The organism is Pseudomonas sp. efr-133-TYG-5, from assembly GCF_030209175.1.
Taxonomy (GTDB): Bacteria; Pseudomonadota; Gammaproteobacteria; order Pseudomonadales; family Pseudomonadaceae; genus Aquipseudomonas.
On record NZ_JARVSM010000008.1, the window covers coordinates 113127 to 169421 of the forward strand.

A 56295-nucleotide genomic window follows, 5' to 3' on the forward strand; every position below is an offset into this window, starting at 1 on the left:
GCGCAGGGTGTTGTCAGGCAGCGCGTTGAGGCGATCGATGAGGGCGTCGATGCGTTCCAGCAGCGGAAGAACTTGATGATTGATGCAGTGGACGAGAAATTGTTTGCGGTCAGTCACCTTCCAGGCGTCCTGACTCATGCATTCGAGCACCGTGCGGCGTTTGTTGCCGCGAGTCATGGGCAACAGCTCGGCCAGCATTGCATAACGACGGCTGGCCATATCGATATCGGCGAGGCACACCGCCTCGGTTCCACGCCGCAAGGCGGCCCGGGCTTCACCGCGGGCGGCGGTGTAGTCGTCGAGCACTTGCTTGCTCTTCTGGTATTGCGTTTCCATTTCCAGGCCCAGCTCATTGGCCCCCCGGGTCAGGTATTTCTGGCGGCGGTAACCCTGTTCGGCCCACCAGCGCGGCAAGCGTTCGCGCATGGCCAGCGGCCAGAGCGGATCGAGCGTGTTGGCCAGATGCACGAGCAGGTTGCCGCCACCGAGGCCGCCGCCGTCGAAGGCTGTGCCGTAGATCGCGTAGTAGGTGTCCCACTGGCCGAAATCATCGAGCGCGATCGGCTGCTTGTAGGTTTTCTGCGCGGTGCCGCTCAAGCGCCAGCCGCGCGAATCCGTGCTCGGCTCTACCTGATAGATGCGCCCCTGGCGGACGATGAAGTTGCCGTCGGCATGCCGGTAGATATTGCGGTAAAAGCCGCTGCTGTCCGGCTGCTGGCCGAACAGGTAGACCGGCCGCGGGTATTCGTAGCCGGCGAAGCGTTCGATCACCCGGCGGGCCTGACGCGCGGACATTTCCTGCAAGGCGCTGACGCTGCTGCTCAGCTGGCGCAGCTGCCGCGTGCGTGCCACGGCTCTGGCGCTGCCCGATCCGCCGGCCACACCGAGGCTGGGCAGGATATCCATGGCCGCATCGATCAGCGACAGCAGCACCGCTTCGATTTCGGCCACGCCATCGCCGACCTGGCCGCGCAGGAACGCCGCGACTGCCTGGTTGGCGCTGGTCCAGGCGTCGTAGAGGGCAATCGCGGTGCCGACGAAGGGCACCAGGCCGAGGGCCATTTTCAGGTAATTGAACGCGCGCGGGCCGCTGAGGGCGTAGCGCTCCAGGTACAGCGCCTCGTTGGAACGCGAGGTGCCGCGATGGGCTTCGATCAGGCGGCCCATGTGGACATTGAGCAGATGCTCGGCCAACGATGTGCCCGGCGGCCAGCGATGACCGACGCCGATCAACCCATCGAAGTTTTTCGCCACGGCCTGGCCGATTCGGCTTTCGTGGGCGCGCACGTTGCCCTGCAGGGCACGGCCGGCCAGGTAACGGGCGAACTGATCCTGCGCGCAGAGCTGGAACAGCCCCTGGCGCGCCTCTTCAATTCGCCGGTAAGGGCGCAGGAAACGCCCGTCAGGGCTGTCCGGCAGGTACAGCAGGATTCTGCCGCTGACGCTCTCCTCGATGAAAGTCACCCCGGCCAGTGTCACCGGACCTTCCTGCGGGGTGTCCTTGCCACCGACGCTGAGAAACGCCGGTTGCAGGACGATGTTCCAGCCTCCGGGCAGGTTGGGATCGAGTGCGCGCTCCAGTGTGGTCAGGTCGCCTTCTTCGATGTGCTTGCGCAACACGGCGCATTCGAATTGCAACCGCAGCATTAACCGCCACGGTTCGAGCAGGCATTCGCGGCGATGTGCGTTGACGAACGGCGGCTCATCGCTGGAGCCGCTGAACACCTGGCGAATCAGCTCTTCGTAGGCCTTGGGCAGGTCCAGTTCGGGCAGCACCTTGAGCAGATAGGGCTTGGTGATGCCGCTGACCAGCGTCTGGCGCTCGGCTTCGCTGCTCGCAGTGACCTCGACGCGCATGAAACCGAGGCGCAGCAGCAGCGGTTCGAGGCTCATCGACGGGGTGTTGTCGAGGTTCATCTGCGCCAGCGCTTCGAGGGACATTTTGCTGCGTGCCTTGCTGGGCACCAGCTCCAGCTTGACCGGCGTGCCCGGTGCACCGGGGGCGGCTACGGTGTGTTTCTCCCTGGCCACCGAATCCGGCAGATCCAGCTGCACGCTGAACGTGCCCTTGAGCGAGAAGTCCTTGCGCAGGCGGGCGTGCAGGCGTTGCCGGGTGAATTCGTCGCGCGCTGGCAGGGCGATTTCCAGCAGGGCATGGCTGCGCTGCATGGCTTTGATATAGCGCTCGAGCAATTGCTTGAGGGTACTGCGCTGCTCGGTCGACAGCTGGCTCAGCCAGTCCGGCAGGCTGGCGCCGAGCGTGGCGCTGCGGTGCTGCCCCTGGAGATGGGCGTACGCCACTTGCCGCGCACCGTTGACCGGCACTTGCAGAATGGCGTGAAAGCGTTGCCGGAGGATTTCCAGTTGCTCGGCCCGTTGCGCTGCCTGCGCCTTGTTGCGATAGCGCTGACGCAGGCCGGCGGCCTGTCCGTCGAATTCGCCGCTGACCTCGTTCAGCGCGTGCTGCAACGGATCGCCGACGATCCTGTTCAGGTGCAGGCTCAGCGTCGCATCCTGCGCCGGCATCTTGAACAGCTGCTGCTCCAGCGCCTGACGATTGGCCAGGCGTTGCAGGCCGCCACCGCTTCCCGGCCAGTACAGCAGCAGGCTGTGCGGCGCGTGCGGATCGCTGAGCACCCGAGGGTCGGTGATGACCAGCGGACCGTTGAGGGTCTGCCGTCGCTGGTGCGTCCGCTCGCCGTCCTGTTCGCTCATCGCCAGCGACAGGGTCGCCGCACAAGAGCCGCTGCGGTCGCTGGTCGTTTGTGCGAGAACGTTCTTGAGGTCGCGGTATTCGTCATCGCTCAGCTGCTGCAGGGTGTGCTGCAACTCGGCCTCGGCCAGCAGGCCCTGCCGGTGCGCCTGGTGCAGCGCGGTGAATTCGCGATTGAACGTGGTGACGTCCAGCACCCGTTCGCGGTACAGCAAGTTGTGCGCGGCGCTGCTGGCCTTGCGCTCGGCGGCTTCGAGGGTCTGCAACAGCTTGTCGAGCGTGGAGCGCTGTGCCTGGGTGGCCTGCTTCGCCCAGTCTTCCAGGGCCTGCTGTTGCTGTTGCACGGCGGCCTGCCGCAGCGCCCAGGGAATGTCGGCATGCAGCGCACCGAACAGGGCCGGTTCATCGTCAGCGAGGTCTGCCGGTTGCACCGGTGGCGCGGCGAACACGCCGCCGACACTGCGCTGGCGATCCAGACGATCGGCCTGCTCCAGCGCCCGGGCGCCATGTTCGGCCAATCCGGAACGGCTCGCCGAGTGGCTGCGCAGGGCGGCCAGGCGGGCCTGTTGCAAGTGCTTGAGCAGGTCGGTCATGCCTTTGGTCAGCGGCAGGGTGCGCGCGCTGTATTCAAAGCGCAGGCCGGTGGCGGGCAGCCCCTTGGGCACCAGGCCCTGGCGGGTCAGCCAGGCTTCCATGTCGCGGCGTCTGGCGAAAGCCTGCAACGGCACCGGTTGCTTGGGCAGGTACAACAATTGTTGCCCCGTCTGCGGGTCGCCAACGCTGATGACCCAGGCGTCGGGCAGGGTGACGCGGGTGTTGTTGCTCAGCAGCAGGTCGAGGCGTTCGTTGTGCAGCGGCTGCTCGTCCAGGCGCGGGTTGGGCCGGGTGTCGTCCATCAACAGCCACAGCGGGCGCAGTTGCTCGCTGGTCAGCGTGCGCTGCGCCAACGCCACCTCGGCCGTGGCCTGCAGATGAAGGCGGTACAACTGGCTGGCGCGCTCCCGGCGCGACACGGGCGTGTCGGGCGCGCGGCCATCCCAATAGCGGTTCCAGCCCTGATCGAGGGCTTCCTGGGGATTGAGCTTGTGCAGGCGGGTGAGCAATTGCAGCGGCGTCTGGCTGGCGAGCGCATGGCTGGAATGCAGGCCGCTGACCACGCAGGGCCGATCCAGTGCGTTATCCAGCCGCGGATGCTGATAAACGAACGCCCACGCCTGGACGAAATCGACGAATTGCTCGGGGTGCGGCTCGGCCGCGCTGAAGCGCAGGCCGGCGCTGGGTGCACCGAGGTCGAAGCGGTTGTGCAGAAAGTCCGTCAGCGTCGCGCGGGTGGACGGCACGCCGGCGAACAGTTCGCGCAATTCGTCGCTGGCCTGGCGCCAACGCGCCATGGCGCCGTGCAGCAGCGCGGCATCGATATTGACCGGCAGTGGCTCGACAGCGGGCCATTGCTGCGGCGCCGGAAGGGGCTCATCTGAGAAAAGGGTTGCAGGCATGTTCAATACGTTCCCGATGGAGAGCGGGACATCCGCTCGCCGACGGCGCATTGCACGGCATTGGCCTGGAACAACGGTGTTACATAGTTATCGTTCGGATGACCGCTCGGCACTCTTCATCAAACTGTCACGCAACTGTGGCAGCGCGCTTGAACAAACTTCATCAGACTCGCGCTCTACTGGGGTTCTGCGTTTCGGTGTTTTTCATGCTCAAGGGATTTTTCTCCATCGCGACCTTGCTGGTCGCGGTTTTTTTCGGCGCCTCGTCTTCGGCGGCCGCGCGTTGTGACGTCAATGTACCGACCGAACGGGTCGACCTGGCGCAGGTCAGCCTGGCGTACCAGAGCATCGGGCGTGCGTCGGATCCGGCGTTGCTGCTGGTGATGGGCCTGGGCGGGCAGTTGATCCACTGGCCGGACGAAGTCGTCGTGGCGCTGTGTCAGCAGGGCTTTCGGGTGATCCGCTATGACAACCGCGATGTCGGTCTGTCGACCTGGCGCCAGGCCCCGGCCGAGGCCAACCTGACCTTTGAAGTGCTGCGCTACAAACTCGGGCTGCCGGTGGCGGCGCCCTACAGCCTGAGCGACATGGCCGACGACGCCCTCGGCCTGATGGATGCCTTGCACATCGAGCAATTCCACGTGCTCGGCGCGAGCATGGGCGGGATGATCGCCCAGCATCTGGCGGCGATGGCCCCGCAGCGGGTGGAAAGCCTGACCCTGATCATGACCAGCTCCGGTGCCGAAGGCCTGCCGGCGCCGAGCGCAGCGCTGGTGCAACTGCTGTCCCGGCGCGGCGCACCGAACCGTGAGGTGGCGCTGGAGCAACAGGCTGATCTGCTGGCGGCGCTGGGCAGTCCGGCGGTCAGCGATGATCGTCAGGCGCTGCTGCAGCAGGCTGCGCTGGCCTATGATCGGGCGTTCAATCCCGAAGGCGTCAAACGCCAGATCATGGCAATCCTCGCCGAGCCGAGCCGGGTGGCGCTGCTCAATCAACTGCGCGTGCCGACCCTGGTGGTGCATGGCACCGCCGATCCGTTGTTGCCGGTGATGCACGGCGTGCACCTGGCGGCGCATATTCGCGGCAGTCAGTTGCGGCTGATTCCGGGGCTGGCCCATCGTTTCCAGGAGGCGTTCAAGGAGCCGTTGCTGGCGGCGGTGCTGCCGTACTTGCAGGCGCATCGCGAAGACACCTCGCACTGGGCGCAGATCGAGCCGGTGGCGGGCAGCAATCTGCTGTAAGCGAGGGCATCGCGGGCTCTGCGCTTGTTGGCATGCATCCCGGCACTGCCGACCGGTGTATCTTGCAAACTTTACGCTGCGTGTTCTGGCCGTGAGGTGTGTGATGAGTGCTGCCCTGAAAATCGATTTTGTCAGTGACGTGTCCTGTCCGTGGTGCGCCGTGGGTCTGTATGGCCTGCTGCGGGCGCTGGAAATTCTGCGCAACGAAGTGCAGGCCGAGATTCACTTCCAGCCATTCGAACTGAACCCGAAGATGGGCCCGCAAGGGCAGAACATCGCCGAGCACATCCAGGAGAAATACGGCTCGACCGCGGAGCAGTCGCAGAAAAACCGCGAAGTGATCCGCGCCCGTGGCGCCGATGTCGGCTTCAGTTTTCGTACCGACGGCAACAGCCGCATCTACAACACCTTCGATGCCCATCGTCTGTTGCACTGGGCAGGGCTGGAGGGGGCGCAACTGGCGTTGAAAGAGGCGCTGCTCAAGGCGTATTTCACCGATGGCGGCAATCCGTCCGACCCTCGCCAGTTGGCCCGGCTCGCCGAAAGCGTCGGCCTCGATCGGCAACGGGCCGAGGCGATTCTGGCCAGCGACGAGTTTGCCGCCGTGGTTCGCGAAGAAGAACAGCAGTGGCTGCAACGCGGGGTGAGTTCGGTGCCGACCGTGGTGTTCAACGGTCAATACGCGGTGACTGGCGGGCAACCGGTGCAGACATTCGTCGACGTGATCCGGCAGATCATGAGCGAGGCGCGGGGCGGTACAGTCAACTGACAGCCGCCAAAGCCCCTTCCTGCGGGAGAGTGCTGGGGGAGGGGCTTTCGCTGTCAGCTGTGCAGGCGCACCCACACGGTGACCAGGACAGTCGCCGCCATCAACCAGGCCACCGCCGCCACGGCCAGCGACGCTTCCAGGCGCAGGCGGTCGACCATCACATACAACGTCGCCAGATAGACGAAATACGGAATGATCGACCACATGCCAAAGACGATGGTGGTCTTCAGGTCGTCGATCGAACGGCCCTTGCCGACGATGTAGTGGGCGATCAGGGCGAAGGTCGGAAACAGCGGCACCAGGCCGGCGATGTAGTAATTGCGGGTTTTCGACAGCGCGGCAAGAATCACCACCACCGCCGCCCCCAGCAACGCTTTGAAAATCAGATCCACGTCGTTCTCGCTTAATGGCTCAGGCCGTATTTTTTCACTTTGTCGAACAGCGTGGTCTTGGCCATGCCCAGTTCCTGGCTGGCCTGGGTCAGGTTGCCGCCGCTGCGCTGCAGGGCATCGCTGAGCAGGTTGCGTTCGAACGCTTCCACCGCTTCGGCGAATGCCAGGCCCTGGCCACCGCTGCTCGCCCCGGATTTCTTGAACGCCGGCAGGCCGAGGGCGAAGCGCTCGGCGACGTTGCGCAGTTCGCGCACGTTGCCCGGCCAGTCGTGGCTCATCAGGTTCGACAGGGTCTGGTTGTCCAGCTCCGGCAGCGCGCGGTCGAAGCGCAGGGCCGACTGCTGGGTAAAGTGTTCGAACAGTTGCAGGATGTCTTCGCGGCGCTCGCGCAGCGGCGGCAGTTCCAGGGTCACCACGTTGAGTCGGTAATACAGGTCGCTGCGGAATTCGCCGACCTTGCTCGACTCGTCGAGATCGGATTTGGTCGCCGCGATCACCCGGCAATCGACCGCCACGCTCTGGTTCGAGCCGAGGCGTTCGAGGGTGCGTTCCTGCAACACCCGCAGCAGTTTGATCTGCAACGGCAGCGGCATGCTTTCCACTTCGTCGAGAAACAGCGTGCCGCCGTCGGCGTGCTCGATCTTGCCGATGCGCCGCTTGCCGGCGCCGGTGAAGGCGTTGGCCTCGTGACCGAAGATCTCGCTTTCGAAGAGGTTTTCCGGCAGGCCGCCGCAGTTCAGCGCGACGAACTGTTTGCTGTGGCGCCGGCTGAAGTCGTGCAGGCAGCGTGCGACCAGTTCCTTGCCGGTGCCGGTTTCGCCTTCGATGAGCACGTTGGCCGAGGTGTCGGCGACGTTGGCGATCAGTTCGCGCAGGTTCTGCATGGCCGGCGAGCGGCCGATGATGCGCCCTTCGAGGGAGTCGCGTTCGGCCAGTTGCCGGCGCAGCGAGCTGACTTCGCGGGCCAGGCTGCGTTGCTCGAGGGCACGCCGCGCGACGTCCACCAGGCGTTCCGGAGAGAACGGCTTCTCCATGAAGTCATAGGCACCTTTCTGCATCGCGCCGACGGCCATCGAGATGTCGCCGTGGCCGGTGATCAGCACCACCGGCAGGCTGCGGTCGCGTTGCTTGAGGCGGGTCAGCAGCTCGAGGCCATCGATACCGGGCAGGCGAATATCACTGATGACGATGCCGGCGAAATTGTCGCCGACCCGCTCCAGCGCTTCTTCGGCACTGCCGACGCCGATGCATGGAATGTCCTCGAGGGTCAGCGCCTGCTGGCAGCCGAGCAGCACATGGGGGTCGTCTTCGACGATCAGCACACTAAGGTCGTTGTTCATATTGGCTCGGCGGGAGTAGGGCTTACCAACGGTAAACTGAGGACGAAGGTGGTGCCACCGCTGGCCGGGTGCTCGACACCCAGGTGCCCGCCGGTGGCGGCGGCCAGGCTGGCGGACAGGGTCAGGCCGAGGCCCAGGCCCTGTTCGCCAGGCTTGGTGGTAAAGAACGGTTCGAACAGATGCTTGCGCGCCTCGGCGTCGATGCCGTGGCCGTTGTCGCGCACCCGCAGGCGATATTTGCCGTCGAATGCCTCGCCTTCGAGCCACAGCTCCGGCAGCGGTTGTGCCTGCATGGCGTCGAGGGCGTTGCCGATCAGGTTGACCAGAATCTGCTCCAGGCGGGTCTGGTCGATCTGCACTTGCACGTCTTCGAACTGCCGATGCAGTTGCACCGCCGCAGTTTCCACCCGCGCACCAAGCACCTGCAGCGCGGCCTCCACGGCTTTGCCGAGGCTGGCCTGGCCCTTGTCGTCGCCGCGGCGGGCGAACGAGCGCAGGCTGGCGGTGATCCGGCCCATGCGGTCGATCAGGTCGTTGATGGTTTTCAGGTTGGTGCTGGCGACATCGAGCTGGCCGCGTTCGAGAAAGCGAATGGTGTTGCCCGACAGCGTGCGCATGGCGGCCAGCGGCTGGTTCAATTCGTGGGCGATGCTGGTGGACATCTGGCCGATGGCCGCCAGTTTGCCGGCCTGCACCAGTTCATCCTGGGCGCGGCGCAGGGTTTCCTCGGCCTGGCGCCGTTCGCGGATCTGGCTCTTGAGGCGGTCGTTGCTGGCACGCAGGTCGGCGGTGCGTTCGGTAATCCGACGCTCGAGCTGATTGTTGGCTTCCTGCAAGGCTTCGCGGGCGGCGAGGCGGGTGGCGATGACCTTGCGTCGCTCGTTCCAGGCGATCAGCAGGAACGCCACCAGGGCAAACGCCACGGCCACCAGGATGCCCTGGTTGATCGCTTCGCGACGCAAGTCCTGCAACGGCGTGAGCAGGGTGAAATTCCACGGTGTATCGCTCAGCGGCCGGGTCTGCGCCAGGTAACTGATGTTTTCCTCGTCGCGCTCCTGGCGCGGCAGCAGTTCGGAGTTGGCCGGGAAAGTGAGTTTCTCCACGCCTTCGGCCAGGGTTTCCCGGGCCAGCGGTTGCAGTTCGTTGAGCGGAAACCAGTAGTACTGCAGGCTGCGGGCGAGTTTTTCCTTGGTTTCATCGCTCAGCGGTACCACCGATTTCAGCCGTCGGGCCGGATCGCTGGAGAGAATGATGATGCCGTTCTCGTCACTGACGAAGGCTTCCAGGCGCGCCCGTTGCCAGCGTTCCTCCATGGCTTCCATGCGCACCTTGACCACCGCGACGCCAATGATCTTGCCGTGTTCTTCCAGGCCATGGGCCAGGTAATAGCCGGGTTCGCCATTGGTGCTGCCGATACCGTAGAAGCGCCCGGGCTGGCCGCGCACGGCGTTCTGGAAATAGGCGCGAAATGACAGGTCCTCGCCGAGGTAGCTGTCGACATCGCGCCAGTTGCTGGTGGCCATGACCCGGCCGGTGGTGTCCATGACGTAGATGGCCCGACTGCGGCTGCGCCGGTTCAGGCCTTCAAGGTAATCGTTGACCGTTTGCCGGTGTTCCGGGGTCGGATCGCCGAGCAACTGCGAAACGCTCGATTCGAGCTCGAGCAGGCTGGGCAGGTAGGTGTATTTGCTGATTTCGCTTTCGACGGCCCGGGCGTTCAACTCGAGCTGACGCTGGCCGTTTTCGCTGAGGCTGCGAATGCCGAAGTGTTCACTGATCCAGAAGCCGGCGTAACCCAGCCCGACCATCAACACGATGACCAGCGGCGGCAGGAACAAATGGCGGATCAGACGGGGTTTCACGGCAAGTGATGGCGGCGCGGCGCGATAGAGATTGGGGTCGCATTTCATCACAGATGCCTTGGGTCAACCACAACACTTACCTGATAGCTGTCACTGCGGCTGTGGGCGCCGGCTTGCCAGCGATAGCGGTCTGTCAGTCGCCATCATCGACAACTGACAGGGCCCCATCGCGGGTAAGCCCGCTCCCACAGGGAACGCGGTGCTTTTAGTGCTGCAGGATTTTCTCGAGGAAATGCTGCGCGCGTTCGGAACGCTGGCTGATATCGCCGAAGAATTCTTCCTTCTTGCAGTCTTCGATGATCTTGCCGGCATCCATGAAGATCACCCGGTCGGCCACTTTGCGGGCGAAGCCCATTTCGTGGGTCACGCACATCATGGTCATGCCTTCGTGGGCCAGTTGCACCATCACGTCGAGCACTTCGTTGACCATTTCCGGGTCCAGCGCCGAGGTCGGTTCGTCGAACAGCATGACGATCGGGTCCATCGCCAGTGCCCGCGCAATGGCCACGCGCTGCTGCTGGCCGCCGGACAGTTGGCCGGGATGCTTGTGAGCATGAGCGGAGAGGCCGACGCGTTCGAGCAGTTGCAGGCCTTTCTTGGTCGCTTCTTCCTTGCTGCGGCCCAGCACCTTGATCTGCGCGATGGTCAGGTTCTCGGTGATGGTCAGGTGCGGGAACAGCTCGAAATGCTGGAACACCATGCCGACCCGCGAGCGCAGTTTCGGCAGGTTGGTCTTCGGATCGGCAATCGAGGTGCCGTCGACGACGATGTCGCCTTTCTGGAACGGCTCCAGCGCGTTGACGCACTTGATCAGGGTCGACTTGCCCGAACCGGACGGGCCGCAGACCACGATCACTTCACCCTTCTTGACCTCGGTGCTGCAATCGGTCAGCACCTGGAAGTCCCCATACCACTTGTTGATGTTCTTGATAGAGATCATACGGCGAACCTTTTTTGCAGACGCTTGACCAGCTGCGAGGCGGCGAAGCTGATGGTGAAGTACACGAGACCTGCGAAGATCAGGAACTCATTGGAGCGGCCAATGATGTCGCCACTGGCGCGCGAGGCGTTGAGGAAGTCCACCAGGCCCACGGTGTAGACCAGCGAGGTGTCCTGGAACAGGATGATGCTCTGCTGCAGCAGCAGCGGGGTCATCTTGCGGAACGCCTGCGGCAGGATGATCAGGCGCATCATCTGCCCGTAGGTCATGCCCAGTGCCTGCGCGGCACCCATCTGGCCCTTGGGGATCGACTGCACGCCGGCACGGACGATTTCGCAGAAGTAAGCCGCTTCGAACATCATGAAGGCCACGATGCACGAGGTGAACGCGCCGATCGGGGTGTCTTCGCCGGTGATCCAGCGCAGCACGAACGGCACCGCCAGGTAGAACCAGGTGATCACCAGCAGCAGCGGGATGGAGCGGAAATAGTTGACGTAGGCGCCGGCGATGCTCGACAGCAGCTTGCTGTGGGACAGGCGCATCAATGCCAGGAGAGTGCCGAGGATGATTCCGCCGACCACGCCCAGCGCCATCAGCTTGAGGGTCATCAGCATGCCGTTCCACAGGCCGGGAATGGCCGGGACGATGCCACTGAAATCGAATTCCATCATTTACCCCCTACGGAGATCAGGCCGGGCACGGCGACTTTCTTCTCGACCATGCGCATCAGCAGCATCAGGCTCATGTTCAGGGTGAAATAGATCAGGGTCGCCAGGGTGAAGGCTTCGAACAGGTTGGCCGAGAACTCGGCGGTCTGTTTGGTTTGCGCCAGCAGTTCCATCAGGCCGATCAAGGACGCCACGGAGGAGTTCTTGAACACGTTGAGGAATTCCGAGGTCAGCGGCGGAATGATGATCCGGTAGGCCTGGGGCAGCAGCACGTTCCAGTAGATCTGCGGCAGCTTGAAGCCCATGGCGCGGGCGGCGGATTCCTGGCCACGCGGCAGCGCCTGGATACCGGTGCGAACCTGTTCGCAGACGCGGGCGGCGGTGAACAGGCCCAGGCACACGACAACGCTCAGGTAGGCCGAGGTGGTCGGGTTGAGGTCCTGCTTATACCAGTCCTGCAGGTTCTGCGGCAGCATGTCGGGTACCAGGAAGTACCAGATGAACAGCTGAACCAGCAGCGGCACGTTGCGGAACAACTCGACGTAGCAGGTCGCGATGCCCGACACGATGCGGTTCGGCACGGTGCGCATGATGCCCAGCAGCGAGCCCAGCAACAGGGCGATGATCCAGGCCACGACGGCGATGGCGATGGTCCAGCCCAGGCCGGAGATGAACCAGTCGAGATAGGTCTCGCTGCCCACGCCGGTGGACTTGAAGAACACGCCCCAGTCCCAGTTGTAATTCATTAGGGTCTCCCCTCGATTCGATCGATGTACAAGTGCCCGCCTGGGGAAGATCCTTTCCCGTCTGACGTTGAACGTCAGGCACACGCGATCGGCTCGAAAACCACCGGGTCGAGTGTTCCAGTTGAAACCAGCAGGTATTAACTGTCGCCTGAGGGAGGGTTGGCTCCCTCAGGTGACAAGGTTAGATCAGTGTCAGATTTTTACGTCTGGCGCAGGCTTGTCGCTCGGGTTGGCGATCAGCTCTTTAACCTTTTCGCTCATCGGGAAGTTCAGGTTCAGACCCTTCGGCGGGATCGGGCTTTCGAACCACTTGCTGTAGATCTTGTTGATCTCGCCGGACTTGTAGAGCGCGACGATGGCGTCGTCTACAGCCTTCTTGAAGGCCGGGTCGTCTTTGCGGACCATGCACGCATAGGCTTCGAAGGACTGTGGAGTACCGGTGATGACCCAGTCGTCCGGCTTCTTGGCCTTGGCTTCTTCGCCGGCCAGCAGGGCGTCGTCCATCATGAAGGCGACGGCGCGGCCGCTCTCCAGCATCTGGAAGGATTCGCCGTGGTCCTTGGCGGAGATGACGTTCATGCCCATCTGCTTGTCGGCGTTCATCGCCTTGATGATGCGCTCGGAGGTGGTGCCGGCGGTGGTCACGACGTTCTTGCCTTTGAGGTCGGCAAAGTCGGCGTAGGACGGCTTGCCATCCTTGTCTTTCTTGACCAGCAGGCGGGTGCCGATTTCGAAGATGTTGATGGTGAAGTCGACTTGCTGGGCGCGTTCGGCGTTGTTGGTGGTGGAGCCGCACTCGATATCCACGGTGCCGTTCTGCACCAGAGGAATACGGGTTTGCGAAGTGACCAGGTTGTACTTGGCGTTCAGGTCAGGCTTGTTCAGGTCTTTTTTCAGGGCTTCTACGATCGCGACCTGGATGTCGTGGGAGTAGCCCACCGGTTTACCCGAGGCGTCGGCGATGTAGGAGAAGGGAATGGAGCTGTCACGATGCCCGAGGGTGATGGTGCCCGAGTCGTTGATCTTCTTAAGGGTGCCGGTGAGTTCGGCAGCGAAAACTGGTGTGCTGATCAGAGCGGCAGCAATGGCTGCGCCCAGGATATGGGGAACGATGCGCATCAAATTTTCCTCGACATTGTTTTTTTTATGGAGCCGGTTGAGCGGGCCCTTTTGTACTTCGAATGCCTGACGGCTCCTGTTGTGTTGGCGCAACAGACATTCGTCGAGAGAGTGTAGAGCATGAGTCGTGCCAGACCAGTTGCCACAGATCAACTGCTTGATTTTGCAGGGGATTAAAGTTTTTTGAGGGTATTTTTGCGGCTTTCTGATCCGGTTAACCGAACCGACCGACAGGTCGCGTTCGGAAAACCGAATGGCGCTCGACCGGTTATCTGCGGACGTCCGGGATGAACGCGGTCTCATGCAGGTACAACCACTGCAACGGGGCTTAACAGCCTGTTTGAAAGGATTTAACAGTGAGCCACAACGCCATGCACGTGCACTTGAACCGGGTGCAGACATTTCTCGCGATCGTCGATTTCGGCTCCTTCACCAAGGCTGCCAGCTACCTGAACATCAGCCGAGCCATGGCCAGCCTGCACATCAAGGCGCTGGAGGAGGCGCTGGCCACGACGTTGCTGGTTCGCAATACCCGGGCCATCGCCCTGACCGAAACCGGGCAGAGCTTCTATGCCGAGTTCAAGGCCATCGTCGCGGACATCGACACTGCTTTCGACAAGGTCCTGCAGGGCAGCGAGCGGCTTGGCGGCACGCTGCGAATCAGTTCGACCAGCGAGTACGGCGAAAAATACCTGCTGCCGTTGCTGCCGCTGTTCGCACAGCGCTACCCGCAGATCAAATTGAGTTATTACGCCGACTCGTCGCTCAATGATCTGGTCGCCGAGAAACTCGACCTGGTGATTCGTCTCGGCAGCCTGGCGGACTCGGCGTTCAAGAGCCGCAAGATCGCCGATTATCACGTCGTGCCGGTGGCCACTGCGGCGTTTCTGCAGCGCCATCCGGTGCACGCGCCGCAGGATCTGAACGGGGTGCCGTGGATCGCCAACAGCAATCTGCAGACGCCGACCCAGTGGCTGTTGCACGACGCACAGGGGCAGGAGGTCACGGTCAGCGGCGTGCCGTACTTCGAATCGAATTCTTCGGCGGCGATGCGTGCGATGACGCTGTCGTCGCTGGGGGTTGCGGTATTGCCGCAGTGGCTGATCGAGGATGAACTGGCCAGCGGGCAATTGATCCGTTTGCTGCCGGCGTATTCGCTGCCGGCACGCTCGATCAATGTGGTGTTTCCCAACCAGGCCCACGTGCCACACAAGTCGCGGGTGTTCATTGATTTTCTGTTGCAGCACCTGGCGCAGTAGGCGCCACAGCAAAAAGCCCCTGAATCGTGCGATTCAGGGGCTTTTTTTTGCACTGCGTTAAGGTCAGGCCGCTTCGATCTTGCTGCGATTGTGCTCGACCTTGCTGAGGTACGCCGCCAGTTTTTCCTGTTCGGCGGCGGTCGTGAACAGGCCCAGCTTGCTGCGGCGCCAGAGGATGTCGTGCGCGGTGGTGGCCCACTCTTCGCTGCACAGGTAATCGACCTCACGGGTGTAGAGCCCGCCGCCGATGTGTTCGCCCATGTCGGCAAGGGTGTCGACGCCTTCGAGCATGCGCCAGGTGCGGCTGCCGTAGGTGGTGGCCCAGCGGCGGGCGATTTCACTCGGTACCCAGTCGAACTTGTCGCGGATGCGCGCGCTCAAGGCCTGCGGCGTGGTCATGTCTTCGCCGCCGGGCAGGGTCGCGGTGGCGGTCCAGCTTGGGCGCATCTGGGTGAAGAACGGCATCAGCTGCGCCATCGCCGATTCGGCCAGTTTGCGGTAGGTGGTCAGCTTGCCGCCGAACACCGACAGCAGCGGCGCTTCGTCCGCGCCGCCGGACAGCGCCAGGGTGTAGTCGCGGGTCACGGCCGACGGGTTGTCGGATTCGTCATTGCACAGCGGACGTACGCCCGAATAGCTGTGCAGGATATCTTCGCGGCCGATCTGCTTCTTGAAGTGGGCGTTGACCACGTTGAGCAGGTAATCGGTTTCGCCGTCGGTGATTGCCACTTTCGCCGGATCGCCGGTGTACTCACGATCGGTAGTACCGATCAGGGTGAAGCTGTTCAGGTACGGGATGGTGAAAACGATGCGCTGGTCTTCGTTCTGCAGGATGTGCGCGTGCTCACCTTCGTACAGTTTCGGCACGATGATGTGGCTGCCCTGGATCAGACGGATGCCATACGGCGATTCCATCTTCAGGTCGTCACGGATGAACTTGGCCACCCATGGGCCGGCGGCGTTCACCAGGGCCTTGGCGCGAATCGAAAACAGACTGCCATCGGCGCGTTCCAGGTGCAGGTGCCACAGACCCTTGCTGCGGCGGGCGCTGACGCAGCGGGTCTGGGTATGCACATGCGCGCCTTTTTCGCGGGCGGCCATGGCGTTCAGCACCACCAGGCGGGCGTCGTCGACCCAGCAGTCGGAGTATTCGAAGCCCTTGCTGATTTCGCTTTTCAGGGCGCTGTCGGCACCGAACTTGAGGCTTCGCGAGCCTGGCAGTTTTTCCCGCTTGCCGAGGTTGTCATAGAGGAACAGGCCGGCGCGGATCATCCAGGCCGGACGCAGGTGCGGGCGGTGCGGCAGCACGAAGCGCATTGGTTTGACGATGTGCGGGGCCTTGGCCAGCAGCACTTCGCGTTCGGCCAGGGCTTCGCGCACCAGACGGAATTCGTAATGTTCGAGGTAGCGCAGGCCACCGTGGATCAGCTTGCTGCTGGCCGACGACGTGTGGCTGGTAAGGTCATCCTTTTCGCAAAGGAACACCGAAAGACCGCGACCGGCGGCATCCGCTGCGATCCCCACGCCATTGATGCCGCCACCAATGACGGCGATATCGTAGATCTCGGCGAGAGGGGGCGTAGGCAAGGTAGAAGTGGGCATCGGCTGGCCTCGGGCTCTTTTGATTTTCTGTTTGGAAATCGAACATAAATGTTCATTTGCGAAAATGGTAGCCGATAAAGACGCGCACAGCCAGTCGACTTCGATTGAAAAAACTCATCGAAGGGCGGTTAAAGGAAAATTTTCGAACATTCGCGGGCGGATCGCCCTGCATGAGCGACTGATCGTTCCCACGCTCTGCGTGGGAATGCATACATTGACGCTCTGCGTCAGCTACTGAAAGGGTATGCAGAGCGTCCCGGGCGGGCATTCCCACGCAGAGCGTGGGAATGAAATTCACCGGGAGGGAATTATGCGGGAAGGGGTTTAAACGACTTCCAGGCGAATCTTGTGCTGGCTCAACAATTGAGCCAGCGCCGGCACGGGTTGCTGATCGGTCACCAGGCAGTCGATCAGGCTGATCGGGCCGAGGCGGATCATGGCGTTACGGCCGAACTTGCTCGAGTCCGCCGCGAGGATCACCTGCCGCGCATTGGCGATGATCGCTTGCGAGACGCGTACTTCCTGGTAATCGAAATCGAGCAGGCTGCCGTCCTCGTCGATGCCGCTGATACCGACCAGGGCGAAATCGACCTTGAACTGGTTGATGAAGTCGACGCTGGCCTGACCGACCACGCCGCCGTCGCGGCGCACGTTGCCGCCGGTCAGCAGCACATCGAAATCATCCTTGGCACTGAGCATCGAAGCGACGTGCAGGTTGTTGGTGATGATTTTCAGGTGGCTGTGATTGAGCAGGGCGCGGGCGATGGATTCGGTGGTGGTGCCGATGTTGATGAACAGCGAGGCGTGATCGGGAATCTGCGCGGCGATGGCTTCACCGATACGTTGCTTTTCATCGCGCATCTGATCGGCGCGCATCGCATAGGCGGTGTTTTCGACGCTGGAGTCATAGGCCGCGCCGCCATGGTAGCGACGCAGCAGATTGGCTTCCGCGAGCTGATTGATGTCGCGGCGGATGGTTTGCGGGGTAACAACGAACAACGTGGCCATTTCCTCGATGCTGACGTAGCCGCGTTCGCGGACCAGCTCGAGGATTTGCTGCTGACGGGGAGGCAGATTCATGGGGCGTCCTTTGGGCTGCCGTGCAAAATTTGCCCATGATGACGCAGGAATCCACTCCCTACCAGTTTCCAGACAACGTGAAAGCGACAGCGCAGGTCAATCCTGCGTTGAAAGCAGGCGCGGACGACTCATTCACAGACCCGTAAATGGCGCGTCCTCACCTGTTTCTGTTGCGCTTGCAACGCTTTCACGTCTGTTTGCAGCCTATGGATAGCAGTCCTCAGGTTGGCTTATTCAGCGTCTTCGCGTTCCCAGTCACGGGTGCGGCTGACCGCTTTTTTCCAGCCTTTATAGAGCTTCTCCTTGGCTGCCTCGTCCAGGCTCGGGGCGAACTCGCGCTCGATCACCGCTTTGCCGCGCAGTTCTTCCAGGCTGCCCCAGAAACCGCACGCCAGGCCGGCCAGGTAGGCCGCGCCGAGTGCGGTGGTTTCGCGCATCTGCGGACGCTCGACCTGCGTGCCGAGGATGTCGGCCTGGAACTGCATGAGGAAGTTGTTGGCGACCGCACCGCCGTCCACGCGCAGGGCCTTGAGGCGTTCGCCGGAGTCCTGCTGCATGGCGTCGAGCACGTCGCGGGTCTGGTAGGCGATCGACTCCAGTGCCGCGCGGATGATGTGATCGACACGCACGCCACGGGTCAGGCCGAACAGGGCGCCACGGGCATACGGATCCCAGTACGGCGCGCCGAGGCCGGTGAAGGCCGGCACCAGGTACACGCCGTTGCTGTCCTTCACTTTATTGGCGAAGTATTCGGTGTCGTGGGCATCGTTGACGATCTTCAGCTCATCGCGCAGCCACTGCACGGTGGAGCCGCCGTTGAACACCGCGCCTTCCAGGGCATACGCCACTTCGCCACGCGGGCCGCAGGCGATGGTGGTGAGCATGCCGTGCTTGGACTTCACCGCTTTGTCGCCGGTGTTCATCAGCAGGAAGCAGCCGGTGCCGTAGGTGTTTTTCGCCTGGCCCGGCTCGACGCACATCTGGCCGAACAGCGCGGCCTGCTGGTCGCCGGCGATCCCGCCGATGGCGATGCCGCTCTTGGTACGGCCGTAGATTTCCGAAGAGGCTTTGACCTCCGGCAGCATTTCGCGCGGGATGTCGAGGATCTCCAGCATCTTCGCATCCCACTCCAGGGTGTGGATGTTGAAGAGCATGGTGCGCGAGGCGTTGGTGTAGTCGGTGACGTGCACCTTGCCGCCAGTGAACTTCCAGATCAGCCAGCTATCGACCGTGCCGAACAGCAGCTCGCCATTGCGCGCGCGTTCGCGGCTGCCTTCGACGTTGTCGAGGATCCACTTCAACTTGGTGCCGGAGAAGTACGGGTCGGTGACCAGGCCGGTGGTGTCGCTGATGTACTGCTCGTGGCCATCGCGCTTGAGCTGCTGGCAGATCTCGGTGCTGCGGCGGCACTGCCAGACGATGGCGTTGTACACCGGACGGCCGGTGGTCTTGTCCCAGACCACGGTGGTTTCGCGCTGGTTGGTGATACCGATGGCGGCGACCTGATCGTGATGCAGGCCGGCCTGGGCCAGGGCTTCGACCATCACCGCGCTCTGGGTGGCGAAGATTTCCATCGGGTCGTGTTCGACCCAGCCGGCTTGTGGGTAATGCTGGGCGAATTCGCGCTGCGCGGTGCAGACCACGTTCGCGTCGCGGTCGAAAATGATCGCGCGGGAGCTGGTCGTACCCTGATCGAGGGCAATGATGTAGTTCTTATTCTGAATGTCGGTCATGTCGATTGCCTTGGACGAAATAAGGGAGAGTGGGCCGTGGCGCGGGCTCGGTAAGGGCAGGAGTCCGCGCCGACTGTTTCAAGAAGTTCTTGGTTTGCCGTCAATGGCCGGTTCTGCATCCTTTGTAGCAGGTGTGGCGCCGGTCAGGTGACGAGCGATAAGCCCGCGATACCCGGCGGCGCCGAGGCAGGCACCGACAATCGGTGCAAAAATCGGAATCAGGAAGTACGGGATTTCGCGCGCACCGGTGAAGGAAATTTCACCCCAGCCAGCGAAGAAAGTCATCAGTTTCGGGCCGAAGTCTCGGGCCGGGTTCATCGCGAAGCCGGTCAGCGGGCCCATCGAACTGCCGATCACGGCAATCAGCAGACCGATCAACAGCGGCGCCAGCGGGCCTTTCGGCAGGCCGTTGTTGTCGTCGGTCAGGGACATGATCACGCCCATCAGGATCGCGGTGATGATCATCTCGACCAGAAAGGCCTGCGCGGTGGACAGCACCGGATTGGGGAAGGTGGAGAATACCGAGGCCAGTTCCAGGCTGGCGGCCGTACCCCGGACCATGTGATGAGTCTGTTCGAAATCGAAGAACAGGTTGCTGTACAGCGTGTAAACCAACAGCGCGCCGCAGAAGGCGCCGGCGATCTGGGCGAGGATGTAGAACGGCAGTTTGCGCTTTTCGAAGTCGGCGAAAATGCTCAGGGCGATGCTCACGGCAGGGTTGAGATGCGCACCGGACACTCCGGCGGTGAGGTAGATCGCCATGCTCACGCCGACGCCCCAGATGATGCTGATTTCCCACAGGCCGAAACTGGCGCCCGCGACCTTGAGCGCGGCGACGCAGCCAGTGCCGAAAAAGATCAGCAGTGCAGTACCCAGAAATTCGGCCAGGCATTGGCCCGATAGCGATGGTTGCGGTAAAGCAGTTGTCATTGAAAACCTCGGTTTTTGTTGTTGTCTGGCGCGTTTGCCGAGAGGGCAAGGCGCGATTTTCCCCGGGGCAGGATCCCCATCCCGATCCCGGTTTACTGCTGGGTGCTGCGGTGATGATAATTCTTACATTATTCAGATTCGAAAAAATATAGACAAGAAACACTGCTGTCAAAGGTCGAAAGTGAACCGCCGGTCACAATAAAACTATCAGCCATATGAATGATCCTTTCGGCAAGTCGTGGCGGTGACGGCTTATTTGCCTGCAGGCCACGGGAAACGCGGCGTGCGCTAGAGCCTTTTGCTCGACGATGGCCTAGAATCCGGCGCAGGATTTTTCTGCCACTGCCGAGCCTGGAGCTGCCATGACCCCTGCGTTGGACTTGTTGAAAAAAGTTCGTGCCGAACATCGCGTGCACAGTTACGAACATGACCCCAAGGCGGCGTCGTATGGGCTGGAGGCTTCGGAAAAGCTCGGCCTGGACCCGGCACAGGTGTTCAAGACGCTGCTGGCGGCCAGCGAAAAAGGTGAATTGCTGGTAGCCGTGGTGCCGGTCGTCGGAAGTCTCGACCTCAAGGGCCTGGCCCACGCCGCGGGTGTGAAGAAAGTGGAAATGGCCGATCCGGCTGCCGCGCAACGCTCCACTGGTTACTTGCTGGGCGGCATCAGTCCGCTGGGGCAGAAGAAACGTCTGCGCACCTTCATCGACAACTCCGCCCAGGCTTTCGCGAGCATTTACGTCAGTGCCGGCCGGCGCGGGCTGGAAGTGGAACTGGCACCGGCGGTGCTGGCCGAACATACCCAGGCCAGGTTCGCCGACATCGGTCGCGCCTGACCCGCGCCGCTGTATGTAGAAAATTGCGCGGCTCTGTCACTGGCGCCGATTGGGCCGGCGCTGCATGCTCTGCCGACGAATCCAGGGAGATGGTTATGCAGCTCGAATTTCATCAGGTCGACGCTTTCAGTGATCGGCCGTTCAGTGGCAACCCGGCCATGGTTTATCGGCTCGACGCCTGGCTGGCGGATGAGCTGATGCAGAAGATCGCCGCCGAGCACAATCTGGCGGAAACCGCTTTTGTGGTGCGTGAAGGGGCGGCGTGGCATATCCGCTGGTTCACCCCGACCACCGAAGTGCCGCTGTGCGGTCACGCGACGCTGGCCAGTGCCTACGTGCTGTTCGAAATCTATAAGGAAAATGCCGAGCGCCTGGACTTCACCTGCAAGTCCGGACCGCTGAGCGTCAGTCGCGAGGGCGCACGGCTGTGGCTGGATTTCCCGGCCATCGTGCCCTCGGAGATTGGCGTGACCCTGGATGTCGAACGCGCTTTGGGCGTGGAAGCGGTGGATGTACTCGGTTCCAACGAGCTGTTCGTGGTGCTGGAGTCGGAGCAGGCCGTGCTCGATTGCCAGCCGGACATGGTTGCGCTGGCGAAACTGCCGTGGCTCGGCGCCATCGTCACCGCGCGCGGCAACCAGCATGATTTCGTTTCGCGCTACTTCGCGCCAGCAATTGGTATCAACGAAGACCCGGTGACCGGCTCGACCCACTGCAGCCTGATTCCGTACTGGTCGAAACGTCTGGGCAAATCGAGCCTGACCGCTTGCCAGCGTTCGGCACGGGGCGGCGAGTTGTTCTGTCGGCTGGAGGGGGAGCGGGTGAAGATTGGCGGGAATGCGACGCTGGTGGCCAGCGGCACCCTGATCTTGAGCTGAACCCAAAACCAACTGTGGGAGCGAGCCCGCTCCCACAGTTTTGATCCAGGGCGGATCAGAGGGCGGTGCTGTAGCGGCGGACGCCGTTTTCCACTGCCGGGATGTGTGCGGCAGTGCTGCCCGATGCCTGGAACAACACCAGATGTTCAGCCGCTACGCGAATTCCCACCTCCGCACCCACCTGATGGTCGGCGTGGCTCGGGAAGATCGACTCCAGTTGCGCGCCGGTCGGCAGTCGCAGGCGATACAGGGTCGAGGCGCCGAGGAAGGTCTTGCCGACGATCCGCGCTTTCAAGGCGCTGTCCGGGGCGTAGACGATGTCGTCCGGACGCAGCAGCACATCCACCGCACCGCCCACCGGCCAGGTGTAGGCGCGGTTGCCGCGCAATTCACCGAGTTCGGTGTGCACCGACTCCGGGCTGGCGAGCTGGCCGCGAATGAAATAGCCCTGGCCAATGAAGCTGGCGACAAACGGCGTCGCCGGCTCGTGGTAGAGGTTGTAGGGCGTGTCCCATTGCTCCAGCCGGCCTTCCTTGAACACCCCGACATGGTCGCTGACGGCAAAGGCTTCTTCCTGGTCGTGAGTCACCAGAATCGCGCTGGTGCCACGGGCCTTGAGGATGTCGCGCACTTCGTGGCTGAGCTTGCGCCGCAGTTCGCCATCGAGGTTGGAGAACGGTTCGTCGAGCAGCAGCAGTTGCGGCTCCGGCGCCAGGGCGCGGGCGAGGGCGACGCGTTGCTGCTGGCCGCCCGACAACTCGTGGGGGAAGCGCTGGCCGAGATTCTTCAGGTTGACCAGTTCCAGCAGCTCTTCGGTGACGCGCGCCTTGTGCGGATGCTTGCGAATGCCGAAGGCGATGTTGTCCGCGACGCTCAGGTGCGGGAACAGCGCGTAGTCCTGGAACACCATGCCGATCCGGCGTTTCTCCGGGGCCAGGGTGAAACCGGCGCTGGAAATGGTTTCGCCGCCGAGCTGGATTTCCCCTTCGTGCACCGGTTCGAAACCGGCGATGGCGCGCAGGGTGGTGGTCTTGCCGCAACCGGACGAACCGAGCAGGCAGCCGATGTCGCCGGCGTTGAGGTGCAGATTGAGGTTCTGCACCACACGTTGGTCCTGATAGCCGCAAGCGAGGTTGCGCAGGTTAAGCAGTAATGGATGACTCATGCGTGGTGGTACGCGGGTTCGACGAGGAACTCGAGCAGGGCCTTCTGTGCGTGGAGACGGTTTTCTGCCTGATCCCAGGCGACGGAGCGCGGGTCATCAAGCAGGTCGAGACTGATTTCTTCGCCGCGGTGGGCGGGCAGGCAATGCATGAACAGCACGTCCTCGGCAGCGAGGTCGAGCAGGGCGCGATTGACCTGATATGGCGCGAACAGCTGCAGGCGCTTGGCGGTTTCCTCTTCCTGGCCCATGGAGGTCCAGACGTCGGTGCTCACCAGGTGCGCGCCGCGCACGGCGTCCTGCGGGTCGCGGACGATGGTCACGCGATCGCCGGCGCGGGCGACGAATTCAGGGTTCGGCTCGTAGCCTTGCGGGCAGGCGATGCGCAACTGGAAATCGAACTGGATCGCCGCTTCTATATAGCTGTTGCACATGTTGTTGCCGTCGCCGATCCAGGCCACGGTCTTGCCCTGGATCGAGCCACGGTGTTCGAGGAAGGTCTGCATGTCGGCCAGCAGCTGGCACGGGTGCAGGTCGTCGGACAGGCCGTTGATCACCGGCACGCGCGAATTGGCGGCGAATTCGGTCAGTGTGCTGTGGGCAAAGGTACGGATCATCACCGCATCGAGCATGCTCGACATGACGATGGCGCAATCGCCGATCGGCTCGCCACGGCCCAGTTGGGTGTCACGCGGCGACAGAAAGATTGCCTGGCCGCCGAGCTGGATCATGCCCGCCTCGAAGGAGATCCGGGTACGGGTCGAGGACTTCTCGAAGATCATCCCCAGGACACGGTTTTTCAGAGGCTCGAACAGTACGCCGCGGTTACGCAGGTCCTTGAGCTCAACGCCTCGACGGATCACGCTGACCAGCTCTTCGGGCGTGCAATCCATCAGGGAGAGAAAGTGCCTTGCGCTCATCATTGACTACCTTTTTGCTACAAACCGCAGATGCTCAAAGCCTTGTTTAACGGAACAACGGGCGAGACCTGCGGCGTAAGCCGCACGGGGCGACGAAATAGGGGGAGGCGCGATATTGACACTAAATGTCGCGTTTTTCCAATAGGCTGCGCTTTTGGCGTTATTCGCAGGGGCGCCCGGAGGCTGCCGTCACGGATTTTCAGCCAGGATTCAGGGTGGCTGCGGGGCATTTGTACACTGCGCCCGCCGGGCTTGGCAATCAGCCGCGGCGGGGAGGGCGTCGGCCTGGTCGCTTTGCGACCGCCCGGTGGTGCCATCGCTTGGTCGGATGGGCATCCTGAAACATTTGCTAAAGCAAAGTGCTGGGTTATAAATAAGTCACGAGCGACGCAGGAAGCCTCCGCATGGAATCGAAAGAAAAACTGTTAATGGAATTGCTGGGCCACACGGCACGCTCACTGACTCATCTCACCGCCTCGCTCACGTCGATGTCATTCGAGCTGCTGCGCAGTGACGATGACGTGGTCAAGGCAGCCAGTCGGCAGATGATCGATCGCATGGCCACCATCAGCTCCGGGCTCGATGAACATTGGCGCCTGATCGGTGAACTGACCGGCGTGCATGTCGCCCACGAGCAGATCGAAACCATCCAGGAAATCCAGCTGCAGGCGCCGCCGCAGCTGCCGTCGAACTGACCCTGGCGTTCCATCGGCTGGCCTGATGGCCGCCGATTCACAAGACGAACGTCGCTGGCGCCGTCGTGGCCCTCGGGCCATAGTTTTGTTCCCGCAGGCGCTGTTGCCTGCCCAGAACAAGACAGAGACTGGCCATGACCAAGACTCTCCACCACCGTGCCTGCCACCTGTGTGAAGCCATCTGCGGCCTGACCATCGAAACCAGCGAAACCGATGGCGGCGTGCAGATCACCTCGATCAAGGGCGATGCCCAGGACAGTTTCAGTCGCGGGCATATCTGCCCCAAGGCTGTCGCGCTGCAAGACATCCAGAACGATCCGGATCGCCTGCGCCAACCGATGCGCCGGGTCGGCAGCGAGTGGCTGCCCATCGACTGGGAGGACGCGTTCGCGCTGGTGGCCGAGCGGCTGGCGGCGATTCAGGAGCGTCATGGGCAGAACGCGGTCGCGGTGTACCAGGGCAATCCCAGCGTGCACAACTATGGGCTGATGACCCACAGCAATTACTTTCTCGGCCTGCTGAAAACCCGCAATCGCTACTCGGCGACATCGGTCGACCAGTTGCCCCATCACCTGACCAGCCACCTGATGTACGGCCACGGCCTGCTCCTGCCGATCCCCGACATTGATCACACCGACTTCATGCTGATCCTCGGCGGCAATCCGCTGGCGTCCAACGGCAGCATCATGACCGTGCCGGATGTCGAGAAACGCCTGAAGGCGATTCAGGCCCGCGGTGGCAAAGTGGTGGTGGTTGATCCGCGGCGCAGCGAGACGGCGGCAATGGCCGACCAGCACGTGTTCGTCCGCCCGGGCGGCGATGCGGCGCTGCTGTTCGGTCTGCTCAACACGCTGTTCAGCGAAGGCCTGACGCGCGACAGCCATCTGCCGGTGGAAGGCCTGGAAGACGTGCGCGCGGCCGTCGCCGGTTTCACCGCCGAAGCCATGAGCCCGCTGTGCGCGGTGCCCGCCGAGCAGATCCGCCAACTGGCCCGCGACTTCGCGGCCGCGCCAAGTGCGGTGTGCTACGGCCGCATGGGCGTGTCCACCCAGGCGTTCGGGACCCTGTGCCACTGGGTGGTGCAACTGATCAATCTGGTCACCGGCAATCTCGACCGCGTCGGTGGTGCGCTGTGCACCGAACCGGCAGTGGACCTGGTGGCGTCGACCTCGGGCGGGCATTTCAACAAATGGCAGAGCCGGGTGTCCGGGCGTCCGGAATACGGCGGCGAGCTGCCGGTGTCGGCGCTGGCCGAAGAAATGCTCACCGAAGGCGAGGGGCAGATTCGGGCGCTGATCACTGTGGCCGGCAACCCGGTGCTGTCCACGCCCAACGGTCGGCAACTGGAGCAGGCACTGGACGGCCTCGAATTCATGGTCAGCGTCGACCTGTATATCAATGAAACCACGCGCTACGCCGACCTGATCCTGCCGTCGACGTCAGCGCTGGAGAACGATCACTACGACACCACGTTCAACCTGTTCGCGGTACGCAACGTCACTCGCTTCAACCGCGCGATCCTCGCTAAGCCGGAAGGCGCATTGCATGACTGGGAAATCTTCGTCGGCCTGGCCAAGGCGTTTGCACTCAAGACCGGCAAGGAGCTGAAACCGACCCTGCCACCGGCGCAGATGATCGACATGGGCCTGCGCATGGGCCTGTATGGCGATGCCTCGGAGCACAAGCTGTCGCTGGCGACGCTGTTCGACCATCCGCACGGCATCGACCTCGGTGCATTGAAGCCCAACCTGGCGCCGCGCCTGAAGACCGCCAATCGGCAGGTGCAGGCGGCGCCGCCGGCGATCCTGGCTGACCTGGCGCGGTTTGCCGCGTTGCAGGCGCCGGCGGCCGACGAGTTGCTGATGATCGGCCGTCGCCATGTGCGCAGCAATAACTCGTGGATGCACAACTACCATCGGCTGGTGAAGGGCAAGCCGCGGCATCAGTTGCTGATGCACCCCGACGACCTGGCCAGCCGCGGGCTCAATGACGGGCAGTTAGTACGCGTCAGCTCGCGGGTCGGGCAGATCGAAGTCGAAGTGCTGGGCACCCTGGACATGATGAAAGGCGTGGTCAGCCTGCCGCATGGTTGGGGGCACGCGCGCCCGGGGGTGCAGATGACCATCGCCAGCGGGCAACCGGGAGCGAGTGCCAACGACCTGACCGACGAGTGTCAGCTCGATGAGCTGTCGGGCAATGCCGCGCTCAACGGCGTGCCGGTGACGGTTGCGGCGGCTTGAGCAAGTCTGTCGGGGAGACCGAGCAGGGCGCTCGGGATTCCGTTACAATGCGCCACCGTGCCGACCCGTGAGTCGGAAAGTTCAGCCGAGGTGCTCCATGGATATCATCGAAACGATTAAAGAGCAGATTGCCAACAACACCATTCTGCTTTACATGAAAGGCTCGCCGAATGCCCCACAATGTGGCTTCTCCGCGAAAGCTGCGCAGGCTGTGATGGGCTGTGGCGAGAAGTTCGCCTACGTCGACATCCTGCAGAACCCGGAAATCCGTGCCAACCTGCCGAAGTACGCCAACTGGCCGACGTTCCCGCAGCTGTGGGTCGCCGGTGAACTGGTCGGCGGCAGCGACATCATGGCTGAAATGTTCGCCAACGGTGAGCTGCAGACCCTGGTCAAGGAAGCATCCGCCAAGGCTGCTGCGGCCAAGACCGACGCCTGATCCAGGTTTCACTCGGCGCACGCTTGTGCTGCAGGCGCCGAGTGACTCGAGGCTGCGATCTTTCGATCTGCAGCCAATAAAAAGCCCCGCACCTCGAAAGAGGGCGGGGCTTTTTAGTGCGTTGGAAAAGTGATCGCGAGTGGCCGCTGTCGCAGCCTGAACCCGCTCTTACTCTTCGCCCATCTGCGATTGCAGATAGTTCTCCAGGCCGACCTTGTCGATCAGGCCCAGTTGGGTTTCCAGCCAGTCGATGTGTTCTTCTTCGGACTCGAGGATGTCTTCGAGCAGTTCACGGCTGCCGAAGTCGCCAACGCTTTCGCAATGGGCGATCGCGGCCTTGAGGTCGGCGTGCCCGGTACGCTCGATACGCAGATCGCACTCGAGCATTTCCCGGGTGTGCTCACCGATGTGCAGCTTGCCCAGATCCTGCACGTTGGGCAGGCCTTCGAGAAACAGGATGCGCTTGATCAGCTTGTCCGCGTGCTTCATCTCGTCGATGGATTCGTGGTACTCGTGTTTGCCCAGCTTGTTCAGGCCCCAATCTTCATACATGCGCGCATGCAGGAAGTACTGATTGATCGCGACCAGCTCATTGGCAAGGATCTTGTTGAGATGCTGGATGACTGTAATGTCGCCTTTCATGATGGGAGTCCTGCCCTGTAATAGCTGTATATAAGGCGGAGTTTGAGCTGCACTCTTAAGAGTGTCAAACCTAAGTTATTGAATAATAAATGAAATTAAATCTGAATAAGAATGTTTGTGTTCCGCGTCTAGCACCTAAGCAATTGATTTGCGGACATAAAAAAACCGGACATATGTCCGGTTCTTTGAAATAGGGGCAATTACGCGGCAGTAAATTCTACCGGATAAGGGATCGCGGCCTGGGCGGTTTGCAGCTTGGTCAGGGTTTCGCGAACCACTTCCTTGGCCAGGCAGGCACATTTGCCGCATTGGCTGGCAACGCCAGTGGCCTGACGAACTTCTTTATAGCTGCAGCAACCTTCATAGATCGCTTCGCGGATCTGTCCGTCGGTGACGCCAGTGCAGAGGCAAACATACATAAGTAATAACCGTCGCTGGTTGTGACTCAATTGCGATGGATCTTAATGCTAACGAGAATGATTGTCAAAGTGCTTTCGGAGCGCTTTGCATCCGAAACACGGGTGACTGACGAACGGTGGTGGGTGGCCATTTGCTTGGCCCTGTAAATGCAGCGCGATGACCTGCTGTGGATAAAAAACCGTTAAGGACAGGCCAAACACGCAGTGTATGATGGTCGGCCCTTGCGAAGAGGGATCGTGTCACAGGGCTGTCGCTTGAGGGTGGCAGGCTGGCGCGAACCCTGAACTTCAAGTTTTTACACCAGGAGATATCAATGAGCGTACTCGTAGGCAAACAAGCCCCTGACTTCACCGTCCCGGCCGTACTCGGCAATGGCGAGATCGTTGACAGCTTCACCCTGTCCTCGGCCATCAAAGGCAAATACGGCCTGGTGTTCTTCTACCCACTGGACTTCACCTTCGTCTGCCCGTCCGAGCTGATCGCTCTGGACAACCGCATGGCCGACTTCAAGGCGCGCAACGTCGAAGTGATCGCGGTGTCGATCGACTCGCACTTCACCCACAACGCCTGGCGCAACACCCCGGTCAACAATGGCGGCATCGGCCAGGTGAAATACACCATGGCTGCCGACATGAAGCACGACATCGCCAAGGCCTACGACGTTGAGTCCGAAGGCGGCGTGGCTTTCCGTGGCGCGTTCCTGATCGACGACAAAGGCGTTGTCCGTTCGCAGATCATCAACGACCTGCCGCTGGGCCGTAACATGGAAGAGCTGATCCGTCTGGTCGACGCCCTGCAATTCCACGAAGAGCACGGCGAAGTCTGCCCTGCCAACTGGAAAAAAGGCGACAAAGGCATGAACGCTTCGCCAGAAGGCGTTGCGGCCTACCTGACTGAGAACGCTGCTGCCCTGTAAGGCGCACCGTCGAGGTACAAAAAAACCGGCCCACGTGGCCGGTTTTTTCATGCGCGGGATGTATTCGCCGAGAATCAGTCGTCGAAGTCTTCCCAGCCGCCCATCTGCTTCCAGCGATTGACGATGCCGCAGAACAGCTCGGCGGTCTTCTCGGTGTCGTAACGCGCCGAATGCGCCTCACGCCCGTCGAAGTCGATGTCGGCGGCCTGACAGGCCTTGGCCAGTACGGTTTGCCCGTAAGCCAGACCCGCCAGTGTCGCGGTGTCGAAGCTGGAGAACGGGTGGAACGGGTTGCGCTTCATGTCCAGCCGCGCGACGGCGGCGTTGAGGAAGCCGAGGTCGAAGCTGCTGTTGTGGCCGACCAGGATCGCCCGCTTGCAGCCATTGGCCTTCAATGCCTTACGCACGCCACGGAAGATGTCGGTCAGCGCCGTCTCTTCGCTGACGGCCATGCGCAGCGGGTGATCGAGCTTGATCCCGGTGAATTCCAGCGCGGCGGCTTCAATGTTGGCGCCTTCGAACGGCTCGACCCGGAAGAAGTAGGTGTGATCGGGGTAGACGAAACCCTTTTCATCCATGGCGATGGTGGTCGCGGCAATCTCCAGCAATGCGTCGGTGGCCGAGTTGAAGCCACCGGTTTCTACGTCGACGACGACCGGCAGGTATCCGCGAAAGCGTGCTGCCATCGGGTGACGGGAACCGCCGCCACCACCTTGACCGTCCAGTTCATCGTCGAAATGGTCTTCACTCACGCGTGTTCCTCCAGCAGGCGCCAGCGCAGTTTTTCACCGGCGCGCAGCGGGATAACGGTCAGCTCGCCGAATGGCAGGCTGGTCGGGGCAGTCCATTCTTCACGCACCAGGGTGATGCGATCGGTGTTCGCCGGCAGGCCGTAGAAGCGCGGGCCGTTGAGGCTGGCGAAGGCTTCGAGCTTGTCCAGCGCGTTGCGTTGTTCGAACGCTTCGGCGTACAGCTCGATGGCGGCATACGCGGTGTAGCAACCGGCACAGCCGCAGGCGGCTTCCTTGGCGTGCTGGGCATGCGGCGCCGAGTCGGTGCCGAGGAAGAACTTCGCGCTGCCACTGGTGGCGGCGTCGAGCAGGGCTTCCTGATGCGTGTTGCGCTTGAGGATCGGCAGGCAATAGAAGTGCGGCCGGATCCCGCCCACCAGCATGTGGTTGCGGTTGTACAGCAGGTGATGCGCGGTGATGGTCGCGCCGACGTTGGCCGAAGCCTCGTTGACGAACTGCACGGCATCGCCGGTGGTGATGTGTTCGAACACCACTTTGAGCGTCGGGAAACGCTCGACCACGCGGCGCATGTGCTCATCGATGAAGATTTTCTCGCGATCGAACACATCGACATCGCCACGGGTGACTTCACCGTGGATCAGCAGCGGCATGCCGACTTCGGCCATGGCCTCCAGCGCCGGGAAGATCTTGTCGATGCTGGTGACCCCGGAATCGGAGTTGGTGGTCGCGCCGGCCGGGTACAGCTTGGCCGCATGGACGAAACCGCTGGCCTTGGCCTGGCGGATTTCTTCGGGCTGGGTGCGGTCGGTGAGGTACAGCACCATCAACGGCTCGAAACCACTGCCGGCCGGGCGGGCAGCGAGAATCCGCTGGCGATAGCCGTCGGCTTCAGCGGCGTTGCGCACCGGCGGTACCAGGTTGGGCATGATGATGGCGCGACCAAAGGTGCGCGCGACATCCGCAACGGTATTGGTCAACACGGCACCATCGCGAAGATGAATGTGCCAGTCGTCGGGACGCAGCAGGGTCAGGCGGTCGGACATGAGGGGATTCCAGGCGGGTCAAACTGAGGCGAATGCTACCGGAAAAGACTCTTGCAGGCACTCGCTATCAAGTTTTGCGACGAGCGTCCGATATCCACTAGGTATGCCGTAAACATGTATGTATCGGTCTTTTTGTTGTAGAAGCCAATGGAGCCTCCCGTGCGCCAGCGTTATTTAGCCTTGCTCAGTGTGTTTGCCAGCCTCCCGGCGATGGCGCTGACCTACCAGACCCGTCTGGAGAACATTGAGTGGACGGTCGAGGGCGACAAGTTCGAATGCCGCCTGACGCAGCCGATCACCGATTTCGGCTCGGGCCAGTTCGTGCGCAAGGCCGGCGAGCAGGCGATCTTCCGCCTCAACGCCTACAACGCGATGCTCGGCGGCGGTTCGGCGACGTTGCTCGCGGCGGCGGCGCCATGGCAGCCGGGGCGCAACGACATCAACCTGGGCAGCGTCAGGATCGGTACCGGCAACGTGCTGTTCAACAGCTCACAATCGCAGGCCGGCGGATTGATCAGCGGGCTGCTTGATGGTCGCAGTCCGGTGGTGCGCCGTGCGTCTGGCGATGGTCGGGTGTCGGAAGTGCGCCTGTTGCCGGTCAAGTTCAGCAAGGCGTTCAACGACTATCAGACCTGCGTGGCGAAACTGCTGCCGCAGAATTTCGACCAGGTGAAACAATCGCAGATCGGCTTCCCCGGCGAAGGCATCGAACTGGATGCCGCCGCTCGTGCCAAGCTGCAAGTGATGCTCGAATACATGAAGGCTGATCCGTCGGTCAATCACATCGAGCTCGACGGCCATTCCGACAACAGCGGCAACCGCCTGACCAACCGCGAGCTGTCGCGCCGGCGCGCGCTGGCCGTGGTCGACTTCTTCAAGGCCAACGGCATCCAGGAATCGCAGATCACCGTGCGTTTCCACGGTGAGCGCTACCCCCTGGTGCCGAATACCAATGCCGCCAACCGGGCGAAGAACCGCCGGGTCAATGTGCACCTGACGCGTGTGGCACCGACCAGCGTTCTCGCGCCCCAGGCCAGCACGCCCGCCAGCACTGCGGCGACTTCCTGACCCGGCGGTCATCGTCGCGCTCTCGACAGATTCTGTCGCTTTGTCGTCTTAAGCTGTCGCGCCTCTGTAAATTATCGCGTTTGGGCGGTAGACTCCTCGGCTTTCCGTAGAACCCCGTGGAGTGATGGCATGGCGGACGTAAACAAGGTCGTTCTGGCGTATTCCGGCGGCCTGGACACTTCGGTGATCCTCAAGTGGCTGCAGGATACTTATAACTGTGAAGTGGTGACCTTCACCGCTGACCTGGGTCAGGGCGAAGAGGTCGAGCCGGCTCGCGCCAAGGCTCAGGCCATGGGCGTCAAAGAAATCTACATCGATGACCTGCGCGAAGAATTCGTCCGTGACTTCGTGTTCCCGATGTTCCGCGCCAACACCGTTTACGAAGGCGAGTACCTGCTGGGTACTTCCATCGCACGTCCGCTGATCGCCAAGCGCCTGATCGAAATCGCCAACGAAACCGGCGCCGACGCCATTTCCCATGGCGCCACCGGCAAGGGCAACGACCAGGTGCGTTTCGAACTGGGTGCCTACGCACTCAAGCCAGGCGTGAAAGTGATTGCCCCTTGGCGCGAGTGGGACCTGCTGTCCCGCGAGAAGCTGATGGACTACGCCGAGAAGCACGCGATCCCGATCGAGCGTCACGGCAAGAAAAAATCCCCGTACTCGATGGATGCCAACCTGCTGCACATCTCCTATGAAGGCGGCGTGCTGGAAGACACCTGGACCGAGCACGAAGAAGACATGTGGCGCTGGACCGTCTCCCCGGAGAAGGCTCCCGACACCCCGCAATACCTGGAACTGACCTACCGCAACGGCGACATCGTTGCGCTGGACGGCGTCGAAATGACCCCGGCCACCGTGCTGGCGACGCTGAACAAGATCGGCGGCGCCCACGGTATCGGCCGTCTCGACATCGTGGAAAACCGCTATGTCGGCATGAAGTCCCGTGGCTGCTACGAAACCCCGGGCGGCACCATCATGCTGCGCGCGCACCGCGCGATCGAATCGATCACCCTGGACCGCGAAGTCGCTCACCTCAAAGACGAGCTGATGCCCAAGTACGCCAGCCTGATCTACACCGGCTACTGGTGGAGCCCTGAGCGTTTGATGCTGCAACAGATGATCGACGCTTCCCAGGTCAACGTGAACGGTGTGGTGCGCCTGAAGTTGTACAAGGGCAACGTCATCGTCACCGGCCGCAAGTCCGACGACTCGCTGTTCGACGCCAACATCGCGACCTTCGAAGAAGACGGCGGCGCCTACAACCAGGCCGACGCGGCGGGCTTCATCAAGCTCAACGCGCTGCGCATGCGCATTGCTGCCAACAAGGGCCGCAAGCTGTTCTGATGCTGCGAGGCGGTAAATGAGAAGGGCGGTCATGTTTCGCACATGACCGCCCTTTTTTTTGCAAAAACCTTCGTCTGCCCGGTGGCTGTCGGCCGAGTTTGCCGGGCCCGGGTCAGAGTCTTCCGGCGACGGTCAAGCCATGTGAGCTTGCGTTATAGACAATGCAGAAGGTGCTGCCGGTATGTTTCTTCGCCTGCCGGGTGCGGTGTAACAGCCTTTCCCTGAGTAAAGGATCGGAGCGCTGACTGGTCAGCAGTACGATCATTCGGGAATACTGCCGCTCGGCCTGGCGGATATTGTCGAGCACCATGGCGATGCCGGCTTCTGTTTCCATTTGCCGCACATCGACTATCTGCAGGCTGCGCACGGACTCGGGCAAATGAACGTCGTGCTCGATCAGCAGGTTGCTGGCGCCCGGCCTGTTGTCGGGTGGATCCGTCGTGGTGTGGGGACGCTGAGTACTTCTGCTCGCGGGCGTTTCTTCAACTTTCAAATGGGCCAGGTCGCCCGCCTTCAGGAAGTTCTTGTCCTTTTCGAAGTCCGAGGGCGAATAAAGTGAACGGTAGTTGAAGTTGAGCGTAACAAAGAACAGCAACAACAGATAAAACGGAAAGCCGATCAGGAACCACACGTATATTTCACGCTCCTTGTTTTCCAGAAAGGGCAGGGATACTGCAGCGGAGGTTTCCGAGATGGCGGCAAATATGGCAATGACCGTCATCGGATTGGTGATTTTCTTTTTGATCTTCAGCATGGGCAGCTCTCATCAATACAGGTTCTCTCATGGAATGTTCGTGGGGTTCGGAAACAGGGCAGGCTGTGCGCCTCTTGTTTAATTGGCTGGGCGGCTTTTTTTTCAGTGTTTATAGTAAACATCACTCTTTTAACAGCGCGGTGTTGTTTCATAAGTTTGTCGTGGACGAGAAGTCCGCTCGGGACAAGTCTGTAAGGCGTTGGTGCCGTAGCGCAGGCTGGGTTAAACACATTCATGATTGCATTGATAAGGACATTTCCGACGCGGGAGGACGCCGAAGGCCGGTGCTTTTCCATCTCCGAGTGTTGAAAAACGTCTTTTAGATCCGCTGTTTGATCAGGGTGAATGCGTTGCGCGCGTACATAGGCGCGATTTTTTGTAGGAATAATCTTTGTTGGCTGTAGGGAATGTCTCTTGGTGCAAGTCGACAGGAACTCCGGCATGCCATGGGTGAAATGACTACGTTATTGTGCTGGCTCTAAAAATTCGAACAGCGAAACTGGACTTGCCCATGAATAAAGTGCTGATCGTGGATGATCACCCCGTCATTCGTCTTGCGGTACGTATGCTGATGGAGCGTCATGGCTACGAAGTCATTGCAGAAACCGATAATGGAGTGGACGCCTTACAACTTGCCCGTGAACAAATGCCGGACATTGTCATTCTGGATATCGGAATTCCCAAACTTGATGGTCTTGAAGTTATTGCACGATTGACCACGACGGCAATGCCGTTGAAAGTTCTGGTGTTGACGTCCCAGGCACCGGGGCATTTTTCCATGCGCTGCATGCAGTCGGGGGCCGCGGGTTATGTCTGCAAGCAACAGGACCTGACCGAGTTGCTCAGTGCGATCAAGGCGGTTTTGTCGGGCTACAGCTATTTCCCCAACCAGGCCTTGCATACGGTGCGTACCAGTCTGGGCAATGCCAGCGAAGCGGACATGGTCGATCGCCTCTCCGGGCGGGAAATGATGGTGCTGCAGCAACTGGCGCGCGGCAAGACCAACAAGGAAATTGCCGATGGCATGTTTCTCAGCAATAAAACCGTGAGCACCTACAAGACCCGGTTGTTATTGAAGCTCAATGCCCGTTCGCTGGTGGATCTGATCGAACTGGCGCAACGCAATGGACTGGTCTGAGGGGGAACAACCGCCGCTCGTACCAGCCGGGCTCATTCAACCGGCATTGGAAAGTTAAAAGCCTCCGGTTCAGGAGGCTTTTAAATATCACAGATCAAAATCGTAATCGGCCAATTGCTTTTGCAGTCGGCGCTCTTCTAACAGGTTATCGATGGTGCGGCGTTTGCTCAGGTTGGTCTTGGCGACTTCGACCACCGGTTCTGCGTCATCGGCCTCCGTGGCGATAAAGTCGTCATCCGCTTCCAATTGCTCTTTGCTGGTACTCATAAGTCAACTCCAGGCTGAGACTGCCTTTGGCGCTCCTTATATCGATATTCCAGCGGCGGGTAAAAAAGATTTTTTCAATCGAACATTCAATAAACTTAATAGCCGGTCAATCGTCCGAGGTTTTGTGTTTGTACTCGCACAAGTCCTCGATCCGACAGCTGCCGCACCGCGGCTTGCGCGCCAGGCACACATAACGCCCGTGCAGAATCAGCCAGTGGTGGGAATCGAGCAGATATTCCCTGGGCACGAATTTCATCAGTTTCTTTTCTACTTCGACAACGTTCTTGCCCGGGGCAATGCCGGTGCGATTGCTGACCCGGAAAATATGCGTGTCGACCGCCATGGTCAGTTGCCGGAACGCCGTATTGAGCACCACGTTGGCCGTCTTGCGCCCGACGCCGGGCAGCGCTTCGAGTTCTTCGCGGGTCTGCGGCACTTCGCCGTTGTGGCGTTCGACCAGCAGGCGGCAGGTCTCGATCACGTTTTTCGCCTTGCTGTTATACAGGCCGATGGTCTTGATGTATTCCGACAGGCCCTCGACCCCCAGCGCATGAATCGCCGCCGGCGTATTGGCCACCGGGTACAGTTTCGCCGTGGCCTTGTTCACGCCAACGTCAGTCGATTGCGCCGAAAGAATCACCGCGATCAGCAGTTCGAATGGCGAGGAATAGGCCAGTTCGGTCTTCGGTTCCGGGTTGTCTTCATGCAGTCGGCGGAAAATTTCCAGGCGTTTTGCAGCATTCATGGGTGATGCGATTCCTTTGCTGAAGCGGTAGGGCGGGTCCAGGCCTGGTGGGCCGCGAGCAGTAGACCGAGGAGGATAAACGCCCCCGGCACCAGCGTCGCCAGTGTCAGGCCTTTGCTGAACACGATCAGGCCGCCGATGCTGCCGTGTCCGATCAGCTCGCGCAACAACGCCAGCGCCAGCAGCAACCCGGCAAACAACGCACAAAGCTTCAGGGCGGCGGTGCGCGGTTGGCGATAGAAACCATGGTGTTCCAGCACCACGCATTGCAGGGCGAGCAACCCGCTGTAGAGCGCGATTGTCTGCTGCCATGGCAGCGCCCAGCGCTGCAGGAGGAGGTCGAAACAATTAGCCAGCGTAGCCGCCAGCACCAGGCTGGCCAGCAACAGCGCCTGCGCCGTCAGACGTGGGCGCAATGGCCGCATGCACACGGCATAGGCGCCGATCACCGCAACAAACATCAGCAGCGTCAGCAGCGCAGCGTGCAGCGATTGCGTGGCGCCCAGGAGCAGGACCAGCATCAGTGAGTTGGCCAGCGTCGCCGTGGTTTTCATGTGCCGCCCCCCAGGAGTGCCGACCGTTGCTCGTCGAAGTAGCGCAGCGCATCGTGGAGGGCGTTGATCGCTGCCCGCGACGTGATCGTGGCACCGGCCATCTGGTCGAATTGTCCCTGATCCTTTTTCAACGCCCAGCCTGCGTCTGCGGGTTCACTGCGCGATTTGCCGGAAAACCCCTGCAGCCAGCCATTCGGCCAGTCCGCGATGTGCCCGCCAAGCGCCGGGGTTTCGCTCTGGGCGAGCGTCTTTACCCCGAGCAGACGGCCGCTGGCATCGATGGCGATCAACAATTCGATGCTGCCGGCATAGCCCGGGGTCTGGCTGCGCAGCAGCACCGCGACAGGCTGGCCATGGCGGGTCGCCCGATAGCCGCCGAGCAGTTTGCTGTGCGCGAGATCGACCGCATTCAGTGCCAGTGGCTGCTGCAGCGGTTGATTGTCATAGCTGTCGGGCGGTAGCACATCGAGCAGTTTGCGACTGTCGATCAGCTGCTGTTCGGTGGCGATCTGCGGCGCGCTGGCATGCTCCACCAGCCAGGTCATGCCGATGCCGGCAACGGCCAGCAACGCCACGCTGATCAGGCTGGCGGAGCGATTCATGGGTTCACCGGTGCCTGGCGGCGATTGGCCAGGCGTTCCAGCGCGGGGACGCACAGGTTCATCAACAGCACCGCGAACGCCACGCCGTCGGGATAACCGCCCCAGGTACGGATCAGATAAGTCAGACCGCCCACGCCGACCCCGAACAGCAGGCGTGCCAGCGCACTTTTCGCTCCGGACACCGGTTCGGTGACGATGAAGAAGGCGCCCAGCATGGTCGCCCCGCTCAGCAGATGAAACAGCGGCGAACCGTGGGAATCGGAGCCCGAACCGTTCCAGCACAGCAGGCTGATGACGAACAGGCTGGCCAGCATGCCGACCGGGGCGTGCCAGGCAATCACCCGCCGTTGCAGCAACCACAGGCCACCGGCGAGGAATCCGAGGTTGACCCATTCCATGGCATGCGCGCCGAAACGCCCGAACGCCGGGTTGCCGGCAAACAATTCGTCGATGGTCAGACTTTTATTGATGCGCAGACTGTCCAGCGCCGTAGCCTGCACCCAGGCGTCCGGCGCCTGCCCTGCCGCGAACACCTGTTGCACGGCGGCGGAAAACCCCATGCCCTGCGCCGGCCACTGCGTCATCGGCTGCGGGAACAGCACGATCGCCAGTGCCAGGCCGAGCATCGCCGGGTTGAACGGGTTTTTGCCAACGCCGCCGTAAAGATGCTTGCCGAACAGCAAGCCCGCGGCAATCGCCACCATCGGCAGCCACCATGGGCAATAGGGTGGCAGGGCGATGGTCAGCAGCGTGGCGCTGACCAGCGCGCTGCCGTCGCTCAGCGTCGCCTGCACCGGTTGGCGGCGCAGACGAATGACGGCGGCCTCCAGGGTCAGTGCGCTCAGCACGGCCAGCAGCCAATTGAACAACACCCCCCAACCATAAAACCACACCAGCGCCAGCAGCCCCGGCAGCGTCGCCAGCAGGACTTGCTGCATGGCCTGTTGCAGGCGCTCGTCGCGGATTTCAGGGGCTGACATGGGCTTGTACCTGGCGCTCGGCTTCCTGCAGGCGGGTGCGGGCCCGGTCGAGGTCGACGCTTGAGCTGTCGGCGCGCCGTTGCAGCTTGCTCAGCTCGGCGCGGGCGTAGGCCAGTTCGGTTTTCAGCTGCCGCAGGCGCGCGTCAATCGGGCGTTTTTCCACGCGGACCAGCTCGGGCGCCGGCTGCGCGCTGGCGCCTTCCGCCGCGTGCAGCGCTTGTTCGGCCTCGCGCAGGGCCTGCTCGAGGGGCGCCAACTGCTCTGGGGCTGCCTCGGCGGCCTGCGCCTTTTTCAACTCGGCGCGGCGCATCGCCAACTGGATCTTGGCCCGTTTCAGCTCGGCGTCTTTTGCCGCCGGCGCGACTACGGGGGCGGGCGCGACCTGGCTTTCCAGTTGCGCCAGCGCCTGTTCGGCGGCTTCGAATTGCTGTTGCAGCACCATCAGTTGCGCCTGCTGTTCGAACGTCGGCGGATGACCGAAGGCTTTCAGCGATTTGTGCAATTGAGCGCGACTCATGGCGACATCGATCTTGGCTTTTTTCAGCGCGGCGTCGGCGGTCGCGGCCTTCTGCGCGCGCACGCGTTGCAGTGCCGCTTGCACCGGGTCGAGCGGGACGTCCGCGACAGTCACCTGGGCCGCACGCTGGGCCCGGGCCTCGCGTTCGGCCTGCTTGTGCTGTTCCTCGCGTTGCAGACGGGCGTTGCGGCGTTCGAAACGCTGCCGGGCATGGTTGCGTTTGGCCGCACGGGCCTGGTGCTCGGCGAGGCTGTGGGTCATGCCGCCGACCACCGGCAGCGTGCCGGGTGGCAGCGGGCGCATTTCGATGCAGTCCACCGGGCAGGGTGCCACGCACAAATCGCAACCGGTGCATTCGTCGATCAGTACGGTGTGCATCAGTTTCGCCGCACCGACGATGGCATCGATCGGGCAGGCCTGGATGCACTTGGTGCAACCGATGCACTCGGCTTCGCGGATGAAGGCCACCTGCGGCGGCGCTGGACCGCGACTGACGTCCAGTTCGAGCACCGGGATTTTCAGCAGCTCGGCCAGCGCGGCAATGGTTTCGTCACCCCCCGGCGGACACTTGTTGATCGGCTCCCCGGCGGCAATTCCCTCGGCGTACGGCTTGCACCCGGGATGGCCGCACTTGCCGCATTGGGTCTGCGGCAGCAGCGCGTCGATACGTTGAATCAGACTCATGTTTTGATCAGTCCACTGAAGCCGAGGAAAGCCACGGCCAGCAATCCGGCGCCGATCAGCTGGATCGGCAGGCCACGAAAGGGCTGCGGGATATCGTTGTCGGCGGTGCGCTCGCACAAGTCGCTGAACAGGCTCAGCACCAGCCAGAAGCCCAGGCCGGCGCCAAGGCTCAGTGCCGTCACCTGCGCCAGGCTGTTGTCCGCCTGCGCGGTGAGCAACGCCAGTCCCAGCACGCCGGCGTTGCCCAGCAGCAGCGGCCACAAGCCGTCGAACGGCCAGGCGGGCAGGCAGCGCGCCAGCAACCGCAGCAAAGGTGCAATCAGCAACACGCTGAGCGGCAGCCACACAAACAGGCGCAGCGCCTGCAACTGCAGCGGCACCAGCAGCCATTGCCACAACGCATGAGCGAGCACGCCGACGCCCAGCATCAGGCACACCGTCGCCAGGCCCAGTGCATGCACCTGGCGCCGTTCGCCGGCCAGCAGCGGATCGACAGCCAGCGGCCAGTGCAACACGAAGTTGTTGATCAGCGCAGCACTGAAGAGCGTTAGCACAAGTTCGGTCATGGTTCTGCCGGCAGGAACGGGCGTCGGTCACTTAAGGTTAGGCATTATCCGGCAGGCGCGGAGGGCCGGCCAGATATGAAAAATCCCACAGGCGCACGGGGCACGCCTGTGGGATCGGTCTGGCGCGGCAACTTACTTGATGCGCTGACCCGGCTTGGCGCCGCTGTCCGGGCTCAGCAGGTAGATTTCTTCACCGCCAGGGCCGGCCGCCATCACCATGCCCTCGGAGATGCCGAACTTCATTTTCCGTGGCTTGAGGTTGGCGATCATCATGGTCAGGCGCCCGTCGAGTTTCGACGGGTCCGGGTAAGCGCTCTTGATCCCGGAGAACACGTTGCGTTGCTCGTCACCGATGTCCAGGGTCAGGCGCAGCAGCTTGTCGGCACCTTCCACATGTTCAGCCTTGACGATCAAAGCTACGCGCAGGTCGACGGCGGCAAAGGTGTCGAAGTCGATTTCCGGCGACAGCGGATCCTTGGCCAGTTCGCCGTTGCCGGCCGGCGCAGCAGCACCGGTGTCGGTCTGGCTGGCGGTGAGGTCTTCTTTCGAGGCGTCGGTCATGGCCTGGACTTTTACCGGGTCGATGCGCGTCATCAACGGCTTGAACTCGTTGAGCTGATGATTGGCCAGCAGCGTGGTGTGGTCGTTCCAGGTCAGCGGAGCGACGTTGAGGAACGCTTCGGCGTCGGCGGCCAGCAGTGGCAGCACCGGCTTGAGGAAGATCACCAGCTGGCGGAACAGGTTGATGCCGGTGGCGCAGATCGCCTGGACTTCATCCTGCTTGCCTTCCTGCTTGTTCAGCGACCACGGCGCCTTGTCGGCGATCCAGGCGTTGGCGCGGTCGGCCAGGGCCATGGTTTCACGCATGGCGCGAGCGAAGTCGCGGGCTTCATAGGCGTCGGCGATGCTCGGTGCGGCGGCGAGGAACGCTTCGGTCAGCTCCGGCGCGGCGTTGTTGTCGACCAGCAGGCCGGCGTTGCCCTTGTGGATGAAACCGGCGCAACGGCTGGCGATGTTGACCACTTTGCCGACCAGGTCGGAGTTGACCTTCTGCACGAAGTCTTCGAGGTTCAGGTCGAGGTCGTCGACGCCACGCCCCAGTTTGGCCGCGTAGTAGTAGCGCAGGTATTCCGGCGACAGATGATCGAGGTAGGTCCGCGCCTTGATGAACGTGCCGCGCGACTTGGACATCTTCTGGCCGTTGACGGTCAGGTAGCCGTGCACGTTGATCCCGGTCGGTTTGCGGAAACCGGCGCCTTCGAGCATGGCGGGCCAGAACAGGGCGTGGAAGTTGACGATGTCCTTGCCGATGAAGTGGTACAGCTCGGCGGTGGAGCCCTTGCCCCAGAACGCGTCGAAGTCCAGCTCCGGCGTGCGGTTGCAGAGGTTCTTGAAGCTGGCCATGTAGCCGATCGGCGCATCCAGCCAGACGTAGAAGTACTTGCCCGGCTCGCCCGGGATCTCGAAGCCGAAGTACGGCGCATCGCGGGAGATGTCCCACTGCTGCAGGCCGGCATCCAGCCATTCGGCGATCTTGTTGGCGACGGCGTCCTGCAGGGTGCCGCTGCGGGTCCAGGCTTGCAGCATTTCCTGGAAGTCCGGCAGCTTGAAGAAGAAGTGCTGGGAGTCCTTGAGCACCGGAGTGGCGCCGGAGATCGCCGACTTCGGATCCTTCAGGTCAGTTGGCGCGTAGGTCGCACCGCATTTTTCGCAGTTGTCGCCGTACTGGTCTTCGGTGCCGCATTTCGGGCAGGTGCCCTTGATGAAGCGGTCGGCCAGGAACATTTTCTTTTCCGGGTCGAAGTACTGGGTGATCGAGCGCTGGGCGATGTGCCCGGCGTCACGCAGCTTCAGGTAGATCTGGCTCGACAGCTCACGGTTTTCTTCGGCGTGAGTGGAGTGGAAATTGTCGAAGTCGACCAGGAAGTCGGCAAAGTCGGCGCTGTGTTCGGCCTGGACGTTGGCGATCAGTTGTTCCGGGGTGATGCCTTCCTTTTCCGCGCGCAGCATGATCGCCGAACCGTGGGCGTCGTCGGCGCAGACATAGATGCATTGATTGCCGCGATGCTTCTGGAAGCGCACCCACATATCGGTCTGGATGTACTCCAGCATGTGGCCAAGGTGGATCGAACCGTTGGCGTAGGGCAGGGCGCTGGTGACGAGGATCTTGCGTGGCTCGGACATGGGGCTTCGCTACTTGATGAAACGGAGGTCGGCCACTATAAAGCGCCGGCGCATATTTTTCACCCCGTGCGCCTGTTTCATTGGCTGAGCAGACAGAAAAGATCGCCGCCTTCGGTCGCGCCTGCACGAGATCGGCATCCATCTGCAGGCGCTGCCGAAGGCGACGATCTTTTCAGGTACGATAGCCGCCATCTATTCCCAGTCTTGATATCGGAGTTGCCCATGAGTGCCGTCACTCGCGCAGCGGTGGAAGCCGTCCTCAGCCAATACACCGACCCTTACCTGAACCAGGACCCGGTCAGCGCCGGTTGCGTGAAGCACATCGAGATCGCTGGCGACCGCGTCAAGGTTCAGCTGGAAATCGGCTACGCCGCCGGTCTGTTCAAGAGCGGCTGGGCGCAGATGCTCCAGCTGGCCATCGAGAACCTCGACGGCGTGGCATCGGCGCAAGTCGAGGTCAGCAGCGTGATCGTCGCGCACAAGGCGCAGGCACAGATCCCCGGCCTGGCCAACGTCAAGAACGTGGTCGCCGTGGCTTCCGGCAAGGGCGGCGTGGGCAAGTCGACCACCGCCGCCAACCTCGCGCTGGCGCTGGCCCGCGAAGGTGCCAAGGTGGGCATTCTCGATGCCGACATCTATGGTCCGAGCCAGGGCATCATGTTCGGCATTGCCGAGGGTACCCGCCCGCAGATCAAGGACCAGAAGTGGTTCGTGCCGCTGCAGGCCCACGGTGTCGAAGTCATGTCGATGGCGTTCCTGACCGACGACAACACGCCGATGGTCTGGCGCGGGCCGATGGTCTCTGGCGCGTTGCTGCAACTGGTCACGCAAACCGCCTGGGGCGACCTCGATTACCTGGTGATCGACATGCCGCCAGGCACCGGCGATATCCAGCTGACCCTGGCGCAGAAAGTCCCGGTGGCCGGTGCGGTGATCGTCACCACGCCGCAGGATCTGGCACTGCTCGATGCGCGCAAGGGCGTGGAAATGTTCCGCAAGGTCAACATTCCGGTGCTCGGTGTGGTGGAAAACATGGCCGTGCACATCTGCTCGAACTGCGGTCATGCCGAGCATCTGTTCGGTGAAGGCGGCGGCGAGAAGCTGGCGAGCCAGTACGGCGTCGAACTGCTGGCCTCGCTGCCGCTGTCGATGCTGATCCGCGAGCAGGCCGATGGTGGCAAGCCGACGGTGATCGCCGAGCCGGACAGCCAGATCGCCATGGTCTACCAGGAGCTGGCCCGTCACGTCGGGGCGCGGATCGTGTTGCAGGAAGCGGCGACCCCGGCGATGCCGAACATCACCATCAGTGACGATTGAGGTCTTTCTGTAAGCTCAGGGCAGTACTGTGGGAGCGAGCCTGCTCGCGAATGCGGCGTGTCATTCAGCTGATGAGTTGACTGATCCAGCGCTTTCGCGAGCGGGCTCGCTCCCACATTGTTTTGTGGTGGGGGTCAGATGCGCAGCCCGCCATCCATCTCCAGAATGCGCCCGGTGTAATAGTCGTTCTCGAAGATGTACGCCGCCGAATGGGCGATCTCTTCCGGCTTGCCCATGCGCTTGAGCGGAATCCCCGAAGTCATTTTCTCCAGCGCTTCGGGTTTCATGCCCAGGGTCATCTCGGTTTCGATGAAGCCCGGCGCGATGCCCGCCACACGAATGCCGTAACGCGCCAGTTCCTTGGCCCAGGTCACGGTCGCTGCCGCAACACCGGCCTTGGCGGCGGAGTAGTTGGTCTGGCCGACGTTGCCCGCGCGCGAGATCGAAGAAATATTGATGATCGCGCCGCTGTTTTTCAGCTCGACCATTTTCGCCGCCACTTCACGGGTGCAGAGGAACACGCCGGTGAGGTTGACGTCGATCACCGCCTGCCATTGGGCCAGGCTCATCTTGGTCATCTCGCCATCCTTGACCTTGAGCAGCAGGCCGTCGCGCAGGATCCCGGCGTTGTTGATCAGGCCGTGGATCGCACCGAAGTCAGCGGCCACCTGAGCGACCATGTGCTCGACCTGCTCTTCATTGGCGACGTTGCACAGGTAGCTGCGCGCCTCGACGCCCTTGGCCTTGCAGGCGGCGACGGCGTCATCGAGTTTTTCCTGGTTGAGGTCGACCAGCGCCAGCTTCGCGCCCTTGCCGGCGAAATACTCGGCCATCGAGCGGCCCAGACCCTGGCAACCGCCGGTGATAATGATTACTTTGTCGTTGAGTTGCATTCGCATGTCCCCGAGAGCAGGTCAGAGTGGTGTCCTGTATAGAGAGCCTCTCGATCTGCACCGGCCGTGGCGTGGTTGCACATGAGAATTTCCCGATGGCGTGGCTGGAACTTATCCCAGGCGCCTGTCCGTTTTTTCGACGGATTCTATTTAAGGAGTCATAAATTGAGCGTTGAAGCGGCCAAGAATGCCCGAGAATTGCTTCTCAAGGAATACCGTGGCGTGTTGTCGACCCACTCCAAGGCGATGCCCGGTTTCCCGTTCGGCTCGGTGGTTCCGTATTGCTTGGATGACCAGGGCCGGCCGCTGATCCTGATCAGCCGTATCGCCCAGCACACCCACAACCTGCAAAAGGACCCCAGATGCTCGCTGCTGGTGGGGGAGCGCGATGCCGACGACGTGCAGGCCGTTGGTCGCCTGACCTATCTGGCAGAGGCGGAACAGCTCGCAGATACCGCTGCCATTGACGCGGCAGCCGAGCGTTACTATCGCTATTTCCCCGACTCGCAGAACTACCACAAGGCCCACGATTTCGATTTCTGGGTGCTCAAACCGGTCCGTCACCGCTACATCGGCGGCTTTGGTGCGATCCACTGGGTCGAGCACCTGACCCTGGCCAATCCGTTCGCCGGCAAGGCCGAGATCAGCATGGTCGAGCACATGAACAGCGATCATGCCAAGGCCATCGCCCATTACGTCGCGCTTGCCGGGTTGCCGAGCAGCGTGCCGGCGCAACTGGCCGGCATCGACAGCGAAGGCCTGCACCTGCGCATTGGCCAGGCGCTGTACTGGCTGCCGTTCCAAGCGCCTTGTAATACGCCGACACAAGTGCGCGAAGCCTTGGTTTCTCTGGCTCACGCCCAGGTCTGGCCAAAAAATGCAGTGGCCGATGCTTGAATTCACGAAAGGGCGACGTCATCTAAGGCTTACTGCAAGGCATTTCTTGCGTTGAGGAAACTTTGATGCGCCCTTATTTGTTGCTCTTTCTGCTGTTTCCGGTGCTGGAGCTGTTCGTATTCGTCAAGGTGGCAGGGGCTATCGGGTTTTTCCCGGCCCTGCTGCTGATCATTCTCGGCTCGATGTTCGGCGTATTCGTGCTGCGCGTCGCCGGTCTGGCCACCGCGCTGCGGGCTCGGGAAAGCCTGAACCGGGGCGAACTGCCTGCCCAGACCATGCTCGAAGGCCTGATGCTGGCCCTGGCCGGTGGTCTGCTGATCCTGCCGGGTTTCATCAGCGACGTGGTCGGCCTGGTGATGCTGCTGCCGGTCAGCCGGCGCTTGCTGGCCAATAAAATGCGCCAGCGGGCCGAGGAACAGGCCATGCGCCAGCGCGCTTTTGCCGACGATCTGCAACCGCGCGGCGGCCCGGCACCGCGCGAGCCCCTGGGCCGCGAGCCGACGGTGATCGAAGGCGAGTTCGAACACCGCGACAACAAGTGACAGCTTTATCGACACGGCACCTTCGGGTGCCGTGATCGTTTGTGCGCAACACCGATGAAAAAATTTCTGTCGGTGCCCTTGTAATAACCTTGTGCGCCCTTATGTATCGGTCACCGAAAGGTTTCTGGCTTTCAAGCCAGTCAGACTTCCGCGTCTCGCTCGCCGAGGCGCAACCGGCGAAGGCCGGATTTGTTAAACCCGCCGGGACTACACCGGCCGATGAAAACCACAATTAGGAGAGATCGACAATGAAGCTTCGTCCTCTGCATGACCGCGTCGTTATCCGTCGCAGCGAAGAAGAAAAGAAAACCGCTGGCGGTATCGTCCTGCCAGGTTCGGCTGCTGAAAAAGCCAACCACGGTGTGATTCTGGCTGTAGGCCCGGGCAAAGCTCTGGAAAACGGTGAAGTGCGTGCACTGTCCGTGAAGGAAGGCGACAAGGTTGTGTTCGGTCCTTACTCCGGCAGCAACACTGTGAAAGTCGACGGCGAAGACCTGCTGGTAATGAGCGAGAACGAAATCCTCGCTGTTATCGAAGGCTGATAAACCCCGTTCATTTTCCCGCTACTACAAAGTATTTAAGGAATATCGATCATGGCTGCTAAAGAAGTTAAGTTCGGCGATGCCGCCCGCTCCAAGATGCTCAAAGGCGTCAACGTCCTGGCTGACGCGGTAAAAGCGACCCTGGGCCCGAAAGGCCGTAACGTGATTCTCGAGAAGAGCTTCGGCGCTCCGACCATCACCAAGGACGGCGTTTCCGTCGCCAAGGAAATCGAACTCGAAGATCGCTTCGAAAACATGGGCGCGCAGCTGGTCAAAGACGTTGCCTCCCGTGCCAACGATGACGCCGGTGACGGTACCACCACCGCTACCGTTCTGGCTCAGTCGATCGTCAACGAAGGCCTGAAGGCCGTCGCTGCCGGCATGAACCCGATGGACCTCAAGCGCGGTATCGACAAGGCGACCATCGCCATCGTCAAAGAGCTCAAAGCCCTGTCCAAGCCATGCGCTGACACCAAGGCCATCGCTCAGGTCGGCACCATCTCCGCCAACTCCGACAACTCCATCGGCGACATCATTGCCGAAGCCATGGAAAAAGTCGGTAAAGAAGGCGTGATCACCGTTGAAGAAGGCTCGGGCCTGGAAAACGAACTGTCGGTTGTAGAAGGCATGCAGTTCGACCGCGGCTACCTGTCGCCGTACTTCGTCAACAAGCCAGACACCATGGTTGCCGAGCTCGACGGCCCGCTGATCCTGCTGGTCGACAAAAAGATCTCGAACATCCGCGAAATGCTGCCAGTGCTGGAAGCCGTTGCCAAAGCCGGCCGCCCACTGCTGATCGTGGCCGAAGACGTTGAAGGCGAAGCCCTGGCGACTCTGGTTGTGAACAACATGCGTGGCATCGTCAAAGTCGCCGCCGTCAAGGCGCCAGGCTTCGGCGACCGTCGCAAGGCCATGCTGCAGGACATCGCCGTTCTGACCGGCGGTACCGTGATCTCCGAAGAGATCGGCCTGAGCCTGGAAAGCACCACCCTGGAGCACCTGGGTAACGCCAAGCGCGTCACCCTGTCCAAGGAAAACACCATCATCGTTGACGGTGCTGGCGCGCAGGGCGAAATCGAAGCACGTATCGCGCAGATCCGTGCCCAGGTTGCCGAAACCTCCTCGGACTACGACCGTGAAAAACTGCAAGAGCGTCTGGCCAAGCTGTCCGGCGGCGTTGCAGTGATCAAGGTTGGCGCTGGTTCCGAAGTTGAAATGAAAGAGAAGAAGGCCCGCGTTGAAGACGCCCTGCACGCTACCCGTGCAGCCGTTGAAGAAGGCGTTGTACCTGGCGGTGGCGTTGCGCTGATCCGCGCTCTGGAAGCCCTGACCGAACTGACCGGCGACAACGCTGACCAGAACGTCGGTATCGCTGTGCTGCGTCGCGCTGTTGAAGCGCCGCTGCGTCAGATCGCTGCCAACTCCGGTGACGAGCCAAGCGTAGTCGTCAACGAAGTGAAGAACGGCAAAGGTAACTTCGGTTACAACGCTGCTTCCGGCGAATACGGCGACATGATCGAAATGGGCATCCTGGACCCAACCAAGGTTACCCGTTCGGCCCTGCAAGCCGCAGCGTCCATCGGCGGTCTGATCCTGACCACCGAAGCAGCTGTTGCCGATGCACCGAAGAAAGAAGGTGCAGCTGGCGGCGGCATGCCAGACATGGGCGGCATGGGTGGCATGGGCGGCATGATGTAAGCCAGCCTTACCCCCGCTACGAAAAAACCCCGCCTGCGCAAGCAGGCGGGGTTTTTTATTGCCCTTCAGACCTCAAGTCCAGGGAACGAGGCCGCTGCCAGCGCTTGCCGGGCCGCCTCTGGCGCAGCGGTGCTTCAGTCAGGCGCTGACCGCTTGCGAGTTATCCAGCGCCTCGACTTTCAACGCTGGCCGGTACAGAACGTAGTAATACGACCCCAGGCAGATCAGCCAGCAGAAAATCGCCGTCCACACGTTGTGCGAAAAGAAATGCGCGCCCTGCATCATCCGGCTGATGGAAAACACCGAGCCGAGGGCAAAGGCAAAGATGAACGCTTGCCGGGCCAGGCGTGGGCGGCGGTCACGCAGGACGAAGAACAACGCGAACAGGGTGAAACCGGTCGCCGCATGGCCGCCGGGCCAGCACCGGCCGGGCTTGTCGGTGGGCGGGCGGTGATCGAGCAGCTTGCTGTAGGTTTCATGCCCGCCGAACTGCTCCAGGCTCCACGGGCATTGCACCGCGGTCACCGCTTTCATCGGCGTCACGAACGAGGTGGCCAGGCCCAGCGACAACACCAGGCAGCCCAGTTCGCGCCTGAACGGTTTCAGCCGTTCGAGGCCGAAGGCGGCCAGGAAGCCGATCACCGAAAACACCGAAAACGCGATCACCACTTCTTTGGCGCGGTCGTGCAGGATGTTTTCCAGGAAATAACTGTGACGGCCGATGAAGTCGCCAGCGGCCGGGTCGTAAAATAGCTGGGCCAGATCCATGTCCAGATCGGTCAGTTCCAGCAGAATCAGGGTGATTGCCGCAACGGCGGGGATGCCCAGGCTCAACCAGAAATTCAGTGGGCGAGGGGCAGGGCGGACTACGCTTGATGACATGACGGATCCTGGACAAAAAAACGCCCCGGTGCATCAGCCCGGGGCGTTTCGATTAACGTTCGCCGACGTGCCCGGCACCCTCCTTGGGTGCTTTCCAGGCAAGCAGCTGTTGCTTGAAGCCATAACTGGCGGATTGGTAATAGGTGATGGCGCGGCTGATCAGCGGGTCGTCGCTGCCGACCCGTGATTCGCGGCTTTCGCTCAGCGCGTCGTCATGCCGGCGCAGGCCCTGGCGCGGGCTGAGGATCGCCAGATCCTTGCCGTCGAACAGCCCCAGGTGCTGATAGTTGCCGACCACCACACGCGGTGGCAGCGGGTTGTCCTGCAGCAGGTTGCGGCCGAAGAAAGTTGACTGGTAATCCAGGTTGAGCAGACCCAGCAGGGTCGGTGCGAGGTCGATCTGGCTGGCCAGTTGGCCGTCCTCGCGGGGTTCGATCAGCTTCGGCGCATAGATGAACAGCGGAATCTGATAGTTGGCGATCGGCAGGTCTTCCTTGCCCGCGCTGCCGGCGGTGTGGTCGGCAACGAAGATGAAGAGGGTGTTGTCGAACCACGGTTTCTGCCGCGCCTGCTCGAGGAACTGGCCGATGGCGTAGTCGGTGTATTTCACCGCGCCGTCACGGCCGTTGCCGGATTTGATGTCGATCCGGTTGTCCGGGTAGGTATAAGGACGGTGATTGGAAGTGGTCATCAGTTGCAGCAGGAACGGCTGACCCTTGGCGAAATCGGCATCGGCGAGTTTCAGGGTCTGCTTGTACAGGTCCTCGTCGGCCATGCCCCAGGCGTTCTTGAAATGGATTTCCGCCTCATCGACGCTGCTCTGGTCGACGACGCGATAGCCGTTGCCGCTGAAGAAGGCGTTCATGTTGTCGAAGTAGCCGCGCCCACCATAGACGAACACGCTGTCGTAACCCACCGCTGCCAGCTGCTGGCCGAGGCTGGCGAAGCCGCTTTCACGGCCGATACGCTTGACGATCGAACGCCCCGGGGTCGGTGGAATGGCCAGGGTGATGGCTTCCAGGCCTCGGTCGGTGCGGGTGCCGGTGGCATAGAAGTTATTGAAGTACAGGCTGTGTTTGCGCAGTACGTCGAGATTCGGCGTCAGGTTGCGATCGTCGCCGTTGCTGCCCATGTACTTGGCGCTGAAGCTTTCGATGGTCACCAGGACGATGTTCGGCTGGCGCGGGGTGCCGGGATTGTCGATCATCCGGCGGATGTCCTGCGGATCCTCGCCGATGAAGCGTGCGTTCGGCTCGTTCAGCTCGGCACGAATCTGCCCGGCGACTTTGGCCGGCGGCAGCGTGGTGTAGAACTGGCTGTAATCCAGCTCGTTGTTGCGGAACGCGGCGAAGAATTGATACGGGCCGTTGCTCGCCAGTTCATTCTGATAGGCGTTGCCGCCCTGCGCGCGTGGCGCGTCCTGGCTGAGCAGTTGCAGGCTCAGGCCCGCGACAATCAACAGCGCCAGGGCATTGACCAGGCGTCGGCGCAGGGGAGGCAGCGCAGCGTCCACTGCCGCGTTGAACGGCTTGCCCAGGGCAACACTGATGGCGATTGCCAACAGGGCCAGAATGCTCAGCAACGTCCCGATCGGGTACGACTCGAGCACGTTGTTCAGGACTTCGTCGGAATACACCAGGTAATCGACGGCAATGAAATTGAAGCGCACGCCGAACTCGTCCCAGAACAGCCATTCGGCGGTCGCGGTGAAGAGCATGGCGAACAGGCTGACGGTGAGCAGTCCGCGCAGGAACCAGCGATGCCCGCGCCGCCGCCACAGGCCCGGCGGGCACAGCAGCAGGTAGAGGCCCAGCGGCAGCGCCGCGTAGGCGAGGAACCCGAGGTCGTAGAGCAGGCCGATGCCGAATACGGAAATGGCAATGCCGCCGGCCTCATCCAGGTGGGTCAGCAGCAGAACGGCGCGCGTCAGGAGAAACACCACCAGCCAGGCGCCGGTGACCAACGATAGAAAGCGCATTGGCGCCGTCTTGAAAAAGTCCATTGTCGACATTCCTTATTCAATGGCGCGGGAGTTTCGCGTTGGCACTGTAGTCAGGTTGTGAATCGATAGTGAAAACTTCGTTAACGATTGAATTTACCTGGGACCATCGCGCCACGCGCCCGGCGACCCTAGCCCTGAGCCGGCGTTGGCCGTAAGCTGCGCGGGCCAAGACGGCCGTTACCGTGTACGGAGGAGGTGCCCATGCGAATTCTATTGGTCGAAGACAACCGCGATATCCTGGCCAATCTGGCTGACTACCTGGGCCTGAAGGGCTACACCGTCGATTGTGCCCAGGACGGACTGTCGGGTTTGCATCTGGCGGCCACCGAGCACTACGACCTGATCGTGCTCGACATCATGCTGCCGGGCATCGACGGCTACACCCTGTGCAAACGCCTGCGCGAGGATGCCCGGCGCGACACGCCGGTGATCATGCTCACCGCCCGCGATCAACTGGACGACCGCTTGCAGGGTTTCAGGGCCGGCGCCGACGATTATCTGGTCAAGCCGTTCGCCCTCTCCGAACTGGCGGCACGCGTCGAAGCGGTGATGCGTCGGACCCAGGGCGGCGGGCGCCGTGCCTTGCAGGTGGGCGACTTGAGTTATGACCTCGATACCCTGGAAGTGACCCGCGAAGGCAAGCTGCTCAAGCTCAACCCGGTCGGCCTCAAGCTGCTGGCGGTGCTGATGCAGAAGAGCCCGCACGTGCTGCGTCGGGAGATTCTCGAAGAAGCGCTGTGGGGCGACGACTGCCCGGACAGCGACAGCCTGCGCAGTCATGTCCACCAACTGCGCCAGGTGATCGACAAACCTTTCGCCAAGCCGCTGCTGCACACCGTGCACGGTGTCGGGTATCGCTTGGCCGAGGGGCGTGATGGAGTTTAAGCAAAGCCTTGCCCAGCGGATCATCATCGCCTTTGCGCTGATGAGCGCGCTGGTGGCCGGGGCCTTCGCCATGGGCATCGTCGCGACGGTGCATCTGGTCGAGGAAAAACTGATTTCGGCCGGGTTGGGCGGCGACTTGCAGCGCCTGTTGCTGATGGACAATGTCTCGGACTGGAGCCATCGGCCGGAGCCGGACCAGCTGTTCTACTTCAGCGGCGGCCCCGGCGATTTCGAGCTGCCCAAGGATTTGCGCCACCTCGACTCGGGCTTCCACGAAGTGTTCCGCGAGCAGCTGTCGTACCACGCGATGGTGGAAATCGTCGACGGCCGGCGCTACGTATTGCTGCAGGACCAGAGCGATTTCGAAGAGCGTGAGCGCGTGCTGTTCGCCGTGGTGCTGGTGGGGTTCGTGCTGAGCTTGGCGCTGGCGGTGTTTCTCGGCTGGGTGCTGGCGCGCAAGGTCATGGCGCCGGTGGTGCGCCTGGCCCGTCAGGTTCGCCATCGCGATCAGTTGCTCGGCCTGGCACCGCCGCTGGCGCCGGATTACGCCGCGGATGAAGTCGGCGAACTGGCGGTGGCGTTCGATGCCACCCTCGGCCGTCTGCGCCAGGCCCTGACTCGCGAGCGTCTGTTTACCAGCGACGTCAGCCACGAGCTGCGCACGCCGTTGATGGTGCTGGCCAGCTCCTGCGAGCTGCTGCTGGAAAACCCCGGCATCGATCAGCGCGGGCGGGCCCAGGTCGAACGGATTGCCCGCGCCAGCGAAGAAATGCGTGAACTGGTGCAGACCTTCCTGATGCTCGCCCGTGCCCAGCGCGAGGACGCCGGGTCGGCGCCGCAGCAGAATCTCGCCCAGGTCGCCGAAGGCCTGCTGTGCCTGTGGCGCGAGCCGATCGAGCGCAAGGGCCTGCAACTGATCTTCGACCCGGGCAATCCGCCGCAGACCCGTTTCAACGCCACCTTGCTCAATGCGGTAATGGGCAACCTGCTGCGCAACGCCTTGCACTACACCGAGCACGGCTTCATTCGCCTGACGCTCAATGACCACGGTTTTGTGGTCGAGGACTCGGGCGTGGGCATTCCCGAAGAAAAACGCGAAGCCATGTTCCAGCCGTTCGTGCGTGGCAATGAGAAGCGCGGTGAGGGCCTGGGGCTGGGCCTGTCACTGGTGCAGCGGATCTGCGAGAACCAGGGCTGGAGCGTCACTTTGAGCACGATGGAGCCCAATGGCTGCCGTTTCGAGGTCGATCTCGGCACGCTTGAAAACAAGCGACAGTGATACGAGATTGTCGCCAACCTGAACAAATCCTGTATAACCTTGAAATAGTTTGCCGGTTTACCCGACGATTTTTTCACAAAGGGATGACCTGACGCTGACACGCCCCTGCCTAAGGTAGGGGCATCAGTCATTCAGGAGCCCAGATGATGGCCGGCCCGATCAAACTCGATTTTTCCGAGAAGTACGACGACAACCATGCGCAGAAATACCTGCGCAAGCATCAGGAAGGTCTGGGACGGCGGTTGTCCAACTGGCGCGACCAGCAACTGGCCCGCAAGGCCCTGACGCTGGTTGGTGAGCCCGGACTGGTGCTGGATCTGCCTTGCGGTGCGGGGCGCTTCTGGCCCTTGCTGGCGGAAAAGCCCAACCGGGTGATCATCGGCGCGGACAATTCCGAATCGATGATCAAGACCGCCATGCAATCCCAGCCGGCCGACGTGGTGAAAAGGGTTCAACCCTTGCACACATCTGCGTTCGACATTGCGTTGCCTGATAACGCTGTCGACAGCATTTTCTGCATGCGGTTGCTCCATCACATCGGGGAAGCCGAGCATCGACGCACGATTCTGCGTGAATTCGAGCGCGTGACCCGCGACAGCGTGATCGTTTCGCTGTGGGTGGACGGCAATTTCAAGGCCTGGAAGCGCAAGCGTGCCGAACAGAAACGCGGGCAGGAAGGCTACCAGAATCGTTTCGTGTTACCGGCAGCTACGGTGGAAAAGGAATTTGAAGCGGCAGGATTCCGCATCCAGGAACAACTGGACTTTATTCCGCTCTATGCGATGTGGCGGGTTTACGTATTAAGAAAGAGGTAAGGGAATGGCAGTGCAACATGCAGCAGAATCGGAAGTCGCTCCCCAGGATCGCTTCGACTACTACTGGAACCAGCGCGGTGAATGGGTAGAAGAGCCCAACGTGCGTCGCGGTGGTGAAAGTGGAGTGCAACGCGTGGTGGGGCGTGATGGCCAGCTGCTGTATGCGAAGCGCCAGACCGGGCATATCTATCGCAGCTGGCTGCATCCGTTCGGGCGTCCGACGGTCCTGCGCGAACTGGATGCGCTGACGGGCGTGAGCCGGCTCGGCGTGCGGGTGCCGCAAATCGTCTTCTGCGGCGCCCAGCCGGATCCACAGTTCAAGTGGCGCGCACTGTTGGTGACCAAGTCACTGGACGGCTTCCAGGAGCTGGAGCACTGGCTGGCCGGTGGCGGTCGCGAGCGGCACGGCGAAGTGGTGTATGAACGTGTGCTCAGGGATCTCGCCGAGAATCTGGCGCGGATGCACAAGGGCCGCTGGCAACACAGCTGCATCTACATCAAGCATGTGTTCGTGCGGGTAACCGGGGAAGGCGAGGCAGCCAATGTCGAAGTGGCCTTGATCGACCTGGAAAAATGCCGTCAGCGCCTGACCGCCTATCGCGCGGCCGCGCATGACATGAAGCAATTGCGTCGCCACTCGTCGTTCAGCGACACCGACTGGAAAAAACTCGTCTACTTTTATGAGACGGCGTTTGGCAGCGCTATCAAAGGTTTATAGCGATGAAACTAGAAATTGCACGAGGTGTGTTCCTGGTAGGAGCCTTGGCAGTTGCATCATTGGCGGTGGCGGCTTGGGAACAGCCCCGCATGCAGGTCCTCGGCGCGGTGAACGGCAATGCCGATCACTGCCCGATGCCACGGGTGGCGAAAGCCACCGTGGCGACACAACCCGATCATGACCTGTTGTTGTTCATGTTCGGGCTTTCTCAAGGGATGAGGCCGCAAAGTTGAACCGATTGAAGCCCAAGTAAAAGGCCTCGCTGATGCGAGGCCTTTTTTTATGCGCGGCATTCGGCGCTGGCTGAGCGTCAACCCGGTTGCTTGCTGTCGGCTTTGGCCAGCAGGGTGTAGACGCACGGCAGGACGAACAGGGTAAACAGCGTGCCGATCGACATCCCTGTGGCAATCACGGTGCCGATGTCGAAGCGGCTGACAGCCCCGGCGCCGGACGCCAGAATCAGTGGCACCATGCCGAACACCATCGCGGCGGTGGTCATCAGCACCGGACGCAAACGTATGGCCGCCGCTTCCTCCACGGCCTCGCGGGCGCTCAGGCCCTTGTCCTTGCGCAACTGGTTGGCGAACTCGACGATCAGGATGCCGTGCTTGCTGATCAGGCCGATCAGCGTCACCAGCCCGACCTGGGTATAGATGTTCATGCTCGACCAGCCGAGGAACAGCGGAATCAGCGCTCCGCAGATCGACAGCGGCACCGTCACCAGGATCACCAACGGGTCGCGGAAGCTCTCGAACTGCGCCGCCAGCACCAGGAAAATGATCGCCAGCGCCAGGGCGAAGGTCACCCACAAGGCGCTGCCTTCCTGGACGTATTGCCGCGAAGCGCCACCGTAGTCGAAGGAGAAACCGGCGGGCGCCTCTTCGCGGGCGATCTGCCGCACGGTCTCGATGGCTTCACCCATGCTCACCAGCGGGAAACCGGAAAGCTTCGCCGCGTTGAGCTGCTGGAACTGGTTGAGCTGGCGCGGTCGCGCCCGATCGGTCACGGTAATCAGGGTCGACAGCGGCAACAGTTCGCCCTGGGTGTTTTTCACGTAGTAGTTGTTCAGCCAGTCCGGATTGTCGCGATAGGCCCGTTCGACCTGGGCGATGACCTTGTAGCTGCGTCCCTCGATGGTGAAGCGATTGATCTCCGCCTCGCCGAGCAGGGTGGCGAGGGTGCCGCCCAGATCCTGCATCGACACACCCATCTGGGCGGCCTTGGCGCGGTCGATGTCGACCACCACTTCCGGTTTGTCGAAGGCCAGGTCGAGGTCGACGAAGGCGAACTTGCCCGACTCCGCCGCACGTTTCTTGATCCGGTCGGCCACTTGCAGCAACAGCTCGTAGTCGTTGGCGGTGTTGATCACGAACTCGAACGGCAAGCCTTCACCGGTGCCGGGCAGGGAGGGCAGGTTGAAACCGAAGATCTGCAGGCCGGGGATGCCTTCGAGTTTGCCCTGCACTTCGGGAAGGATCTGCATCTGCGTGCGGCTGCGTTCGTTCCAGGGCTTGAGCAGGAAACCGCCGATGCCGCTCTGCACGCCGTTGTAGCCATTGATCTGGAATGACGAGTAGTACTCGGGGAAC

General features: G+C 61.9%; 53 protein-coding genes (2 of these 53 running past the window's edge). 22 read left to right on the forward strand and 31 right to left on the reverse strand.

The window, feature by feature from the left end:
• Positions 1-4209 carry the 5' portion of a dermonecrotic toxin domain-containing protein gene (locus tag QRN70_RS24460; protein ID WP_285420456.1) on the reverse strand. 1341 nt of this gene lie to the left of the window's left edge, so only the first 4209 of its 5550 coding nucleotides appear in the window; it begins with the start codon at positions 4207-4209; its stop codon lies off the left edge, out of view.
• Between the two features lie 206 nt (positions 4210-4415).
• On the opposite strand from QRN70_RS24460, the gene QRN70_RS24465 reads away from it, so the two are divergent.
• Both QRN70_RS24465 and QRN70_RS24470 read left to right on the forward strand, forming a co-directional pair.
• A complete protein-coding gene (locus QRN70_RS24465; RefSeq protein WP_285420457.1) occupies positions 4416-5450 on the forward strand; it encodes an alpha/beta fold hydrolase in 1035 nt (344 codons plus the stop codon).
• A 103-nt stretch (positions 5451-5553) separates the two neighbouring features.
• Positions 5554-6219: a DsbA family oxidoreductase gene (locus QRN70_RS24470; RefSeq protein WP_285420458.1), complete on the forward strand. Its 666-nt coding sequence runs from the start codon at positions 5554-5556 to the stop codon at positions 6217-6219.
• 53 nt (positions 6220-6272) lie between these two features.
• Here QRN70_RS24470 and QRN70_RS24475 read toward each other — a convergent pair whose 3' ends face one another.
• The 7 genes from QRN70_RS24475 to QRN70_RS24505 form a co-directional block, all read right to left on the reverse strand.
• Positions 6273-6602 (reverse strand): GlpM family protein, encoded by a 330-nt coding sequence (locus QRN70_RS24475; RefSeq protein WP_161806673.1) that lies wholly within the window; start codon positions 6600-6602, stop codon positions 6273-6275.
• A 20-nt stretch (positions 6603-6622) separates the two neighbouring features.
• Positions 6623-7951 carry a two-component response regulator AauR gene (aauR, locus tag QRN70_RS24480; RefSeq protein WP_285420459.1) on the reverse strand — a complete coding sequence of 443 codons (1329 nt, stop codon included), beginning with the start codon at positions 7949-7951 and terminating at the stop codon, positions 6623-6625.
• On the reverse strand, positions 7948-9861 hold the full coding sequence (gene aauS, locus QRN70_RS24485) for a two-component sensor histidine kinase AauS (RefSeq protein ID WP_285420460.1): 1914 nt from the start codon (positions 9859-9861) through the stop codon (positions 7948-7950). The genes aauR and aauS overlap by 4 nt, the downstream gene beginning before the upstream one ends.
• Positions 9862-10018: 157 nt before the next feature.
• A complete protein-coding gene (locus tag QRN70_RS24490; RefSeq protein WP_007953170.1) occupies positions 10019-10753 on the reverse strand; it encodes an amino acid ABC transporter ATP-binding protein in 735 nt (244 codons plus the stop codon).
• A complete protein-coding gene (locus QRN70_RS24495; protein WP_285420461.1) occupies positions 10750-11421 on the reverse strand; it encodes an amino acid ABC transporter permease in 672 nt (223 codons plus the stop codon). The genes QRN70_RS24490 and QRN70_RS24495 overlap by 4 nt, the downstream gene beginning before the upstream one ends.
• Positions 11421-12167 carry an amino acid ABC transporter permease gene (locus tag QRN70_RS24500; protein WP_285420462.1) on the reverse strand — a complete coding sequence of 249 codons (747 nt, stop codon included), beginning with the start codon at positions 12165-12167 and terminating at the stop codon, positions 11421-11423. Before QRN70_RS24500 ends, QRN70_RS24495 begins: the two co-directional genes overlap by 1 nt.
• A gap of 192 nt (positions 12168-12359) precedes the next feature.
• A complete protein-coding gene (locus QRN70_RS24505; RefSeq protein WP_285420463.1) occupies positions 12360-13286 on the reverse strand; it encodes a glutamate/aspartate ABC transporter substrate-binding protein in 927 nt (308 codons plus the stop codon).
• 371 nt (positions 13287-13657) lie between these two features.
• Between QRN70_RS24505 and QRN70_RS24510 the strand changes: the two genes are divergently transcribed.
• Positions 13658-14545, forward strand: coding sequence for a LysR family transcriptional regulator (locus QRN70_RS24510; protein WP_285420526.1), 888 nt, complete (start codon positions 13658-13660; stop codon positions 14543-14545).
• A gap of 63 nt (positions 14546-14608) precedes the next feature.
• On the opposite strand, the gene glpD is transcribed toward QRN70_RS24510, so the two are convergent.
• The 4 genes from glpD to QRN70_RS24530 form a co-directional block, all read right to left on the reverse strand.
• Complete coding sequence (gene glpD, locus QRN70_RS24515) at positions 14609-16147, reverse strand: glycerol-3-phosphate dehydrogenase (protein ID WP_285420464.1); 1539 nt, start codon at positions 16145-16147, stop codon at positions 14609-14611.
• Positions 16148-16471: 324 nt separating this feature from the next.
• Positions 16472-17227, reverse strand: a complete 756-nt coding sequence (locus tag QRN70_RS24520; RefSeq protein WP_007953179.1) for a DeoR/GlpR family transcriptional regulator — start codon at positions 17225-17227, stop codon at positions 16472-16474.
• A 230-nt stretch (positions 17228-17457) separates the two neighbouring features.
• Positions 17458-18960 (reverse strand): glycerol kinase GlpK, encoded by a 1503-nt coding sequence (glpK, locus tag QRN70_RS24525; RefSeq protein WP_285420465.1) that lies wholly within the window; start codon positions 18958-18960, stop codon positions 17458-17460.
• Between the two features lie 78 nt (positions 18961-19038).
• A complete protein-coding gene (locus QRN70_RS24530; protein ID WP_285420466.1) occupies positions 19039-19890 on the reverse strand; it encodes an MIP/aquaporin family protein in 852 nt (283 codons plus the stop codon).
• Between the two features lie 362 nt (positions 19891-20252).
• Between QRN70_RS24530 and ybaK the strand changes: the two genes are divergently transcribed.
• Positions 20253-20723, forward strand: a complete 471-nt coding sequence (gene ybaK, locus QRN70_RS24535; RefSeq protein ID WP_285420467.1) for a Cys-tRNA(Pro) deacylase — start codon at positions 20253-20255, stop codon at positions 20721-20723.
• 95 nt (positions 20724-20818) lie between these two features.
• Positions 20819-21601, forward strand: a complete 783-nt coding sequence (locus QRN70_RS24540) for a PhzF family phenazine biosynthesis protein (RefSeq protein ID WP_285420468.1) — start codon at positions 20819-20821, stop codon at positions 21599-21601.
• Positions 21602-21656: 55 nt separating this feature from the next.
• Here the strand turns inward: QRN70_RS24540 and QRN70_RS24545 are convergent, their stop codons facing one another.
• Together QRN70_RS24545 and argF are read right to left on the reverse strand one after the other, a co-directional pair.
• Entirely contained in the window at positions 21657-22766 is a 1110-nt protein-coding gene (locus QRN70_RS24545) for an ABC transporter ATP-binding protein (RefSeq protein ID WP_285420469.1), read from the reverse strand.
• Complete coding sequence (gene argF / locus QRN70_RS24550) at positions 22763-23683, reverse strand: ornithine carbamoyltransferase (protein ID WP_285420470.1); 921 nt, start codon at positions 23681-23683, stop codon at positions 22763-22765. Before argF ends, QRN70_RS24545 begins: the two co-directional genes overlap by 4 nt.
• Before the next feature lie 404 nt (positions 23684-24087).
• Between argF and plzR the strand changes: the two genes are divergently transcribed.
• The 3 genes from plzR (at position 24088) to grxD (ending at position 27057) form a co-directional block, all read left to right on the forward strand.
• A complete protein-coding gene (plzR, locus tag QRN70_RS24555; RefSeq protein WP_285420471.1) occupies positions 24088-24378 on the forward strand; it encodes a PlzR type 4 pili assembly inhibitor in 291 nt (96 codons plus the stop codon).
• A gap of 134 nt (positions 24379-24512) precedes the next feature.
• Positions 24513-26618, forward strand: a complete 2106-nt coding sequence (locus QRN70_RS24560; RefSeq protein WP_285420472.1) for a molybdopterin oxidoreductase family protein — start codon at positions 24513-24515, stop codon at positions 26616-26618.
• Between the two features lie 97 nt (positions 26619-26715).
• A complete protein-coding gene (gene grxD / locus QRN70_RS24565; protein ID WP_285420473.1) occupies positions 26716-27057 on the forward strand; it encodes a Grx4 family monothiol glutaredoxin in 342 nt (113 codons plus the stop codon).
• Positions 27058-27225: 168 nt separating this feature from the next.
• On the opposite strand, the gene bfr is transcribed toward grxD, so the two are convergent.
• Together bfr and QRN70_RS24575 are read right to left on the reverse strand one after the other, a co-directional pair.
• Positions 27226-27699, reverse strand: a complete 474-nt coding sequence (bfr, locus tag QRN70_RS24570) for a bacterioferritin (protein WP_003178701.1) — start codon at positions 27697-27699, stop codon at positions 27226-27228.
• A 200-nt stretch (positions 27700-27899) separates the two neighbouring features.
• Positions 27900-28118, reverse strand: a complete 219-nt coding sequence (locus tag QRN70_RS24575) for a bacterioferritin-associated ferredoxin (RefSeq protein WP_003227725.1) — start codon at positions 28116-28118, stop codon at positions 27900-27902.
• Between the two features lie 314 nt (positions 28119-28432).
• Between QRN70_RS24575 and QRN70_RS24580 the strand changes: the two genes are divergently transcribed.
• Positions 28433-29035, forward strand: coding sequence for a peroxiredoxin (locus QRN70_RS24580; RefSeq protein WP_003227723.1), 603 nt, complete (start codon positions 28433-28435; stop codon positions 29033-29035).
• 74 nt (positions 29036-29109) lie between these two features.
• Here the strand turns inward: QRN70_RS24580 and rnt are convergent, their stop codons facing one another.
• Positions 29110-29787 carry a ribonuclease T gene (gene rnt / locus QRN70_RS24585; protein WP_003227721.1) on the reverse strand — a complete coding sequence of 226 codons (678 nt, stop codon included), beginning with the start codon at positions 29785-29787 and terminating at the stop codon, positions 29110-29112.
• The gene (pyrC, locus tag QRN70_RS24590) at positions 29784-30830 is read right to left on the reverse strand and encodes a dihydroorotase (protein WP_285420474.1); all 1047 of its coding nucleotides are present in this window, start codon (positions 30828-30830) and stop codon (positions 29784-29786) included. Before pyrC ends, rnt begins: the two co-directional genes overlap by 4 nt.
• A gap of 159 nt (positions 30831-30989) precedes the next feature.
• On the opposite strand from pyrC, the gene QRN70_RS24595 reads away from it, so the two are divergent.
• Both QRN70_RS24595 and QRN70_RS24600 read left to right on the forward strand, forming a co-directional pair.
• Entirely contained in the window at positions 30990-31898 is a 909-nt protein-coding gene (locus tag QRN70_RS24595; protein ID WP_285420475.1) for a flagellar protein MotY, read from the forward strand.
• Positions 31899-32027: 129 nt separating this feature from the next.
• Positions 32028-33245, forward strand: coding sequence for an argininosuccinate synthase (locus QRN70_RS24600; protein ID WP_027612065.1), 1218 nt, complete (start codon positions 32028-32030; stop codon positions 33243-33245).
• Positions 33246-33357: 112 nt separating this feature from the next.
• On the opposite strand, the gene QRN70_RS24605 is transcribed toward QRN70_RS24600, so the two are convergent.
• Entirely contained in the window at positions 33358-33999 is a 642-nt protein-coding gene (locus QRN70_RS24605; RefSeq protein WP_285420476.1) for a hypothetical protein, read from the reverse strand.
• Positions 34000-34510: 511 nt separating this feature from the next.
• Here QRN70_RS24605 and QRN70_RS24610 point away from each other — a divergent pair.
• Positions 34511-35137, forward strand: a complete 627-nt coding sequence (locus QRN70_RS24610) for a response regulator transcription factor (protein ID WP_217833772.1) — start codon at positions 34511-34513, stop codon at positions 35135-35137.
• Between the two features lie 87 nt (positions 35138-35224).
• Here the strand turns inward: QRN70_RS24610 and QRN70_RS24615 are convergent, their stop codons facing one another.
• The 8 genes from QRN70_RS24615 to metG all read right to left on the reverse strand — a co-directional run bounded on the left by QRN70_RS24615 (position 35225) and on the right by metG (position 42236).
• Positions 35225-35404, reverse strand: a complete 180-nt coding sequence (locus QRN70_RS24615; RefSeq protein WP_007953204.1) for a PA3496 family putative envelope integrity protein — start codon at positions 35402-35404, stop codon at positions 35225-35227.
• A 106-nt stretch (positions 35405-35510) separates the two neighbouring features.
• Entirely contained in the window at positions 35511-36149 is a 639-nt protein-coding gene (nth, locus tag QRN70_RS24620; RefSeq protein ID WP_285420477.1) for an endonuclease III, read from the reverse strand.
• Positions 36146-36703: an Rnf-Nqr domain containing protein gene (locus QRN70_RS24625; protein WP_285420478.1), complete on the reverse strand. Its 558-nt coding sequence runs from the start codon at positions 36701-36703 to the stop codon at positions 36146-36148. Before QRN70_RS24625 ends, nth begins: the two co-directional genes overlap by 4 nt.
• Entirely contained in the window at positions 36700-37305 is a 606-nt protein-coding gene (locus QRN70_RS24630) for an RnfABCDGE type electron transport complex subunit G (protein WP_285420479.1), read from the reverse strand. The genes QRN70_RS24625 and QRN70_RS24630 overlap by 4 nt, the downstream gene beginning before the upstream one ends.
• The gene (locus QRN70_RS24635; RefSeq protein ID WP_285420480.1) at positions 37302-38285 is read right to left on the reverse strand and encodes an RnfABCDGE type electron transport complex subunit D; all 984 of its coding nucleotides are present in this window, start codon (positions 38283-38285) and stop codon (positions 37302-37304) included. Before QRN70_RS24635 ends, QRN70_RS24630 begins: the two co-directional genes overlap by 4 nt.
• Positions 38272-39486 (reverse strand): electron transport complex subunit RsxB, encoded by a 1215-nt coding sequence (gene rsxB / locus QRN70_RS24640; RefSeq protein WP_285420481.1) that lies wholly within the window; start codon positions 39484-39486, stop codon positions 38272-38274. Before rsxB ends, QRN70_RS24635 begins: the two co-directional genes overlap by 14 nt.
• On the reverse strand, positions 39483-40052 hold the full coding sequence (locus QRN70_RS24645) for an Rnf-Nqr domain containing protein (RefSeq protein WP_285420482.1): 570 nt from the start codon (positions 40050-40052) through the stop codon (positions 39483-39485). Before QRN70_RS24645 ends, rsxB begins: the two co-directional genes overlap by 4 nt.
• A gap of 132 nt (positions 40053-40184) precedes the next feature.
• Positions 40185-42236 carry a methionine--tRNA ligase gene (gene metG, locus QRN70_RS24650; RefSeq protein WP_285420483.1) on the reverse strand — a complete coding sequence of 684 codons (2052 nt, stop codon included), beginning with the start codon at positions 42234-42236 and terminating at the stop codon, positions 40185-40187.
• Between the two features lie 222 nt (positions 42237-42458).
• Between metG and apbC the strand changes: the two genes are divergently transcribed.
• Positions 42459-43553 carry an iron-sulfur cluster carrier protein ApbC gene (gene apbC / locus QRN70_RS24655; protein WP_285420484.1) on the forward strand — a complete coding sequence of 365 codons (1095 nt, stop codon included), beginning with the start codon at positions 42459-42461 and terminating at the stop codon, positions 43551-43553.
• 134 nt (positions 43554-43687) lie between these two features.
• Here the strand turns inward: apbC and QRN70_RS24660 are convergent, their stop codons facing one another.
• Positions 43688-44446 (reverse strand): SDR family oxidoreductase, encoded by a 759-nt coding sequence (locus QRN70_RS24660; protein ID WP_053123391.1) that lies wholly within the window; start codon positions 44444-44446, stop codon positions 43688-43690.
• Positions 44447-44611: 165 nt separating this feature from the next.
• Between QRN70_RS24660 and QRN70_RS24665 the strand changes: the two genes are divergently transcribed.
• The 4 genes from QRN70_RS24665 to groL all read left to right on the forward strand — a co-directional run bounded on the left by QRN70_RS24665 (position 44612) and on the right by groL (position 48125).
• On the forward strand, positions 44612-45343 hold the full coding sequence (locus QRN70_RS24665; protein WP_285420485.1) for a HugZ family pyridoxamine 5'-phosphate oxidase: 732 nt from the start codon (positions 44612-44614) through the stop codon (positions 45341-45343).
• Between the two features lie 65 nt (positions 45344-45408).
• A complete protein-coding gene (locus QRN70_RS24670) occupies positions 45409-45885 on the forward strand; it encodes an FxsA family protein (protein ID WP_285420486.1) in 477 nt (158 codons plus the stop codon).
• 248 nt (positions 45886-46133) lie between these two features.
• On the forward strand, positions 46134-46427 hold the full coding sequence (locus tag QRN70_RS24675) for a co-chaperone GroES (RefSeq protein WP_007916610.1): 294 nt from the start codon (positions 46134-46136) through the stop codon (positions 46425-46427).
• Positions 46428-46478: 51 nt separating this feature from the next.
• Entirely contained in the window at positions 46479-48125 is a 1647-nt protein-coding gene (gene groL, locus QRN70_RS24680) for a chaperonin GroEL (RefSeq protein WP_285420487.1), read from the forward strand.
• A gap of 138 nt (positions 48126-48263) precedes the next feature.
• Here groL and QRN70_RS24685 read toward each other — a convergent pair whose 3' ends face one another.
• Both QRN70_RS24685 and QRN70_RS24690 read right to left on the reverse strand, forming a co-directional pair.
• Entirely contained in the window at positions 48264-49007 is a 744-nt protein-coding gene (locus tag QRN70_RS24685; RefSeq protein WP_285420488.1) for a phosphatase PAP2 family protein, read from the reverse strand.
• Between the two features lie 52 nt (positions 49008-49059).
• On the reverse strand, positions 49060-51009 hold the full coding sequence (locus QRN70_RS24690; protein WP_285420489.1) for an LTA synthase family protein: 1950 nt from the start codon (positions 51007-51009) through the stop codon (positions 49060-49062).
• A gap of 201 nt (positions 51010-51210) precedes the next feature.
• Here QRN70_RS24690 and colR point away from each other — a divergent pair, with 201 nt between their 5' ends.
• The 5 genes from colR (at position 51211) to QRN70_RS24715 (ending at position 54939) form a co-directional block, all read left to right on the forward strand.
• Positions 51211-51894 (forward strand): two-component system response regulator ColR, encoded by a 684-nt coding sequence (gene colR / locus QRN70_RS24695; RefSeq protein WP_285420490.1) that lies wholly within the window; start codon positions 51211-51213, stop codon positions 51892-51894.
• Positions 51884-53173 carry a sensor histidine kinase gene (locus QRN70_RS24700; protein ID WP_285420491.1) on the forward strand — a complete coding sequence of 430 codons (1290 nt, stop codon included), beginning with the start codon at positions 51884-51886 and terminating at the stop codon, positions 53171-53173. Before colR ends, QRN70_RS24700 begins: the two co-directional genes overlap by 11 nt.
• Before the next feature lie 146 nt (positions 53174-53319).
• Positions 53320-53988 carry a class I SAM-dependent methyltransferase gene (locus tag QRN70_RS24705; protein ID WP_285420492.1) on the forward strand — a complete coding sequence of 223 codons (669 nt, stop codon included), beginning with the start codon at positions 53320-53322 and terminating at the stop codon, positions 53986-53988.
• A 4-nt stretch (positions 53989-53992) separates the two neighbouring features.
• On the forward strand, positions 53993-54706 hold the full coding sequence (locus QRN70_RS24710) for a lipopolysaccharide kinase InaA family protein (protein ID WP_285420493.1): 714 nt from the start codon (positions 53993-53995) through the stop codon (positions 54704-54706).
• Positions 54707-54708: 2 nt separating this feature from the next.
• On the forward strand, positions 54709-54939 hold the full coding sequence (locus QRN70_RS24715; protein ID WP_285420494.1) for a hypothetical protein: 231 nt from the start codon (positions 54709-54711) through the stop codon (positions 54937-54939).
• A 77-nt stretch (positions 54940-55016) separates the two neighbouring features.
• On the opposite strand, the gene QRN70_RS24720 is transcribed toward QRN70_RS24715, so the two are convergent.
• Positions 55017-56295 carry the end of a multidrug efflux RND transporter permease subunit gene (locus QRN70_RS24720; RefSeq protein ID WP_285420495.1) on the reverse strand. The gene runs 1757 nt beyond the window's last position, so only the last 1279 of its 3036 coding nucleotides appear in the window; its start codon lies beyond the right edge, outside the window; the stop codon is at positions 55017-55019.

Bases quoted from the DNA above. Each gene is read 5' to 3' on its own strand.
- QRN70_RS24465 (WP_285420457.1), top strand. From the start codon at position 4,416: ATGCTCAAGGGATTTTTCTCCATCGCGACCTTGCTGGTCGCGGTTTTT.
- QRN70_RS24470 (WP_285420458.1), top strand. From the start codon at position 5,554: ATGAGTGCTGCCCTGAAAATCGATTTTGTCAGTGACGTGTCCTGTCCG.
- aauR (WP_285420459.1), bottom strand. From the start codon at position 7,951: ATGAACAACGACCTTAGTGTGCTGATCGTCGAAGACGACCCCCATGTG.
- aauS (WP_285420460.1), bottom strand. From the start codon at position 9,861: ATGAAATGCGACCCCAATCTCTATCGCGCCGCGCCGCCATCACTTGCC.
- QRN70_RS24490 (WP_007953170.1), bottom strand. From the start codon at position 10,753: ATGATCTCTATCAAGAACATCAACAAGTGGTATGGGGACTTCCAGGTG.
- QRN70_RS24495 (WP_285420461.1), bottom strand. From the start codon at position 11,421: ATGGAATTCGATTTCAGTGGCATCGTCCCGGCCATTCCCGGCCTGTGG.
- QRN70_RS24500 (WP_285420462.1), bottom strand. From the start codon at position 12,167: ATGAATTACAACTGGGACTGGGGCGTGTTCTTCAAGTCCACCGGCGTG.
- QRN70_RS24505 (WP_285420463.1), bottom strand. From the start codon at position 13,286: ATGCGCATCGTTCCCCATATCCTGGGCGCAGCCATTGCTGCCGCTCTG.
- QRN70_RS24510 (WP_285420526.1), top strand. From the start codon at position 13,658: ATGCACGTGCACTTGAACCGGGTGCAGACATTTCTCGCGATCGTCGAT.
- glpD (WP_285420464.1), bottom strand. From the start codon at position 16,147: ATGCCCACTTCTACCTTGCCTACGCCCCCTCTCGCCGAGATCTACGAT.
- QRN70_RS24520 (WP_007953179.1), bottom strand. From the start codon at position 17,227: ATGAATCTGCCTCCCCGTCAGCAGCAAATCCTCGAGCTGGTCCGCGAA.
- glpK (WP_285420465.1), bottom strand. From the start codon at position 18,960: ATGACCGACATTCAGAATAAGAACTACATCATTGCCCTCGATCAGGGT.
- QRN70_RS24530 (WP_285420466.1), bottom strand. From the start codon at position 19,890: ATGACAACTGCTTTACCGCAACCATCGCTATCGGGCCAATGCCTGGCC.
- ybaK (WP_285420467.1), top strand. From the start codon at position 20,253: ATGACCCCTGCGTTGGACTTGTTGAAAAAAGTTCGTGCCGAACATCGC.
- QRN70_RS24540 (WP_285420468.1), top strand. From the start codon at position 20,819: ATGCAGCTCGAATTTCATCAGGTCGACGCTTTCAGTGATCGGCCGTTC.
- QRN70_RS24545 (WP_285420469.1), bottom strand. From the start codon at position 22,766: ATGAGTCATCCATTACTGCTTAACCTGCGCAACCTCGCTTGCGGCTAT.
- argF (WP_285420470.1), bottom strand. From the start codon at position 23,683: ATGAGCGCAAGGCACTTTCTCTCCCTGATGGATTGCACGCCCGAAGAG.
- plzR (WP_285420471.1), top strand. From the start codon at position 24,088: ATGGAATCGAAAGAAAAACTGTTAATGGAATTGCTGGGCCACACGGCA.
- QRN70_RS24560 (WP_285420472.1), top strand. From the start codon at position 24,513: ATGACCAAGACTCTCCACCACCGTGCCTGCCACCTGTGTGAAGCCATC.
- grxD (WP_285420473.1), top strand. From the start codon at position 26,716: ATGGATATCATCGAAACGATTAAAGAGCAGATTGCCAACAACACCATT.
- bfr (WP_003178701.1), bottom strand. From the start codon at position 27,699: ATGAAAGGCGACATTACAGTCATCCAGCATCTCAACAAGATCCTTGCC.
- QRN70_RS24575 (WP_003227725.1), bottom strand. From the start codon at position 28,118: ATGTATGTTTGCCTCTGCACTGGCGTCACCGACGGACAGATCCGCGAA.
- QRN70_RS24580 (WP_003227723.1), top strand. From the start codon at position 28,433: ATGAGCGTACTCGTAGGCAAACAAGCCCCTGACTTCACCGTCCCGGCC.
- pyrC (WP_285420474.1), bottom strand. From the start codon at position 30,830: ATGTCCGACCGCCTGACCCTGCTGCGTCCCGACGACTGGCACATTCAT.
- QRN70_RS24600 (WP_027612065.1), top strand. From the start codon at position 32,028: ATGGCGGACGTAAACAAGGTCGTTCTGGCGTATTCCGGCGGCCTGGAC.
- QRN70_RS24605 (WP_285420476.1), bottom strand. From the start codon at position 33,999: ATGCTGAAGATCAAAAAGAAAATCACCAATCCGATGACGGTCATTGCC.
- QRN70_RS24610 (WP_217833772.1), top strand. From the start codon at position 34,511: ATGAATAAAGTGCTGATCGTGGATGATCACCCCGTCATTCGTCTTGCG.
- QRN70_RS24615 (WP_007953204.1), bottom strand. From the start codon at position 35,404: ATGAGTACCAGCAAAGAGCAATTGGAAGCGGATGACGACTTTATCGCC.
- nth (WP_285420477.1), bottom strand. From the start codon at position 36,149: ATGAATGCTGCAAAACGCCTGGAAATTTTCCGCCGACTGCATGAAGAC.
- QRN70_RS24625 (WP_285420478.1), bottom strand. From the start codon at position 36,703: ATGAAAACCACGGCGACGCTGGCCAACTCACTGATGCTGGTCCTGCTC.
- QRN70_RS24630 (WP_285420479.1), bottom strand. From the start codon at position 37,305: ATGAATCGCTCCGCCAGCCTGATCAGCGTGGCGTTGCTGGCCGTTGCC.
- QRN70_RS24635 (WP_285420480.1), bottom strand. From the start codon at position 38,285: ATGTCAGCCCCTGAAATCCGCGACGAGCGCCTGCAACAGGCCATGCAG.
- rsxB (WP_285420481.1), bottom strand. From the start codon at position 39,486: ATGAGTCTGATTCAACGTATCGACGCGCTGCTGCCGCAGACCCAATGC.
- QRN70_RS24645 (WP_285420482.1), bottom strand. From the start codon at position 40,052: ATGACCGAACTTGTGCTAACGCTCTTCAGTGCTGCGCTGATCAACAAC.
- metG (WP_285420483.1), bottom strand. From the start codon at position 42,236: ATGTCCGAGCCACGCAAGATCCTCGTCACCAGCGCCCTGCCCTACGCC.
- apbC (WP_285420484.1), top strand. From the start codon at position 42,459: ATGAGTGCCGTCACTCGCGCAGCGGTGGAAGCCGTCCTCAGCCAATAC.
- QRN70_RS24660 (WP_053123391.1), bottom strand. From the start codon at position 44,446: ATGCAACTCAACGACAAAGTAATCATTATCACCGGCGGTTGCCAGGGT.
- QRN70_RS24670 (WP_285420486.1), top strand. From the start codon at position 45,409: ATGCGCCCTTATTTGTTGCTCTTTCTGCTGTTTCCGGTGCTGGAGCTG.
- QRN70_RS24675 (WP_007916610.1), top strand. From the start codon at position 46,134: ATGAAGCTTCGTCCTCTGCATGACCGCGTCGTTATCCGTCGCAGCGAA.
- groL (WP_285420487.1), top strand. From the start codon at position 46,479: ATGGCTGCTAAAGAAGTTAAGTTCGGCGATGCCGCCCGCTCCAAGATG.
- QRN70_RS24685 (WP_285420488.1), bottom strand. From the start codon at position 49,007: ATGTCATCAAGCGTAGTCCGCCCTGCCCCTCGCCCACTGAATTTCTGG.
- QRN70_RS24690 (WP_285420489.1), bottom strand. From the start codon at position 51,009: ATGGACTTTTTCAAGACGGCGCCAATGCGCTTTCTATCGTTGGTCACC.
- colR (WP_285420490.1), top strand. From the start codon at position 51,211: ATGCGAATTCTATTGGTCGAAGACAACCGCGATATCCTGGCCAATCTG.
- QRN70_RS24700 (WP_285420491.1), top strand. From the start codon at position 51,884: ATGGAGTTTAAGCAAAGCCTTGCCCAGCGGATCATCATCGCCTTTGCG.
- QRN70_RS24705 (WP_285420492.1), top strand. From the start codon at position 53,320: ATGGCCGGCCCGATCAAACTCGATTTTTCCGAGAAGTACGACGACAAC.
- QRN70_RS24710 (WP_285420493.1), top strand. From the start codon at position 53,993: ATGGCAGTGCAACATGCAGCAGAATCGGAAGTCGCTCCCCAGGATCGC.
- QRN70_RS24715 (WP_285420494.1), top strand. From the start codon at position 54,709: ATGAAACTAGAAATTGCACGAGGTGTGTTCCTGGTAGGAGCCTTGGCA.